General features: G+C 66.7%; 48 protein-coding genes, 1 pseudogene and 1 riboswitch (1 of these 50 cut by a window edge). Of the genes and pseudogenes, 24 read left to right on the plus strand and 25 right to left on the minus strand.

Translation table 11 applies throughout. From position 1 onward, the window contains the following. Positions 1 to 485: 485 nt before the first annotated feature. Positions 486 to 3,185 (minus strand): aconitate hydratase AcnA, encoded by a 2,700-nt coding sequence (gene acnA, locus MGN01_RS18225; protein ID WP_147048256.1) that lies wholly within the window; start codon positions 3,183 to 3,185, stop codon positions 486 to 488. A 773-nt stretch (positions 3,186 to 3,958) separates the two neighbouring features. On the opposite strand from acnA, the gene ccmA reads away from it, so the two are divergent. The 6 genes from ccmA to MGN01_RS18255 all read left to right on the plus strand — a co-directional run bounded on the left by ccmA (position 3,959) and on the right by MGN01_RS18255 (position 8,133). Continuing rightward, complete coding sequence (ccmA, locus tag MGN01_RS18230; RefSeq protein WP_147048257.1) at positions 3,959 to 4,597, plus strand: heme ABC exporter ATP-binding protein CcmA; 639 nt, start codon at positions 3,959 to 3,961, stop codon at positions 4,595 to 4,597. Then, the gene (ccmB, locus tag MGN01_RS18235; RefSeq protein WP_147048258.1) at positions 4,594 to 5,262 is read left to right on the plus strand and encodes a heme exporter protein CcmB; all 669 of its coding nucleotides are present in this window, start codon (positions 4,594 to 4,596) and stop codon (positions 5,260 to 5,262) included. Before ccmA ends, ccmB begins: the two co-directional genes overlap by 4 nt. Before the next feature lie 165 nt (positions 5,263 to 5,427). Then, positions 5,428 to 6,489 (plus strand): zinc-binding metallopeptidase family protein, encoded by a 1,062-nt coding sequence (locus MGN01_RS18240; protein ID WP_147048259.1) that lies wholly within the window; start codon positions 5,428 to 5,430, stop codon positions 6,487 to 6,489. An 81-nt stretch (positions 6,490 to 6,570) separates the two neighbouring features. Further along, a complete protein-coding gene (locus MGN01_RS18245) occupies positions 6,571 to 7,371 on the plus strand; it encodes a heme ABC transporter permease (protein WP_147048260.1) in 801 nt (266 codons plus the stop codon). 10 nt (positions 7,372 to 7,381) lie between these two features. Further along, positions 7,382 to 7,537: a heme exporter protein CcmD gene (gene ccmD, locus MGN01_RS18250; RefSeq protein ID WP_147048261.1), complete on the plus strand. Its 156-nt coding sequence runs from the start codon at positions 7,382 to 7,384 to the stop codon at positions 7,535 to 7,537. Next, the gene (locus MGN01_RS18255; protein WP_147048262.1) at positions 7,534 to 8,133 is read left to right on the plus strand and encodes a DsbE family thiol:disulfide interchange protein; all 600 of its coding nucleotides are present in this window, start codon (positions 7,534 to 7,536) and stop codon (positions 8,131 to 8,133) included. The genes ccmD and MGN01_RS18255 overlap by 4 nt, the downstream gene beginning before the upstream one ends. A 3-nt stretch (positions 8,134 to 8,136) precedes the next feature. On the opposite strand, the gene MGN01_RS18260 is transcribed toward MGN01_RS18255, so the two are convergent. Beyond that, a complete protein-coding gene (locus MGN01_RS18260) occupies positions 8,137 to 8,751 on the minus strand; it encodes a septation protein A (RefSeq protein WP_147048263.1) in 615 nt (204 codons plus the stop codon). 256 nt (positions 8,752 to 9,007) lie between these two features. Continuing rightward, complete coding sequence (gene ftsY / locus MGN01_RS18265) at positions 9,008 to 10,297, minus strand: signal recognition particle-docking protein FtsY (RefSeq protein ID WP_147048264.1); 1,290 nt, start codon at positions 10,295 to 10,297, stop codon at positions 9,008 to 9,010. Positions 10,298 to 10,338: 41 nt separating this feature from the next. Between ftsY and MGN01_RS18270 the strand changes: the two genes are divergently transcribed. Both MGN01_RS18270 and MGN01_RS18275 read left to right on the plus strand, forming a co-directional pair. Continuing rightward, positions 10,339 to 11,031 carry an RluA family pseudouridine synthase gene (locus tag MGN01_RS18270; protein WP_147048265.1) on the plus strand — a complete coding sequence of 231 codons (693 nt, stop codon included), beginning with the start codon at positions 10,339 to 10,341 and terminating at the stop codon, positions 11,029 to 11,031. Between the two features lie 157 nt (positions 11,032 to 11,188). Beyond that, on the plus strand, positions 11,189 to 12,127 hold the full coding sequence (locus tag MGN01_RS18275) for a hypothetical protein (RefSeq protein ID WP_147048266.1): 939 nt from the start codon (positions 11,189 to 11,191) through the stop codon (positions 12,125 to 12,127). Between the two features lie 99 nt (positions 12,128 to 12,226). Here the strand turns inward: MGN01_RS18275 and MGN01_RS18280 are convergent, their stop codons facing one another. From MGN01_RS18280 to xseA, 8 genes are all read right to left on the minus strand, one after another. After that, a complete protein-coding gene (locus tag MGN01_RS18280; protein ID WP_147048267.1) occupies positions 12,227 to 12,916 on the minus strand; it encodes a DUF1013 domain-containing protein in 690 nt (229 codons plus the stop codon). A 159-nt stretch (positions 12,917 to 13,075) separates the two neighbouring features. Then, positions 13,076 to 14,338 (minus strand): PepSY-associated transmembrane domain-containing protein, encoded by a 1,263-nt coding sequence (locus tag MGN01_RS18285; RefSeq protein WP_306437198.1) that lies wholly within the window; start codon positions 14,336 to 14,338, stop codon positions 13,076 to 13,078. Positions 14,339 to 14,344: 6 nt separating this feature from the next. After that, positions 14,345 to 14,530, minus strand: a complete 186-nt coding sequence (locus tag MGN01_RS24515) for a hypothetical protein (RefSeq protein WP_306437197.1) — start codon at positions 14,528 to 14,530, stop codon at positions 14,345 to 14,347. After that, a complete protein-coding gene (locus MGN01_RS18290; protein ID WP_373319231.1) occupies positions 14,527 to 16,782 on the minus strand; it encodes a TonB-dependent receptor in 2,256 nt (751 codons plus the stop codon). Before MGN01_RS18290 ends, MGN01_RS24515 begins: the two co-directional genes overlap by 4 nt. A 118-nt stretch (positions 16,783 to 16,900) precedes the next feature. Then, a riboswitch (cobalamin riboswitch) is annotated at positions 16,901 to 17,100 on the minus strand. Positions 17,101 to 17,175: 75 nt separating this feature from the next. Further along, positions 17,176 to 18,081 carry a lipase family protein gene (locus tag MGN01_RS18295; RefSeq protein WP_147048268.1) on the minus strand — a complete coding sequence of 302 codons (906 nt, stop codon included), beginning with the start codon at positions 18,079 to 18,081 and terminating at the stop codon, positions 17,176 to 17,178. A gap of 134 nt (positions 18,082 to 18,215) precedes the next feature. After that, a complete protein-coding gene (locus MGN01_RS18300) occupies positions 18,216 to 19,160 on the minus strand; it encodes a ribose-phosphate pyrophosphokinase (RefSeq protein ID WP_147048269.1) in 945 nt (314 codons plus the stop codon). Positions 19,161 to 19,311: 151 nt separating this feature from the next. Continuing rightward, positions 19,312 to 19,539, minus strand: a complete 228-nt coding sequence (locus MGN01_RS18305; protein ID WP_147048270.1) for a DUF4170 domain-containing protein — start codon at positions 19,537 to 19,539, stop codon at positions 19,312 to 19,314. A gap of 121 nt (positions 19,540 to 19,660) precedes the next feature. After that, on the minus strand, positions 19,661 to 21,166 hold the full coding sequence (xseA, locus tag MGN01_RS18310; RefSeq protein WP_147048271.1) for an exodeoxyribonuclease VII large subunit: 1,506 nt from the start codon (positions 21,164 to 21,166) through the stop codon (positions 19,661 to 19,663). 699 nt (positions 21,167 to 21,865) lie between these two features. On the opposite strand from xseA, the gene MGN01_RS18320 reads away from it, so the two are divergent. Next, positions 21,866 to 22,480, plus strand: coding sequence for a L,D-transpeptidase family protein (locus MGN01_RS18320; protein ID WP_147048273.1), 615 nt, complete (start codon positions 21,866 to 21,868; stop codon positions 22,478 to 22,480). Positions 22,481 to 22,484: 4 nt separating this feature from the next. Here the strand turns inward: MGN01_RS18320 and MGN01_RS18325 are convergent, their stop codons facing one another. The 3 genes from MGN01_RS18325 to MGN01_RS18335 all read right to left on the minus strand — a co-directional run bounded on the left by MGN01_RS18325 (position 22,485) and on the right by MGN01_RS18335 (position 26,478). Further along, on the minus strand, positions 22,485 to 23,882 hold the full coding sequence (locus MGN01_RS18325) for a caspase family protein (RefSeq protein ID WP_238258583.1): 1,398 nt from the start codon (positions 23,880 to 23,882) through the stop codon (positions 22,485 to 22,487). 148 nt (positions 23,883 to 24,030) lie between these two features. Next, positions 24,031 to 24,801, minus strand: coding sequence for a helix-turn-helix domain-containing protein (locus tag MGN01_RS18330; RefSeq protein WP_147048274.1), 771 nt, complete (start codon positions 24,799 to 24,801; stop codon positions 24,031 to 24,033). 102 nt (positions 24,802 to 24,903) lie between these two features. Further along, a complete protein-coding gene (locus MGN01_RS18335; protein ID WP_174804604.1) occupies positions 24,904 to 26,478 on the minus strand; it encodes an amidase family protein in 1,575 nt (524 codons plus the stop codon). Between the two features lie 241 nt (positions 26,479 to 26,719). On the opposite strand from MGN01_RS18335, the gene MGN01_RS18340 reads away from it, so the two are divergent. The 3 genes from MGN01_RS18340 to MGN01_RS18350 all read left to right on the plus strand — a co-directional run bounded on the left by MGN01_RS18340 (position 26,720) and on the right by MGN01_RS18350 (position 29,391). Next, entirely contained in the window at positions 26,720 to 27,745 is a 1,026-nt protein-coding gene (locus MGN01_RS18340; protein WP_147048275.1) for an LLM class flavin-dependent oxidoreductase, read from the plus strand. 278 nt (positions 27,746 to 28,023) lie between these two features. Further along, positions 28,024 to 28,407, plus strand: coding sequence for a hypothetical protein (locus MGN01_RS18345; protein WP_147048276.1), 384 nt, complete (start codon positions 28,024 to 28,026; stop codon positions 28,405 to 28,407). A gap of 144 nt (positions 28,408 to 28,551) precedes the next feature. Continuing rightward, positions 28,552 to 29,391, plus strand: a complete 840-nt coding sequence (locus MGN01_RS18350) for a hypothetical protein (protein ID WP_147048277.1) — start codon at positions 28,552 to 28,554, stop codon at positions 29,389 to 29,391. A gap of 12 nt (positions 29,392 to 29,403) precedes the next feature. Here the strand turns inward: MGN01_RS18350 and MGN01_RS18355 are convergent, their stop codons facing one another. Both MGN01_RS18355 and MGN01_RS18360 read right to left on the minus strand, forming a co-directional pair. Beyond that, positions 29,404 to 29,988, minus strand: a complete 585-nt coding sequence (locus MGN01_RS18355) for a class GN sortase (RefSeq protein ID WP_147048278.1) — start codon at positions 29,986 to 29,988, stop codon at positions 29,404 to 29,406. Next, on the minus strand, positions 29,988 to 32,141 hold the full coding sequence (locus tag MGN01_RS18360; RefSeq protein WP_147048279.1) for a marine proteobacterial sortase target protein: 2,154 nt from the start codon (positions 32,139 to 32,141) through the stop codon (positions 29,988 to 29,990). Before MGN01_RS18360 ends, MGN01_RS18355 begins: the two co-directional genes overlap by 1 nt. A 620-nt stretch (positions 32,142 to 32,761) precedes the next feature. On the opposite strand from MGN01_RS18360, the gene uvrA reads away from it, so the two are divergent. The 6 genes and pseudogenes from uvrA (at position 32,762) to MGN01_RS18390 (ending at position 41,718) form a co-directional block, all read left to right on the plus strand. After that, on the plus strand, positions 32,762 to 35,806 hold the full coding sequence (gene uvrA, locus MGN01_RS18365) for an excinuclease ABC subunit UvrA (protein WP_147048280.1): 3,045 nt from the start codon (positions 32,762 to 32,764) through the stop codon (positions 35,804 to 35,806). 535 nt (positions 35,807 to 36,341) lie between these two features. Continuing rightward, complete coding sequence (locus tag MGN01_RS18370; RefSeq protein WP_147048281.1) at positions 36,342 to 37,340, plus strand: transporter; 999 nt, start codon at positions 36,342 to 36,344, stop codon at positions 37,338 to 37,340. 258 nt (positions 37,341 to 37,598) lie between these two features. Next, positions 37,599 to 37,778, plus strand: a pseudogene (locus MGN01_RS24195) (fasciclin domain-containing protein); the annotation flags it as partial. A gap of 184 nt (positions 37,779 to 37,962) precedes the next feature. After that, positions 37,963 to 38,937 carry a S1C family serine protease gene (locus MGN01_RS18380; RefSeq protein WP_147048282.1) on the plus strand — a complete coding sequence of 325 codons (975 nt, stop codon included), beginning with the start codon at positions 37,963 to 37,965 and terminating at the stop codon, positions 38,935 to 38,937. Positions 38,938 to 38,983: 46 nt separating this feature from the next. Continuing rightward, positions 38,984 to 40,408, plus strand: coding sequence for a methylenetetrahydrofolate--tRNA-(uracil(54)-C(5))-methyltransferase (FADH(2)-oxidizing) TrmFO (trmFO, locus tag MGN01_RS18385; protein ID WP_147048283.1), 1,425 nt, complete (start codon positions 38,984 to 38,986; stop codon positions 40,406 to 40,408). Then, complete coding sequence (locus MGN01_RS18390) at positions 40,405 to 41,718, plus strand: MFS transporter (protein ID WP_147048284.1); 1,314 nt, start codon at positions 40,405 to 40,407, stop codon at positions 41,716 to 41,718. The genes trmFO and MGN01_RS18390 overlap by 4 nt, the downstream gene beginning before the upstream one ends. Here MGN01_RS18390 and MGN01_RS18395 read toward each other — a convergent pair. From MGN01_RS18395 to yajC, 7 genes are all read right to left on the minus strand, one after another. Further along, a complete protein-coding gene (locus tag MGN01_RS18395; RefSeq protein WP_238257920.1) occupies positions 41,649 to 42,263 on the minus strand; it encodes a GNAT family N-acetyltransferase in 615 nt (204 codons plus the stop codon). The two genes, MGN01_RS18390 and MGN01_RS18395, sit on opposite strands and share 70 nt — an antisense overlap. 125 nt (positions 42,264 to 42,388) lie before the next feature. Continuing rightward, on the minus strand, positions 42,389 to 44,128 hold the full coding sequence (locus tag MGN01_RS18400; protein WP_147048285.1) for an L-lactate permease: 1,740 nt from the start codon (positions 44,126 to 44,128) through the stop codon (positions 42,389 to 42,391). Between the two features lie 147 nt (positions 44,129 to 44,275). Further along, a complete protein-coding gene (locus tag MGN01_RS18405; protein WP_147048286.1) occupies positions 44,276 to 45,157 on the minus strand; it encodes a phytoene/squalene synthase family protein in 882 nt (293 codons plus the stop codon). Beyond that, a complete protein-coding gene (locus MGN01_RS18410) occupies positions 45,154 to 45,537 on the minus strand; it encodes an Mth938-like domain-containing protein (RefSeq protein ID WP_147048287.1) in 384 nt (127 codons plus the stop codon). Before MGN01_RS18410 ends, MGN01_RS18405 begins: the two co-directional genes overlap by 4 nt. A gap of 8 nt (positions 45,538 to 45,545) precedes the next feature. Beyond that, positions 45,546 to 46,487, minus strand: coding sequence for a protein translocase subunit SecF (gene secF, locus MGN01_RS18415; RefSeq protein WP_147048288.1), 942 nt, complete (start codon positions 46,485 to 46,487; stop codon positions 45,546 to 45,548). A gap of 70 nt (positions 46,488 to 46,557) precedes the next feature. Then, positions 46,558 to 48,159, minus strand: coding sequence for a protein translocase subunit SecD (gene secD / locus MGN01_RS18420; RefSeq protein ID WP_147048289.1), 1,602 nt, complete (start codon positions 48,157 to 48,159; stop codon positions 46,558 to 46,560). Between the two features lie 67 nt (positions 48,160 to 48,226). Next, positions 48,227 to 48,559, minus strand: a complete 333-nt coding sequence (gene yajC, locus MGN01_RS18425) for a preprotein translocase subunit YajC (RefSeq protein ID WP_147048306.1) — start codon at positions 48,557 to 48,559, stop codon at positions 48,227 to 48,229. A 388-nt stretch (positions 48,560 to 48,947) separates the two neighbouring features. On the opposite strand from yajC, the gene MGN01_RS18430 reads away from it, so the two are divergent. The 3 genes from MGN01_RS18430 (at position 48,948) to MGN01_RS18440 (ending at position 50,802) form a co-directional block, all read left to right on the plus strand. Then, positions 48,948 to 49,160, plus strand: a complete 213-nt coding sequence (locus MGN01_RS18430; protein WP_147048290.1) for a hypothetical protein — start codon at positions 48,948 to 48,950, stop codon at positions 49,158 to 49,160. Positions 49,161 to 49,191: 31 nt separating this feature from the next. Then, entirely contained in the window at positions 49,192 to 50,103 is a 912-nt protein-coding gene (locus MGN01_RS18435) for a metallophosphoesterase (RefSeq protein ID WP_147048291.1), read from the plus strand. A gap of 240 nt (positions 50,104 to 50,343) precedes the next feature. After that, positions 50,344 to 50,802: a hypothetical protein gene (locus MGN01_RS18440; RefSeq protein ID WP_147048292.1), complete on the plus strand. Its 459-nt coding sequence runs from the start codon at positions 50,344 to 50,346 to the stop codon at positions 50,800 to 50,802. Positions 50,803 to 50,999: 197 nt separating this feature from the next. On the opposite strand, the gene MGN01_RS18445 is transcribed toward MGN01_RS18440, so the two are convergent. Then, positions 51,000 to 52,532, minus strand: a complete 1,533-nt coding sequence (locus MGN01_RS18445; protein ID WP_147048293.1) for an acyl-CoA carboxylase subunit beta — start codon at positions 52,530 to 52,532, stop codon at positions 51,000 to 51,002. Between the two features lie 202 nt (positions 52,533 to 52,734). Between MGN01_RS18445 and MGN01_RS18450 the strand changes: the two genes are divergently transcribed. From MGN01_RS18450 to MGN01_RS18460, 3 genes are read left to right on the plus strand one after another with little or no spacing between them, the layout of a single operon-like run. Further along, positions 52,735 to 53,955, plus strand: coding sequence for a GNAT family N-acetyltransferase (locus MGN01_RS18450; protein ID WP_147048307.1), 1,221 nt, complete (start codon positions 52,735 to 52,737; stop codon positions 53,953 to 53,955). Then, complete coding sequence (locus MGN01_RS18455; RefSeq protein ID WP_238257922.1) at positions 53,956 to 55,185, plus strand: hypothetical protein; 1,230 nt, start codon at positions 53,956 to 53,958, stop codon at positions 55,183 to 55,185. Positions 55,186 to 55,226: 41 nt separating this feature from the next. Further along, on the plus strand, positions 55,227 to 56,390 hold the full coding sequence (locus MGN01_RS18460; protein WP_147048294.1) for a M20 aminoacylase family protein: 1,164 nt from the start codon (positions 55,227 to 55,229) through the stop codon (positions 56,388 to 56,390). Here MGN01_RS18460 and MGN01_RS18465 read toward each other — a convergent pair. Further along, positions 56,380 to 56,935, minus strand: partial view of a cation diffusion facilitator family transporter gene (locus MGN01_RS18465; RefSeq protein WP_147048295.1) — the 3' portion only. The gene runs 413 nt beyond the window's last position; the window shows 556 of its 969 coding nt (coding positions 414-969); its start codon lies beyond the right edge, outside the window; its stop codon occupies positions 56,380 to 56,382. The two genes, MGN01_RS18460 and MGN01_RS18465, sit on opposite strands and share 11 nt — an antisense overlap.

Below are 56,935 nucleotides of genomic sequence, written 5' to 3' on the forward strand. Positions count from 1 at the left end.
TTCAGGCGACAACAGGCCCTAGCAGAGTGACGCCATCTGCGGCGTGTGACACGACTCGAATGCCAACGGCTCGCCGGTCGGCAACGACCGCACAACTGCCCAATGGCTCTGAAACGACGGCAGCCTGAAGGCCATTGGGGAGGTCGTGACGAACGGGGCCGAAGCCAATTAGCTGCCGGCGCCATGCCGCCGATGGGCAGCACCGAGCTCTCACAGGCAGATCTCAAGTCTGCCTCCGCGTATGTCCGGACCCTCCGTCAACAAAGAGAGACGGCGCTTCAATTGCGGGTCCGGCTCCTCGCACCAAACCTTCAACCATCATCGCAAGGGGAGCTTCAGCCCGCTAAGCCAGCGGGCTGACGGTGGGTATGCCCTGGATTGCCGCTCTACGCTTGTGATGCCTGCGAAGTCGGTGGCGAAATACAGGAAAAAGCCTCCCGTGTCCCGACGCAGAAGGCTTGATGGATTCCGTGCCTGTTCGCAGTTTACGCCGCCAGCGAACGCAACACGTAAGGCAGGATGCCGCCGTTGCGGAAGTATTCGAGCTCGTCGAGTGTATCGATCCGGCAGGTCAGCGGGACCTCTTTCTTCGCGCCGTCAGCCGCGGTGATCTCGGCGATGAACGTCTGACGTGGCTTCAACTCGCCAGCGATGCCCTTGATGGTAACGGTCTCGTCGCCCTTCAAGCCGAGCGAGGCCCAAGAGGTCTCACCTTGGAAGACGAGCGGCACGATGCCCATACCGACGAGGTTCGAGCGGTGGATGCGTTCGAAGCTCTCAGCGATCACGGCGCGCACGCCGAGGAGCTTCGTGCCCTTGGCCGCCCAGTCGCGCGACGAGCCGGTGCCGTATTCCTTGCCCGCGAACACCACGAGCGGCGTGCCGGCCTCGGCATACTTCATCGCGGCGTCGTAGATGAACATGCGTTCGCCGCCCGGCTGGTAAAGAGTATAGCCGCCCTCGACGACGTTGCCGGCCTCGTCCTTCACCATCTGGTTCTTGATGCGGATGTTGGCGAAAGTGCCGCGCATCATCACCTCGTGATTGCCGCGCCGCGTGCCGTACTGGTTGAAGTCTTGCACGCGAACCTGGTGTTCCTGCAGATACGCACCGGCCGGCGAAGCCGCGCGAATGTTGCCAGCCGGCGAGATGTGGTCGGTGGTGATCGAGTCGAGGAAGAGCCCGAGGATGCGGGCGTTCTCGATGTCGGTGACGGGCGCCGGGGTCTTTTCCATGCCGACGAAGTATGGCGGGTTCTGCACGTAGGTGGAAGTCGAATCCCAGGAGAAGGTCTCGGCTTCGGTGACCTGAACGCCCTTCCAATTCGCATCGCCGCCGAACACGTCGGCGTAGCGGCTCTTGAACAGGGCCGAGGTGATATTCGCCTCGATGAAGGACTGCACCTCGGCCGAGGACGGCCAGATGTCGGCGAGGTAGACCGGGTTGCCGTCAGCGCCCTGCCCGAGCGGTTCCGTGGTGATGTCGATTTGCAGCGAGCCGGCGAGCGCATAGGCCACCACGAGCGGCGGCGAGGCGAGATAGTTCGCCCGCACATCCGGATTCACCCGGCCCTCGAAGTTGCGGTTGCCCGAGAGGACGGCGGCGGCGACAACGTCGTTGTCGTTGATCGCCTTCGAGATCGCGGCCGGCAGCGGGCCGGAATTGCCGATGCAGGTGGTGCAGCCGAAGCCGACGAGGTTGAAGCCCAGCGCGTCGAGGCTCTCCTGCAGTCCGGCCTTTTCGAGATACTCGCCGACGACCTGACTGCCGGGGGCGAGCGAGGTCTTCACCCACGGCTTCGAGCGCAGGCCCTTGGCGACGGCGTTGCGGGCGAGCAGGCCTGCGCCGATCATCACGCTCGGGTTCGAGGTGTTGGTGCAGGAGGTGATCGCCGCGATCACCACGTCGCCATGGCCGATGTCGAAATTGGTGCCCTCGACCTTGTAGCGGCTGGCGATATCTGCGGCGCGCCGGAATTCCTTCTCCATGGACTCGGCGAAGCCGGCCTTCGCGGAATCGAGCAGCACGCGGTCCTGGGGTCGCTTCGGGCCGGCGAGCGAGGGGCGCACCTCTCCCATGTCGAGTTCGAGCGTGTCGGTGAAGACCGGATCCGGCGTGGCCGCCTCGCGCCACATGCCCTGCGCCTTGGCATAGGCCTCGACCAGCGCGATGCGGTCGTCGGTGCGGCCCGTGACCTTCAGGAAGTCGATGGTCTTCTGGTCGATGGGGAAGAACCCGCAGGTGGCGCCGTATTCCGGCGCCATGTTCGAGATCGTGGCGCGATCGGCGACGGGCATGTCGTCGAGGCCTGGGCCGTAGAATTCCACGAATTTGCCGACGACGCCCTTCTTGCGCAGCATCTGGGTGACGGTGAGCACGAGGTCGGTGGCGGTGGTGCCCTCCGGCAGTTTACCGGAGAGCCTGAAGCCGACGACCTCGGGGATCAGCATCGACAGCGGCTGGCCGAGCATGGCCGCCTCGGCCTCGATGCCGCCGACGCCCCAGCCGAGGACGGCGAGGCCGTTGACCATGGTGGTGTGCGAGTCGGTGCCGACGAGGCTGTCGGGATAAGCGAGGTCGGAGCCGTCCTCGGCCTTTGTCCACACCGTCTGCGACAAGTATTCGAGGTTGACCTGGTGGCAGATGCCGGTGCCGGGCGGGACGACCGAGAAGTTGTCGAAGGCGCTCTGGCCCCATTTCAGGAAGGTGTAGCGCTCACCGTTGCGGGCATATTCCAGCGCGACGTTGTCGCCCAATGCTTTCGGGGTGCCGAACTCGTCGACGATCACCGAGTGGTCGATGACGAGGTCGACCGGCACCAGCGGGTTGATCTTCTGCGGGTCGCCGCCGAGCGCGACCATGGCGTCGCGCATCGCGGCGAGGTCCACGACGGCGGGGACGCCCGTGAAATCCTGCATCAGCACGCGGGAGGGGCGGAAGGCGATCTCGACCTCGGTCTTGCCGCGGCCGTCGAGCCAGGCGACGGCGGCTTCGATGTCAGTCTTCCTGACGGAGCGGTCGTCCTCGAAGCGCAGCAGATTCTCAAGGATCACCTTCATCGAGAAGGGCAGAGAGGCCGCGTCGCGCAGGCCGTTCTTCTGGGCTTCGGGGATCGAGTAATAGGTGTAGGTCTTACCCCCGGCGGTGAGCGTCTGGCGGGCCTTGAAGCTGTCGAGCGATGCCACGGCGATTGAAAACCCTTATCTGGCGGTTGTCGAACACGCGCAGGCATAACCTGCGCCACGAGCGGTGTTCGGCTGGAAGCGCTCCTGAGGAGCGCGCGCCGCCCCGGGGGTGCCCGGGTAGGGTGGTGCGCGAGGGGCGATTTGGACGCCCTTGAGGCCGCGCGGCGCAGCCTCCGCGCCGTATAGAACAGTTCGAAACTCCACGCTACCGGGGCTGGTGACAGCCGGGCTCAGGTGTCGCCTCCGGCTAGCCTTGGCCATATGCCGTGAATGACGACCGTGATGCGCGGCCTGGCAGTTTTGCCTTAGGTTGAGAACTGCCTCGACGCCCGGAGCTGTCCTACCGGGCGCAGCCGGAATGATCATGTTCGCGCAGCACACCTCGCTCGGATCGAGCATCTCGACGATGCCGCTTTGGTCAAGGCGGGGTCATCGGCGCTGGCGTAGGGGTGGAAAGCCCTATCGCTGTCCGATCTGATGAGGCGCTCTGGTCTGACGGATTGCGGCTGAGCAATCGGCCGAGAAGAAACGCGACGGTCTCGATCGCGAAGCGGGTCGCCGTATCCTCTGGTTCCTGCCCGAACGGATCCCGCCCCTTGCCGATCCGCGCGGCATCGGCCAAGCCCTCAAGGGGCGCGCCCACCGTCAGCCTCTGGATGGACCGTATCGGCGACGATGCCTCGAGAGAGGGCGAAGCGGTGCGCGTCCTGGTCATCCGGATCGGGCACCGCCGAGACGTTTTTCGATAAGCCAGAGCTTGAGACCCGCCAATCGTGCGCCTGATCGTCGAGAACCTTGCCTGCCGGCGCTCCGGGCGGCGCATCTTCGCGGGACTCGGCTTCGCGCTCGGGGCCGGCGAAGCGCTGATGGTCACCGGGCGCAATGGCGCGGGCAAATCGAGCCTGCTCGCTATGCTTGCCGGCCGCCTGAAGCCTGATGCCGGCGCGATCCGGATCGAGGAGGTCGGCGACGCGACGCTGGCCGAGTGTCTTCACGTTGTCGGCCATCGCGACGGGCTGAAGAGCGCGCTGACCGCCGAAGAAAATCTCCTCTTTGCCCGCGACCTGCTCGGCGCGCCGGCGGCGTGCCCGCGAGACGCCCTCGAAGCGATGGGCCTGGTCCACGCCCTGCGGCTGCCGGTAGGCTATCTCTCTGCCGGCCAGCGCCGCCGCGTGGCGCTGGCTCGCCTCCTCGTCTGCCACCGTCCTCTGTGGCTGCTCGACGAGCCGACGGCCGCGCTCGATACGGCCTCGCAAGGAGCGCTCGCCGGCCTGATGGCCCGGCACCGCGCTGAGGGCGGCCTCGTCATTGCCGCGACGCACATGCCGATTGGCCTCGACGATGTCCGCGAGCTACGGATCGGGCTGCCCTCCCCCGCCGAGGATGCGGTGCAGGCGGAGGATTGGACATGATCCGCGTCTTTGCCGCCCTCGTCCGGCGCGACGTGCGCCTCGCCTCCCGTGTCGGCGGCTCGGGCGCGCTGTCGCTCGTGTTCTTCCTGATGATCGTGGCGCTGGTGCCGTTCGCGCTCGGGCCCGACCTGAACCTGCTCTCGCGGATCGGCCCGTCGATCCTCTGGCTCTCGGCCGTGCTCGCCACGCTGATCGGCCTCGACCGGATCTTTCAGGCGGACGAAGAGGACGGCTCCCTCGACCTCATGACCGCCTCCCCTGCCCCGCTGGAACTCGTCGTGCTCGCCAAGGTGCTCGCCCATTGGCTGACGACGGGCCTGCCGCTGGCCCTCGCCTCTCCGCTCTTCGGATTGCTCGTGGCGCTCTCGCCCACGGCCATGGGGGCGACGGCGCTGACGCTGCTGATCGGGACGCCCGCCCTCACCTTCATCGGCGCCGTCGGCGCGGCGCTCACCGCCTCGATCCGCCGCGGTGGGCTGATCCTCGCCATCGTCGTGCTGCCGTTGATGATCCCGACGCTGATCTTCGGCGTCTCGGCAGCAGAATCGGCGCTCGGCGGCACAGTACCCTTCGCCACGCCCCTGACGATCCTCGGGGCGCTGAGCCTGATCGCGGCAGTGGTCGGAACGCTGGCTTCGGCCGCGGCCCTGCGCTGGTCAGAGTAGCGCCGCACCCTCCAACTGCCGATGATTTGAGCAATCCGGCCAAAGTGAGGGCGGTTTTATCAGATTGCTGATTTCGCTCGTCTTTCTCCATGAACCGACGGGGGAGTGTTGCATTGATGCGAAGACCACTGACGGCCGGTTCGGCTGTGCTGCGAGATCCTCGTCATGAAGCTCTTCCAATGCCAGTCCTGCGGCAACATCGTCTATTTCGAGAACCGAACCTGCGAGCGTTGCGGCCACCGGCTCGGCTACCTGCCCGAGGTCGGCACGCTCTCGGCATTGGAGCAGACGGGCACCGACAAGCGCTGGCTGCCGCTCGCGGCGCCCGACCGACCGAGCTTCCTCTGCACCAATGCCGAGAATGACGCCTGCAACTGGCTGGTGCCGCCGGGCTCGACCGATGCCTTCTGCCTCGCCTGCCGCCACAACGGCACCGTGCCGGACCTCTCGGTCCCAGTGAACCTCGCCCACTGGCGCGACATGGAGATGGCCAAGCATCGCCTGATCTACTCGCTCAAGCGCTGGAACCTGCCGCTGGTCACGCGCGCCGAGGACCCGGAGCACGGCCTGATCTTCAACTTCCTCGCCGATCCGCCCGACGCGTCGCAGAAGGTCATGACGGGCCACGAGAACGGCGTGATCACCATCGCGCTGGTCGAGGCGGACGATGCCGAGCGCGAGAGGCGCCGCAAGCAGATGGGCGAGCCCTACCGCACCCTGCTCGGGCATTTCCGCCACGAGGTCGGCCACCATTACTGGGACGTGCTGGTGCGCGATGCAGGCAAGCTTGAACCCTGCCGCGCGGTCTTCGGCGATGACAGCCAGGATTACGGCGCTGCGCTGAAGCGCCACTACGACGAGGGCACGCCCCCGGATTGGCAGGAGCACTTCGTCTCGGCCTACGCCACCACCCACCCTTGGGAGGATTTCGCCGAGACCTGGGCGCATTACCTCCACATCGTCGACACGCTGGAGATGGCCTCTGCCTTTGGCATGCAGGTGGCGCCGCGCCTGGACACGCAAGGGGAGATCTCTGCGCGCGTTGATTTCGATCCCTACCGCGCAGAATCGATCCAGCAGATCATCGATGCCTGGTTGCCCTTCGTCTTCGCCATGAACAGCGTCAACCGCGCCATGGGCGAGCGCGACCTCTACCCGTTCGTGCTCGCGCCAGAGGTGATGACAAAGCTCGGCTTCATCCACGATCTCGTGCACGGACGGGTGTGAGCCCAGGCTGTTGCGCGTGTTCACATCCGCGCCGATCGTCCACATTGCCGGCCCGACGCCCCCCGGGATAGAACCGTTCGCATGTGGACCGCTCTCTGGCACCGTCTCGCTCATCCCGGGCATTTTCTGCGCTGGTCCGGCGCCGCGACCCCGTGGCTCGCCGGCCTGTCGGCGCTGCTCCTGACGCTTGGCCTGTACCTGACCTGGTTCGTGGTCCCGCCCGACTACCAGCAGGGCGAGACCGTGCGGATCATGTACATCCACGTGCCGGCGGCCTGGCTCGGCGTGTTCTTCTACGGCGCGATGACCGTGTCCGCGATCGGCACGCTGGTCTGGCGCCATCCCCTTGCCGACGTCGCTCAGCGCGCGGCCGCCCCGATCGGCGCCGCCTTCACCCTGATCTGCCTCGTGACTGGCTCGCTCTGGGGCAAGCCGATGTGGGGCACCTACTGGGTCTGGGATGCGCGCCTGACCTCGATGCTAGTCCTGCTCCTGATCTATTGCGGGATCATCGCGTTGTGGCGGACGATCGAGGACCCGAACCGCGCGGCGCGCGCCATCGCGATCCTGACTCTGGTCGGCGCGGTGAACCTGCCGATCATCAAATTCTCGGTGAACTGGTGGTCGACGCTGCACCAGCCGGCCTCGATCCTGCGCATGGGTGGCTCGACCATCGATCCCTCGATGCTCTACCCGCTGCTGGAGATGATCCTCGCCTTCACCCTGCTCGGCATGACGCTGCACCTCTACGCGATGCGCACCGAGATCCTGCGCCGCCGCGTACGCGTGCTGACCATCCGCGAGGCTGAGCGGCTCGATGCGGGCGCTGCCACGGCCTCCATCGTGGCATCCCCTCGCATGCCGGTCGGCCAGGGCGCGTGAGGACAGCATCATGAATCTCGGATCGCATGCCGGCTTCATCGTCGGCGCCTACGCTTTCACCGCACTGGTGATCGGCACGCTCATCGTCGGTGCGCTGCTCGACCAGCGCGCACAGAAGCGCGCCCTCGCCTCCCTGCAGGGAGAAACCGGGGAGCGCCGTTCGTGAGCGAGCCTCGCGCGGAGGCATCGACGGGGCGCCGCTCGCTTCTCCTGATCCTGCCGGTCGTCACCTTCGCCGTGCTGGCCGGCTTGTTCTTCCTGCGCCTGCGCTCAGGAGTTGATCCCGCTTCCGTGCCCTCAGTGATGATCGGCAAGGCTGCCCCGAGCTTTCAGCTTCCGCCCGTCGCCGAGTTATCGGCGGACGGCAAACCGGTGCCGGGCCTGGCCAGCGACGACTTCAAGGGTCGGGTGACGCTGCTGAATTTCTACGCGTCGTGGTGTGCGCCCTGTCAGGTTGAGCACCCGATGCTGATGCGGCTCGCACGGGAATCGGGCTTCCGCGTCGTCGGCATCGACTACAAGGATACGCCGGAGGCCGGGCGCCGCTTCCTGGCGCGCAACGGCGTGCCCTACGCTGCCGTTGGATCGGACATCTCGGGCCGTGTCGGCATCGATTTCGGCGTTTACGGCGTGCCGGAGAGCTTCATCATCGGCCCTGACGGCACGATCCGCGACAAGCTCGTCGGCATCGTCACACCTGAGAACTATGCGGGCGTGTTGGCCAAGCTGCGCGCGGCCGGACAGGTCGCGGCGGCGAACTGAGCCTCAGGCCTGCTGCGCCTCGTCCTTCCGCTCGTGACGCATCAAGAGCGGCGCCTGAGCGAGCGCGAAGACCACGGTCAGCGGCATGATGCCGAAGACCTTGAAGCTCACCCAGAAATCCTCGGTCTGCGTGCGCCAGACCACCTCGTTCAGCACGGCGAGCGCCAGGAAGAACAAACCCCAGCGGAAGGTGAGCTTGCGCCAGCCTTCCTCGGTCAGGGCGAAGACCGAATCGAGCACCACCGAGAGCAGCGACTTCTGGAAGAGTAGGCCGCCGAGCAGGACCAGCCCGAACAGGCTGTTCACGATGGTCGGCTTCATCATGATGAAGGTCTTGTCCTGCAGCACCAGGGTCAGACCGCCGAACACCACCACCACCACACCCGAGACCAGCGGCATGATCGGCAACCGGCGGATCAGCGCGTAATGCACGCCGAGCGCGATCAGTGTCGCCCCAATGAACACGCCGGTGGCGGCAAACAGCTTCTGATCGGCCGCGACACCGAACTTCTCGGCATAAGCGTTGCCGAGGAAGAAGATCACCAGCGGGCCGATCTCAAGCACCAGCTTGAGCAGCGGCGGCAGGTGGCGGCGGGGCGGAACAGATTCAACGTGCATGGATGATCCGGCAGGAGGGCCACTCCCCCGATATCAGGGTTCGGCAGCGGTTGCAGGCCGGATGTAAGACACGAGTTCCGGCATTCCTAGCGACACGCCGCACAGAACGTTTCCCCGACGCGCGACATGCCCATGACCGCTCGCTTCGAGCACGACGAGACCGAGTCTTCGCTCACGGAGCGCGAAGAGAGCACCGCGCGCCGGCGAGAGGTCGTGATCCGGGAGGCGCTCAGAATAGGAAGATCGCGGCGCTACCCTAATCCCTCCCCAGTCCTGCGATCGCCCGCGCAAAATCCCGCGCCGCGAACGGCTCCAGGTCCTCCACGCCCTCCCCGACACCGATGAAGTGCACTGGCAGGCCGAATTTCGCGGCGAGCGCCACGAGGATGCCCCCGCGGGCCGTGCCGTCGAGCTTGGTCATGACCAGCCCGCTGATCGGCGCAGCCTGCGAGAAGAGTTCGACTTGGCTTAGCGCGTTCTGGCCGACGGTGGCATCGAGCACGAGCAGCGCGGCGTGCGGGGCTTCCGGATCGTGCTTGCGGATGACGCGCACGATCTTTTCCAGCTCGGCCATCAGTCCGGCCTTGTTCTGAAGGCGACCGGCCGTGTCGATCAAGAGCACATCGGTGCCATTGGCCCGGGCCTCTTTCAGCGCGTCGAAGGCAAGTCCGGCCGCGTCCGCGCCCTGCTCTCGGCTGATGACGGGCGTGCCCGTGCGCTCACCCCAGACGCGCAGCTGCTCGATGGCCGCGGCGCGGAAGGTGTCGCCGGCCGCGAGCATGACGCTGCGGCCCTCGGCCTTGAGCTTCAGCGAAAGCTTACCGATCGTCGTGGTCTTGCCGGCACCGTTCACGCCGACCATCAGGATCACGTACGGCTTTTTCGTCGTGTCGACGACCAGCGGCTTCGCCACCGGGGCTAGCGCGGTCTCGACCTCGCTCGCGAGGATCGATCGCACCTCGTCCGGCGAGATGCCCTTCTCGTAGCGACCTTTGCCGACGGCCTCCGAGATCCGCATGGCGGTCTCGACACCGAAATCGGCCTGGATCAGCGCGTCCTCCAACTCCTCCAGCGTACCGGCATCGAGCTTGCGCTTGGTGAAGAGCCCGCTGACCCGGTCGGACAGCGCCGACGAGGTCCGCTTCATGCCCGACGTCAGGCGGCTCCACCAACCGCGCTTCTCCTCGGGGGGCGCCGCTTCCACGACGACCGGCTCCGGCGCGGGGATTGGCTCCGGCGCAAGGTCGCGTGGGGCGCTCTCCGCCAGGGGAGTGGCATCCGGCGGTTCGTCCGGTTGGAGGTCGGCACCCTCGATCTCATCCGGAATTTGGTTCTTGTCCGCGTTGTCGGGCGAGGGCTCGCTCACCGGCATCGGGACCGCGGAGAGGTCATCTGCGCCGCTGGCGAAATCGGGCTGACCCTCTGATTCCGATGCCGGCGATAGCGGTTCGGGCACCTGTGCCGGCTCCGTGGCGTCCGGCTCCGCCGTCTCGCCCTTGCGCCCGAACAGGCGCCCGAACCAGCCCGGCTTCTCGTCTCGACTCATCTGGACTTGCTCCTGCCGGCGTCCGGCTCTAGCCGGGCTCCATGGTCCCGACTGACATAGGCGTGTGCCTCCTCTACCGCGATGCCCTCATGCTCGTCATCGACAAGCCCGCGGGTTTGCCGGTGCATCCAGGCCCAAAGGGCGGGCCGACCGTCACCGATCACCTCGACGCGTTGCGCTTCGGTCTCCCGCGGCGTCCGCAGGCGGCGCATCGGCTTGATCGCGACACCTCCGGCTGCCTCGTGCTCGGGCGGCATCCGAAGGCTTTGGCGCGCCTCAACACGCTGTTTGCCGACGGCCGCGTGACCAAGACCTACTGGGCGATCATCGAGGGCGATCCGAGGGAGGATAGTGGCACGATCGATCTCGCCCTGGGCAGACGCTCGGACGATCCGCGCAGTTGGTGGATGAAGGCAGACCCGGCCGGCGATCCCTCGCTCACCCGCTGGCGCGTCCTCGGCCGTGACGCCGGGCGAACCTGTGCGTGGCTCGAACTCTCGCCGGAGACCGGCCGCACGCATCAGTTGCGCGTCCACTGCGCCGAGATGGGCTGGCCGATCCGAGGCGACACGATCTATGGCAACGCGCCGCGCCATGGCGGCCCAGGCCTGCAACTCCACGCCCGCGCTTTGGAGCTTCCGCTCTATCCGAAGAAGCCTGCGATCAGGGTCGAGGCTGCACCGCACGAACACATGTCTGACAGCCTTGCAACCTGCGGCTTCATGATCAGCTGATACTTCGCTCGCCCCTGGGCTGGCGCGATTTACCGAGTGATCGGAAATGCGCTGTCTCGTCCTGGCGGAATGGAACACTTCGCGATAAAGCTTAGCCGTTCACGACGGCCTTCGCATCCCGCTCCGGCGTCTGCTGAATTCTTCGCGAGACTTAGGTATGGTGTCGTTCCTGCGCGCGGCGGTGCTGACTGTTGCCCTGCTCCCTGTCTTATCGGCGCTGCCGGCCGTAGCGGCCCAGCGGGAGCTCTTCGAAAAGGTCAATGACTGGGAAGTCGAGCGGACCGTCGGCGATACCAGCGCCCATCCCTGCCTGATCAGCAAAACCTATAAGGACCGGGAGGACCACAACCTCGTCAACGGCATCGTCTTCTCGCTCGACGGCGCCGATGTCGCCTTGGCCCTCGTCTATCAGGGCTGGGAGTGGGACAAGGGCGAGAAGGTTAAGGCGAACTTCCTGGCCGGCAAGAAGGTCCTGAAGAAGCAGGTGTCGTGGAACGCGGATGCCCAGGTGCTCGCCGCGGGCTTCCCGAACAGCATCGTGCCGGATCTGCTGTCGGCCGAGACGCTCGTCCTCAAATTCGAAGATGGCGATGCCGATTTCGACATCACCGGCTTCCCGCAGGCCTATGAGGCACTCCACCGCTGCGATGCAACGCCCGCGAAGGCGGCTGCTGCCAAACCCGCGACTCCCGCTGCGAAGGCTCCGGTGGTGCCGGCCGAGACGCGCATTCAGGCCTACGCTTTCGGCTTGATGCTGCAGGACATGTTCAAGAGCTGCGACTTCGCCACCACCGGCAAGCAGCGGACGGCGGTCGATGCCAAGGTCGCCTCGATGCAGCCGGAAATGGCGGTGGTCGAGAATGTCCTGCGCGAGAAGTTGAAATCGCAGGCGCCCGCCTGCCCGAAGGCGACGGACGAAGCGGAAGTCCAGTCCACGATCAAGGATTTCGTCGAACTGAGCCCGGAGGCCTTCTCCGCCGCCATGGACAAGAAGTCCGAGGAAAAGGTCGCGAAGGCCGAGGCTGCCAAGGCTGGAGCGCCGAAGACGGAAACACCCAAGGCCGACGCCCCCGCGACGGAAGCGCCAAAGCCCTGATGGTGGAAACGAAACGGTCCGCCGGGTGACCCCCGGGCGGACCGTTTCGTAAATATCAACCCGATCGGGCCGAGTCGGCCGATCGCTCGACCCGGACGATCAGTCCTCGTCGTCGTCGTCCTCGTGAGTGCGCTGCATGCCCTTGAGCTTGGCGAAGACGGCACCCTCGTCGATCTCCTCGTTCTCGTCGCTGCCTGGGGCGGTCGAGACCTCGGTCGGCAGCAGGGTCGGGCCACTATCGGCCGGCATCACAGCCGGACGGTCCTTGGCGGCCTTGCTGACCTCGAAATCGAGATCGATCTGCGAGCACAGGGCAAGGGTGACGGGGTCGAGCGGTTGCAGCGAGCCCGAGTTCCAGTGCGTGCGATCGCGGATCTGCTGAATCGTCGACTTGGTGGTGCCGACGAGCCGGATGATCTGCGCGTCCTTCAACTCCGGGTGGTTGCGCAGCAGCCAGAGGATCGCGTTCGGGCGGTCCTGGCGGCGCGAGAGCGGAGTGTAGCGCGGGCCTTTTGTGGAGCGCTTCACCTCCGGCAGCTTCACCTTCGAGACGGCGATCTTGAGCTTGTGGTTCGGCGACTTCTGCGCCTTCTCGATCTCCTCACGGGTGAGCTGACCTGTGGTGATCGGGTCGAGGCCCTTGATGCCGGCTGCGACCTCGCCGTCCGCGATGCCCTTCACCTCCAACGGGTGCAGGTGGCAGAAATCGGCGATTTGCTCGAACGCGAGCGAGGTGTTCTCCACCAGCCATACGGCGGTGGCTTTCGGCATCAGCGGTCCCTGGGACATCGGGTCGGCTCCAGCTTTGGATGCGTATGCGTGAAACGCGGTGTCGCGGACGAAGAACCGCTGTCTCCGGCCTGACCCTTCAGGTCCGGAAATCCCGTCTCACGCTGAATAAGGGAAGCGATCCCTATACAGGCTCGCCGGGGTGCCGTGCAATCGCGATCACGCGGGTCGCCGCACCGAGCGCGGTTTCGACTTCATGAGCCGCCGCCAGCCGATGATCAGGCCGGTCAGGGTGATCACCGCGGCCAATCCGTTGAGCAGCCAATGCAGCGCCTCGCGGACCGGTGGATGCTCGAGCAGCAGCGGCAGATCGAACCGGTGCAGGGCCGAGAACAGCCACCGGTCGAGCCGGCCAGAGCGGTCGAGGCGGTCCAGGATCCCGCCCGTTGCCGGATCGATGTGAAGCCAAGTCGCGGCCTCGTCGTCGAAGCGCAGGCGCAGCACCGGCAGCGGGCGATCACCGTGCACGGCATACCAGTACATGTCGTAGGCGGTGAGTCGCTCGACCGTGGGCGGTGTAGGGGCCGGAACCGCGCGGACCGCCGCGCGCAGGATCTCGCTCTCGCTCAAAGCGGCGCCGTCGGCGCCGGTCACCGCCCCCGAGTCCGATCCGAGCGACTGGATCAGCCAGCGGCCGCCAAGGCGGGTGAAACGCAGGACCTTGGCATCGGCGGCCGCCCGCTCTCTCAAGGCCGACGGGTCGAGGCCGATGGAGCTGCCCTCCCCCGCATAGGCGGAGAGCCAATCGGGCGGTGGCGTGCGCGGGTTGAACCACGTGTTCGGGTTCATCGAGAGCCAGCCGCTCACGATGAAGGTAGTGAGCGTCGCCCCACCGGCGATCCCGAACAGGTGATGCCAACGCGCCGCGCCGCGATAAGGCGTGACGGTACCGTGCGGATAGCGTCGGGAGAGCCTGAGGCGCCAGATCCCGAGGACCATGCCGCTCATGGCGCCGAGGCAGGCGGTGCCGGAAATCCAAACGACGACGTCGTGCCAGAGATCCGGCTGCGCCCGCAGCGGCGTCACGTAGATCCAATGCACGACGGCGCCAATCCAGTTCCAGCCACGCTCGAACCGGGTCGTCCGCTGAGCCAGTTCGCCGGTCTTCTCCGAGACGTAGAGCTCAGTCCCGGCGGCATCTCCGACGATGATCTTATGAAAGGGCCGAAGGCGGTTGTAGCGCTGCGTGACTGTCCACTGGTCGCGCTCGACCAGCTCAACGCTGCCCTGTCCGCCTGCCGCGGCCAGCGCCTCGGCAGCGTGAGCCGGCCCAACGGACCTCCCGGTGCGGGCGGAGATTGTCTCCGGCTCAGCCGATGGCGCGGCCAGCCGATAGACCGGCTCCCCGCCGCGCATCTCGATCGCGAAGCTGGCGGGCGGGCGCGCGACCCCGGAGGCGGCGAGGGCCGCGTCGGGTGACACGGCGACCTAATCCCAGGCGATCGGCGACAGACGCGCCAGCCGCTCGGCTTCCGGCAGGCTCGGGAACGGCACGTAGAGCATCACCAGCCCAGAGCCGATCCACAGCGCGAAGAACAGGCCCAGTACGATCCCCAGCCAGCGGTGGGCGAGGATCAGCCACCGTTTACTCGCCTTGAGCAGCGTCGTCCTCACCAAGCCACCGTGTAGGCGACCTCGAAGGAGCGCGGCCGGCCGAGCAGCCAGTTCGTCCCGACACCGTCTACCGCATTGCCGTCGATGGCGTAGGTACGGTCGAACAGGTTGTAGACGCGGAACGAGGCGCGCGAGCTCTTCGTGACCTGATAGTCGAGGCCGAGATTGACCAGCGTGTAGGCCGGCAGCCGCGCGGTGTTGCCGAAGTCGCTGTAGACTTGGCCGACATTCTGCAGGCCGATCCGTGCCTCCCAGTCGCGCGCGAAGGCGTAAGTGACCCAGACATTGGCGACACGCTCCGGCACGAAGATCGGCTGGTTTCCGGCATAGGACACGCCTCCCTGTATGAATTGGTCGTACTGCGCGTGGAGCAGCGCGATGTTGGCGTCGATCCGCCAGCCGGCGGGGAGGTTGAGCGACATTGCCGCCTCGACGCCCTGCGAGGATTGCTGGCCGACCTGGGTCGCAACAGTCGGGTTGCCCGGCACTGCCGAGATCAGGTTGTTCTTGGTGATGCGGTAGCCCGCGAGCGTCCATTCGAGGCTGCGGTCGAAGGCGTAGCCTTTCGCGCCGATCTCGACCTGCTCCCCGGTGGAGAGCCTGAAGCCGGCGAGCGACTGCGAGAGCGTGATCAGGCTGCCGACCGGATCGGTTGCTGTGGCATATTGCGCGTAGAGCGTGGTGTCCTTGGTGGGGTTGTAGAGAAGCGCGAAGCGGTCGCCGAGTGCCTGGAACGACTTGTCGAAGACACCTCCGGTCTGCAGATTCTGGCGATGCAGCGTCGGCGCGTCGAAGCGGACTCCGGTGAGGAACGAGAGCTGGTCTGTGAGCTGCAGCCGGTTCTCCGCGAAGACCGAGGCTTGATTGGTGGTGGTCTGATAGGCCGGGACCGCGCGCGAATTCGGAGGGAAGGTGCCCGGATCGTAGCCGAATAACGGGATGCTGTAGCCCGGAACCACGTCACCCGAGGCGGCGTCGGCATTGAAGTTGTTCGTGTGGCGGAAGGAGATGTGGTTCACATCGAAGCCTGCCGAGAACTGGTTGGCGAGACCGAACAACTCGCCCCTGAAGGTGGCGTCGAGCCGGTTCCCGAACTGCTCCTGCTGATGAAAGATTTCGAGGAAATCCGAGCGGTCGACGAGACCGGAGGCCGGGTTGAATCGGTACTGCTCGGTCTCCTGCCAATGCCGCCGCGATTGCAGGCGGTAGCTGGTGTTGCGCACAGTGACGTCGGCGGATGGCGTCCACTCGGTCTTCAGCTGAGTCCAGTTATCGGCCCAGGCGATCCTGGCGTCGCGGACATTGTAGTTGTTGAAGCGCGTGCGCGGGAGGATACGCCCGTCGACGAGCGGCGTGCCCCAGTAGTTCGACGGTTCCTGGTAGCCGAAATCGTGTGAGAGCGTGAAGGAGAGGTTCGGCGTTGCCTGGAACAGCAGGGCACCCGAGATCGCCACGTTCTGGAAGTCGCCGTTCGGCTGGACCCAGCCATCCGAGCGATTGCCGCTGATGGTCAGGCGGTAGGCCACCGACTCGCCGATCGGCCCGGTGGAATCGAGGGCAATGCGGGCCGTGCCCTGCGAGCCGCCGCCGACGCGCATGACGGTCTGCTGCGTGAAGAGCGGTTGCTTCGAGACGACGTTGACGATGCCGCCGATGGCGCCGTCGCCGTAAAGCACCGAGGCTGGCCCGCGTAAGACCTCGATGCGCTCGACGTTCCACGTGTCGTAGGGGAAGGTCACGGTGCCGGCCCCGACATACATGCGGGTGCCGTCGTAGAGCGTCTGCACCGAGTTCGGCCCGGCGAAGCCGCGGCTCGTGAAACTGCCGATGCCGAAGCCCGGCGAGCCGTAGGAGGTGATGCCGGTGGCATTCTGCGAGACCGCGTCCAGGGTCGCGTTCTGGCCGCGGATGCGCGCGGTCTCACCGGAGACGATGTCGACGCTCGCCGGTGTCTCCAGCGGTGTCAGGCCGAGGCGGCTGCCGCTGCGGGACGGTGTGTCGAGGTTCAGGCCGACAGGAGAGGAATGGGTCAGGCTGACCCTCTGCACACCCTCCCCGATACCATAGGCTTCGGCCGGAGCACTGACCGTCGCGGCGGCCTGGCCCTGCACGGCAATCTCGTCGAGGCGCTCGCGAATGGCGGCGTCCCGCTGCGCCACCGCGCCGTGCATGGTGCCGAGCACGGCGAGGGATCCGAGAGTCGTCTCGCAGGCGGCCCGCTTCACGCGGGAACGGTGGCGATGGATCGGCATAGTGGTTCGAGAGCCTCGGGCAACGGCAGTGGCACGTCACCGCGAACGAGGTCTCACCACGCGGACCCAGCCGCGCGCCTTCGACACCCGCCAGGGCACCCCGCCCAGCGTGTTTCGCGTGTGACCACGACTGACGGCAGGTCTCCTGGCTCGCGGGTCGCTGCCTTCCATCCGTCTTCCCGGGTCGAGGAACCCAGTGACACAGGTGGCGGAAGGCTCGCCGCTTACAGTTGCGGGGGCAGCCGCGGCATCGGGGCCAAAGCCCTTCACCGCGTTCCCTTTTGATCCCCGGAGGGAACCGTCAGCGTCAGCCTGTCGCAGAGGGGGAGTGCCGTCAATGCGGGGCGACGGTTCGTCGGGGAATGTGTCTCTGGGGCGACAGGATCGTGTGGCTCAATCCACCGTTGCCGTTGCCCTGACGCTACCTACGGAGGACGCGCCGGTCAGGAATTGATGGACGGCCTGCGAGAATTGCGGCGTGCGCAGGTAGCCGTAGGATTTGTGCGGATTCCGGTCACCCTTGGGCCGGCGGTAGCCGTTCACCACCGAGACATCCTCGGCGCGCACGCCTTTTCCGTTCGGTGCGTAGGCATCGGCGATGTCTTCGCCGACGGTGGCGATATCCGTCCGGTCGACGTGGTTCGACCAGCGCCTCACGCTCTCCGGCACGGTCAGGCCGCCGTGCTCGCGTTCCATGCTCAGACGGACGTCGGTAAGCCCGAGCGGCGCGCCGAGGGTCACGAAATGGGCGACGTCCACCGACATGCCGTCGCGTTCCATCATGCGCAGGACGTCATAGGCGATGAGCGAGCCCATGGAATGGGCGGCGAGCAGGATGCGAGAGCCGGTATAACCCTCCAAGACGCCGCGAAACCGCTGCCGTGCCGCTGCTCGAAACTCCGGGTTTTCCAGGTAGCCCCAGAGGTCATCTAGGCGATATTCGATCAACACGTCGTCGAAAGGGGTCAGACCGGTCTTCTCCTGGATCCATTCGATCGTGCGGTAGATCCGGTCTGTCAGCCCGAGCCGCTCGGCATCGCCCGGTTCCTCATGCGCGGTGGGGAACGGGCCAACACCGCCGTCAGGATAGTAGGGTTCGAGGTTGTCGTCGCTCGCGAGCGGGGTGTCGTAGCGAAGATCCGCCCAGTAGACGAACGCGAACGGCAGCTCTGCCGGCGCGAAGGAGCAGTTACGGCGCAAGCCTTCCTCGATCGCCAAGCCCCACCAGCGCTCCTTCTCCTCCCGAGGCGGCTTGTTCGCCAGTCCGTGGAGGCCGAGGATGACATCCGGGCGATGCATTGATGGCGGCAGGTCTCGGCTGATCGGCTGTCAGGCCGGCAAAGCCTGACATTCATCAATCTAGATGCGGCCGGGCCGACGGAAAGCCTGTGCGATGGCGCGACAAATATGCAGGCTTGGCCCGACGCCGTCACTCAGGTGAACAGGCTAGAGACGCTCGATTCCGTCGCGGTGCGCCCGATGGCCTCGCCGAGGAGTGGCGCGATCGAGATCACCCGAATGTTCTTGGCGAGCTTGACGGCCTGGGTCGGCAGGATCGAGTCCGTGATCACCAGTTCCTTCATGCGCGAGGCCGCGACGCGCGAGACCGCACCGCCCGACAGCACGCCATGGGTGATGTAGGCCGAGACCTCCTTGGCGCCGGCATTCAGCAGCGCCTCGGCAGCGTTTACCAGGGTACCGCCGGAATCGACGATGTCGTCGACGAGGATACAGGACTGGCCCTCGACGTCGCCGATGATGTTCATCACCTCGGACTCGCCGGCCCGCTCGCGCCGCTTGTCGACGATGGCGAGCTGGGCGTCGATGCGCTTGGCGAGGGCGCGGGCGCGCACCACGCCGCCGACGTCGGGTGACACCACCATGCGCTGGCCGGGGGGCAGCCGCTCCTTGATATCGCGCACCATCACCGGGGCGGCAAAGAGATTGTCGGTCGGGATGTCGAAGAAGCCCTGGATCTGGCCGGCATGGAGATCGAGGGTGAGCACACGGTCGGCGCCGGCCTCGGTGATCAGGTTGCAGACGAGCTTGGCCGAGATCGGCGTGCGGCCCGAGGTGCGCCGGTCCTGCCGCGCGTAGCCGAAATACGGGATCACGGCCGTGATGCGACGGGCGGACGAGCGCCGCGCCGCATCGATCATGATCAGCAGTTCCATCAAATGGTCGTTCGCCGGGAACGACGTGGACTGCACGATGAAGACGTCCTCCCCGCGGACGTTCTCCTGCAGCTCGACGAAAATCTCCATGTCGGCGAAGCGCCGCACCATGCACGTCGCGAGCGGCAGCTCCAGATAGGCGGCGATGGCCTCGGCCAGGGGCCGGCTCGCATTGCCGGCGATGATCTTGATCGAGGATTTCATGTCGGACGTCTCTCGTCACGGGAGGCGCCCGTGGGGCGGGCCGTGGGTCGGCGGCGCTGATACCAGGGGGGGAGGAGCGTCACAATGCCTTCATTGAGATCGGCCGCCGAGACCGCCGCTCCTGCACAGGGATCGCCGCCCGGATCGTGAATCAGGGTTCCAGCAATCGGTGCAGGTGCACGATGAAGTAGCGCATCAGCGCATTGTCGACGGTGGACTGCGCCTTGGCGCGCCAGGCGATCTGCGCTGAGGCAAAATCTGGGAAGATGCCGACGATGTCGAGGCCCTTCACATCGGTGAAGCGCACGCCGTCGAGGTTCTCCAGTTCGCCACCGAAGACGAGGTGGAGTTTCTGCGAACTGTCGATCGTAGTGGTCACGCGTCTCTCCTGGCACCCCGGGTGTGATCCCGCCTGGCAAGGCAGGAGCCGTGCCGCGGTTCGCAAAGGCGACGGCGAGCGTCAACCCGGACTCGCGCGGGACGGGCCTGCAAATGCAGGCTTAGAACAAAGATCCCTGCTTCGCTGTCGATGGCTTGGCGGGACGGACCTTGGTGCCGCCGGGAGAGCGCTTTCTGAGCGAGGGTGTGTCGTCTTCCTCCGCCGTCTCGGGCCGAGCCATGACGGCACCATCGGCGAATTGTAGCTGCAGCCGCGGGGCGAGCCCTGCGAGGGACGCGCTACGCACAGGTGACCCGTCCTCCTCGCGCACCAGCGCGTAGCCGCGGGCGAGCACGCCGCGATAGCTCAAGGCACCGAGCAGGCCGCCGAGCGCGTCGAGCCGGTCACGGCGGCGCTCGATCATCCGATGCAGCGCCGTGCGCGGGCGGTCATCGATCCGCGCGAGGCGCCCGCGCGCATCCGCCAGCGCGACGGCGGGCGAGCGCCGGGCAAGGCGATCCGTGAGGCGGGTCAGGCGCTCGCGGTGGTCGCGGGCGTTCGCGGCGAGCGCCGGCGCGAGCCGCGCCTCGGCGAGGTCGAGGCGCTGGCGCTTGGCTGCGAGGAAAGAATCCGGGTCCGGCATCGCCCGGACGAGGGCACGCAGGTCCAACCGCTCCCGCTCAACGCGACGCAGGATGGTGCCGCGCTGCCGGGCGCCGAGATCGTGGATCTCGTCCAGCAGGTCGGCGCGTACCGGCACGGCCATCTCGGCCGCACCTGTCGGCGTCGGCGCGCGGCGGTCGGCGACGAAGTCGATCAGTGTGGTGTCGGTCTCATGGCCGACGGCCGAGATCAGCGGAATGGCGCTCCCGGCGGCGGCACGCACCACCGCCTCCTCGTTGAAGGCCCAGAGATCCTCGATGGAGCCCCCGCCCCGGGCGACGATCAGCACGTCCGGCCGTGGAATGTTCCCGCGCGGATGCAGCGCGTTGAAGCCGCGGATGGCGGCGGCGATCTCGTCCGCTGCTCCCTCCCCCTGCACGCGCACCGGCCAGACCACGACCGGGCGCGGAAACCGGTCCTGTAGCCGGTGAAGGATGTCGCGGATGACTGCGCCGGTGGGCGAAGTAACGATCCCAATGACGCGCGGCAGGTACGGGATCGCGCGTTTGCGCTCGGGCGCGAACAGGCCTTCGGCCGCGAGCAGCCGCTTGCGCTCTTCCAGCAATGCCATCCAGGCGCCGATTCCAGCCGGCTCCATCGAGTCGACGACGATCTGATAGGAGGACTTGCCGGCGAAGGTGGTAATCTTGCCGGTGACAAGAACTTCAAGTCCCTCCTTCGGCTTCTGACGCAGGCGCCCGAGCACGCCTTTCCAGACCACGGCGTCGATCTTAGCGGTGCCGTCCTTGAGGGAGAAATAGGCGTGGCCCGAGCCGTGCGGTCCGCGATAGCCGGAAATCTCGCCTCTCAGCCGGACATGGCCGAACGCGTCCTCCAGCGTTCGCTTGAGGGCCGAAGCGAGATCGCCGACGGACCATTCAGGCGCGTTGGACTGGAGGTGCGAGGAAGGCGGCGTCTCCGCATCGAGCGGGTGCCGCGCCTGAGGCGGGGGGACGAGAGGCATCCGGGAAGGCTAAAGCCAAGCCCGAGCCAGGGCAATTTCAACGAATGTCAGAACAGGCCGGAGAGCAGCAGAATGGCGCCGAGCGCCGGAGCGACAGCGATGCCGATCGCCCATTGCCAAGCCTGCGAACCTCGGGGACCGCGGTTGTCATTGGCTGGGTGCATGCCGGCACGACGTCCAACGACGTAATGCGATACCCGTACCCTATCCGGCCGCGAAGCGGCCGCGGATTGAGGGACGTTGATGCGGCAGAGGGGCATAGCTCCAGACAACGTGCGGGAGCGTTCTGCCGTTCCGCCGTTGCGACCGGATCTTCCACCGACCACTCGGCCGTCCGGCGGAGTGCGCAGCCCTGATATCTCCGTCGAGCCCTTCACGTTGCGCATGGCGTCGTTTCCGTCATTGGCCGAGTGCCGCGGCAAAGCTCGGCCAATTCTGCGACAGGCCGACCAGGGTGAGGCTGACGACGAAGACGAAGCGATGCATGGTCGAAATTTCCGTGCGGTTAAGCTGATGACGCGGAAAGTGCCCGCAGGTTCCCAATGCTCCCGGCATCTTGGCGCCAGGCCGTCTCCGATGCTCGCTCGTGCGATATTTCCAATCGTCGTTGCTTGCCTCGGGCTCGTCGTGCCGGCGGACGCGCACGGCGCTGGCGCGATGTGTCCTGCCTTCCTGGCGAGCGCGCGGAGCCTGGTCCTCGTGACCGCTGACACCATGGAAACGGCGCGGGCGCGGATCAGGCTGTTCGAGCGCAGCGGGCCGTCAGTCGCCTGGCAGCCCATTGGAAGGGCCGAACCGGCGGTCGTCGGTGAGAACGGGCTGGCCTGGGGAGACACGTTTCGCGGGATGGCGAAGGCCGGTGAGGCGGTGAAGACCGAGGGCGATCGGCGCACGCCGGCCGGCATCTACCGGATCGGGCGCAGCTTCGGTGCCGCACCGAGTGCGCGTCCCGGGCATCTCGTGCTGCGCCCGGGCCGATCGATCTGCGTCGATGACCCCGCTTCGCCCGCCTACAACACCATTCTGTCCCCTGCCCCCGGCGCGACGCTGCGCGGAGAGGATATGGGCGCGGAGCGGCTGTATCGGCGCGGCCTCGTCATCGATTACCCGAGCGATGCCGGCCGGCGCGCGGGCTCCTGCATCTTCCTCCATGTCTGGCGTGGGCCGGCGAATGGCACGGCCGGCTGTGTGGCGCTGCCGGAGCCGCGTGTCGCCGCCCTCCAGGAGCTGTCGGGACGCGGCGCCGTGATCGCGATCCTTCCCAAACGCGCACTGGATCGATTCGAGGGCTGTCTGCCCGACGGGATCCGCTGATCGTCTATGGCTCGATCGGCGCCCTGCGGCAGCAGCCGACATAATCGCCGTGCACCCAGCCGCTCGGGCCACCGCGCAGCCTGACATTCACCCAGATCCCCTGCCGGCCAATGACGCTGAACAACGCCTCCGGCCCGAGCTTGGCGATGCGGTACCCTCCCTGACCACTCGGCAGGCTGCGAAGTGCCACCCAGTTGTCGCCGGTCGGATCCAGCCGGATCGGATGGCTGAACATGCCGAAGCGTGCCACCGGCGCCGGCTCGGGCGGCGGCAGCGCGTTCGCGACGGGCGCGGGCGGACGCATCAGCGTGCTCGCCGGCGGCGGATAGACGATGGAGGATGGCGGTGTCTTGAGCCCCTGGGACGAGGGCATCTGTGCCGGTGAGGGGAGAATTGCCTGTGGCGGCGCCGGGTCTGGCGGGCGGGCTGCCACGGCAGACGAGATTCCCTGCGGCTTCGGGCTCACGGTCGCCGGCGCGACCGCAGGAGGGGCTGCCGCATCAGTGCTCGCCAGCGAGACGAAGCGAGCGCCGCGCACCTCGTTGTAATAGGCTGGGACCTGCTTGTGCGGCACGGTCTCGGCGAGCCGGGCGACTTCGTCGCGCACGCTCTCGCCGAGATCGATCAGGTTCAGTCCGGGCTTCCTGATCTGCTGCACGAAAATCCGGGTGAAGACCGAATTCGGGTTCGGATCGGAGCCCGGCAGCTTCTCCAGCGCCTGCTGGCCGGCGCCGGCCGCGTAGAGCGAGAAGACACCGTCGGCGGGTTCGGTGCGGGCGAGACCGGCATCCTGCCCGATGGCGCGGGTGCCGTTCCTTGGAAACGGGTTGTTGCGGCAGGCGTCGATCACCATCACGACGACCCGAGCGCCCCGCTGGCGAAGCGCCGCGCTGAGATCGGCTTCGGCCAGCGACCGGCTCCGCGCGAGCATCTCCTGGCCCGCCTCCACCGCCGGGATGTCCGAGGGGAGCAGGTAGTTGGTGCCCTGAATGGCGATGCCGTGGCCAGCGAAATAGACGAGCGCCGTATCCCCCGGCTGAACCTGATCGGCGAAGATGCTGAAGCGGCGCAGGAAGTTTTCCTGCGTCACCGCATGCGAGAGCAAGGTTACGCGGAAGCCGAGGCCCTGCAGCGTGTCTCCCACCGCCTGTGCATCGGCTGGCGGCCGGGCGAGCTGGGCATCCTGTCCGAGGTTCTGATAGCTGCCGACCCCAACCACGAAGGCGAGGCGTTCCGCTGCCCCCGCAGGTGCCGGCCAAAGAAACAGGGTGAGCAGGCCGATCAGGCCGACACGGCGCATGAACTCCGCTCCGGCACGGCGGTGGTTGGATGGGAGCAGGATATCCGGCGGCGTGAGGGCTGCCAATGTGAGCTTGGCCGACCTGTTTGCACGTGCCGTCATTCCGGGACCGCGAAGCGAAGCCCGGAACCGACCCGTGATGCCTCGCCGTGCCTCAGCCGAAGCCAGTCGTGAATTGCCCGCCTTTGACCCCCCTCTTCTGATCCCGGTTCGCCTTCGGGCCCTGCGATGATGGTGCAAGGGCAGGAGTTCACGCCGGACACCCGAAGAACATGGCGTAGGCATCCTCGCTCACGCGGCCGAGTGCCTCTCGACAGGTGGCGTAGGCGGTGTGGCCGGGGGCGATGCGGCCGTAGGAATCGGGCGGCACCGCCAATTCTCGCTCGGGGATCAGCGCCAGCGGACAGGCGGCCGGGGTCAGGTGGGAGCCGCGGCCCGAATGCAGTGTCGTAAGAACCCCGTACATCTCGCCGCGGATCGTCGGCCGGCACAGCATCGCGATGCGGTACTGCCCCTGCCAATTGGTCACGAGATAGATCTGCCCGGAGAGGTTCGGCACCGAGACGAAGCCGCTCTGCGCGAAGGGCGCGTCGATCCGCTCTGCCTCGCGAAAGGCGAGCCGCGCCGTCTCCGGCTCCCACGCAATCTCGGTGCGATAGGCAAAGATCGCATCCAGCGCGCCGAAGGACGGCCGCAAGGTGAGATAGCGCCCCTCCAGCCAGGAGACGCCCTCGCGGGAATAGGCGCCGAGCTCTTCCGGCGCATGACGTGGCGACGGGGCGGCCGCCTCCCGTGTGGCGGGCTCGCGCAGGGGAACGCCCAGTGCCTCTTCGAGCCGGATGGTGGTGGCCAAGGTGAAGGGGCGGCGGCCCGACAGCGCCTTCTCCAGGGTCGAGATGCTGATGCGCGCCTCGTCGGCGAGGGTCTGGCGGGAGATGCGCCGACGCGCGAGCGCCTCCCTGACGGCCTGCGCGATGGCCCGGCTCTGGGCCTCGGGCAGCTCGGCGTCCGATCCTGGCATGGTCCCCTTCCGGTTATGCGGACAGATCCGCACGAATCCGGACAGAATGGCAAGGACCAAGGTTCTGGCTCGGATGCCCGCCGGACATTGGCCCAGGATCCGTCAGCGCGGCTTCGTGTCCGCTAGCGGCGGTGTGCTCAACGGAGCCCGACGCTGTTGGCTCGCCTGCTCGAACGCGAAGCCGAGCCCGAGCAGCTTGCCGTCCTCCCAGGGCCGGCCGAGCAGGTCGAGGCCGACCGGCACGCCGAGCGGCGCCTGCTCCGTCGGTGCGGAGAATCCGGCGGGGAGGTCGAGCGCCGGGTAGCCGGTGAGCCCGGCAATGATGCCATTGCGATCCGACTGATTCAGCTCTCCGATCGGCACCACCAGACGCTTCTGGAGCGGGTAGACCAGGGCGTCGAGACGCTCTTTGTCGAACACCTCGGCGACATGGGCGCGGAAGGCGGCGATCCGTTCGAGGCGCGCCTTGTATTCCGGCTCCTGTAATCCGTCGCGGCGAGCCTCGGCGCCAGTGATGAACTTTTCGAGGGCCGCCTTGTGGAACTGTCCCGAGGCGATGATGCCGGCAAGATCCTTCTGCGGCGCATTCGGGATCGCCGCGAGATAGGCGTTGAACAGAGTTTTGAACTCGTAGGTCTGGACGTCGTCCTCTGCGTTCAGCCGGTCGGCCTCGAAGGCGGGATCGTCGATGTCGACCAGCGTCGCACCGGCCTTCTCCAGGGTGGCCAGCGCCCCCTTCATGACCCGGTTGACCTCTTCATGCTCGGGCTTCGTGCCGAACAAAGGCTTCACGACGCCGAGGCGTGCGCCCTTGAGGGCGTCAGGCTTCAGGAAAGCTGCGTAGTCCTTCGCGGCTTTGCCCGAGGCCGCTGCGGAAGCGGGATCGTCGGGATCAGTGCCGGCCATGGCCTGCAGGAGCGCAGCCGCATCCGCCACGCTGCGGGTGATCGGGCCGACGGCATCCTGGGTCTTCGAGACCGGCATGATGCCGTTGAGGCTGATGAGCCCCTGCGTCGCGCGCAGGCCGACGAGGTTGTTGGCCGATGCCGGCGAGCGGATCGAGTTCACCGTGTCGCTGCCGGTCCCGGCCAGCGCGAAATTCGCGGCGACGGCAGCACCCGTGCCGCCGCTGGAGCCGCCAGGGGTGCGCGACGGGTCGTAGGGATTGCGCACCTGGCCGCCGATCGAGCTGACGGAGACGCCACCGAGGGCGAATTCCTGCATGTTGGCCTTGGCCAGGATGATCGCACCGGCCTTGCGCAGCCGCGCCACGACGAAGGCGTCCTTCGCGGGCCGGGCGCCGGTGAGCGACGCCGATCCGCCGGTCGTCGGCAACTCGGCAGTGTTGTAGTTGTCCTTGAGGACCACCGGCACGCAGGCAAGCGGCTCGGCGAGGCGACCATGGTCGCGGTCGACGGCGTCGGCCTGTGCCAGCGCGTCCTCGTCCACGGCTCTGATCGCGGCGAGTGCCGGACCCTTGGTGTCGTAGGCGGCGATGCGGCCGAGATAGCTTTGGACCAGGCCTCGGCAGGTCAGCGAGCCGTCCCTTAGCGCCGCATGGACGCTCGCAATGCTGGCTTCCTCGACCGTGAACCGGGGCTCGGCCCATGCAGGCCCTCCCAGATACGGAAGGGCCACGACGCCAATCACCAAGCTCTGCTTGATCGAGACACTCATCCGGCCACCTGAAATGGGAGTTGCGGCGCGCGGCGATGCGACGGGCCCGGAGCCGGACCATCGAGCGAACGCGTGTTCTGCCAAAGGGTTAGGGCCAGATTTGCGATAATGCAATCGAATTGAAGACAGCTCGGATTGCTTCGCGCGCCGCCCCCGGATGACAAACCGGGGAGGGCTTCCCACCTTCGCCGCAGGGGCGATCGAGACCGGACATGTTCCGGCAGGGACCAGCGACGACATCATGAAAAAGATCGGCTTTCTGTCGTTCGGGCATTGGTCGCCCAGCCCCCAGTCGCAGACGCGCTCGGCCTCGGACATTCTCCTGCAATCGATTGATCTGGCGGTCGCGGCCGAAGAACTCGGGGCCGACGGCGCATATTTCCGCGTGCACCATTTTGCCCGGCAACTGGCCTCGCCGTTTCCGCTGCTGGCTGCGGTCGGGGCAAGGACGAGCCGGATCGAGATCGGTACCGGCGTCATCGACATGCGCTACGAGAACCCGTTCTACATGGTCGAGGATGCCGGCGCGGCCGACCTGATCTCCGGCGGCCGCCTGCAGCTCGGCATCAGCCGGGGCTCGCCGGAGCAGGTGATCGACGGCTGGCGGCATTTCGGCTTTCAGCCGCAGGACGGCGAGAGCGATGCCGAGATGGGTCGCCGCCACGGCGAGACCTTCCTGGAACTGCTGCGCGGCCGGGGATTTGCCGAGCCAAATCCGTATCCGATGTTCCCCAACCCCCCGGGCCTGCTGCGGCTGGAGCCGCATTCGGACGGCTTGCGCGACCGGATCTGGTGGGGCGCCGCGTCGGATGCCACGGCGGTCTGGGCCGCGCAGCGGGGCATGAACCTGCAGAGCTCGACCCTGAAGAAGGACGAGAGCGGCGAGCCGCTGCACATCCAGCAGGCGGCCCAGATCCGGGGTTTTCGCGATGCATGGCGGGAGGCGGGGCACCAAAGGGAGCCGCGCGTCTCGGTCAGCCGGTCGATCTTCCCGATCGTCAACGAGGCCGACCGAGCCTATTTCGGGCGCAGCGGACAGGACAGGGATTCGATTGGAAACATCGACGCCGAGACCCGCGCGGTGTTCGGCCGGACCTACGCCGCCGAGCCGCCGGTACTGGTCGAACAGTTGAGGCAGGACGAGGCCATTGCCGAGGCGGATACCCTGCTGCTCACGATCCCCAACCAGCTCGGCGTCGCCTATTGTGCGCACGTGATCGAGGCAGTCCTGAAGCACGTCGCCCCGGCCCTGGGCTGGCGGCCCTGAACTGCGGACGACACTTTCAAAAGCTTCTCCCGTCGCGAACAGTCTGTGATGACGCGCTCGGCTCATGGGCATCAGCTCAAACCGGCTGCCCGCGAAATTAGATCTTTGGGTAGATCTCATTTGGCATGAGTTGCCTCGCGCCATCATCCGGCGCACCGTAATGTTGCGATGATTTCGCGACGCGGGTCGTCGGCGCTGAGAGTGTTTCACGCGTCCGAGGTATGGGCGGTTTCTTCGGTGGGAGCCGCCTGCGCTGCTGGGATGACGAAGGAGCGCAAATGGCGGGCCGCCTTCTGCGGTGCAAACGATGCCGTCAGCCGATCCTCAGCGATTCGCGCTGCTGCCCGCATTGCGCGGTGGCGCTGCCCGTCCGGCGGTTGGGCGCCGGTGCCGTCTTCGTCGCGGCGGTTCTGATTGCGGCGGCGGCTTGGCTGCTTCGATCCAACGGCACGCATGTCACGAATGGTGTCGCATCCATCGTGGACAGCACCACGACGGCGCTCAAGACCGCCGGCGGTTCTCGGTCTCGCTCTCAGCCCGGGCTGCCAGATTCGTTCGCAGACGCCTGCTCGTCGCGCGGCGGAACCGTCGTTGAAGTGGACAGCCGCGACGGCGCATCACTCCGGCGTTGCGCGCTTACGTTCGATGACACCGTCAGGTAACCAGAAATGGCGCCCATCCCTGCCACATGCAATTCGGTTTATCTTGGCGCTGTGCTCACAGAGGTGAGTATCTGCCGCCCGACGGGAGAATGAGAACGTGTTTCCGCGGTCGAAGGTGTACGTTGACTGAGTCGAGGGATGTCCATGTCCCAGCAATCTCCGCCGAAATCCGCTTTGTCGAAGCCCGAAAGCTTCATCTCCGAAACGTGGCGGCACCGTTTTTTTCGACGCTACGGGTGGGTGATCTGGCTGACGGCCGCCTGCGGTCTGCTCGGGCTCGGTGGGGTCATCTTTCTCGCTAGCCGGCAGCGGCCGACGGTCGAGCCGAGCCAGACGGTCGCGCTTCCGAAGACGAACGGCCCCGCGGCACCCCCATCCTCATCCCCATCTCCACCTGCGCCTTCACCGCCCCCGGCCCAGGTCCCAGCGAAGAGCGATCCATGGACACCCTGGAAGGCCGCCGAATCCCGCCGGGTGGTCGAAGAGGGGGCGTCCATCCCCGAACAAATCGCAGATCTGCCGCCCCCAGCGCTCGAGCCACAAGCCGAGCCGCCTGCCTCCTCTGCCGAGGCCGCTTCTCCTGAATCAACCGGCACCGCGAAGGCCGCCGAACCGGCAGATGCCGCGGCGCAAGCCCCGGGCAAGCCCGAGACGATCGGCTCCGGCGAAGACGCTAAGGATTCCGACTCGGATTCGCTGGTCCCAAGCGAGAAGATCCAGGAGGCCGACCGCTATCTCGGTCGCGGCCAGATCACCATCGCGCGCTACATCTACGAAGAGGCCTTCAAGGCCGGCGACGTCCTTGGCGCGATCGGTATGGCGAAGAGCTACGATCCCGCTCACCTGAAATCGATCCGGTCGCGCGCTGTCGGCAACAGCCAGAAAGCCGCCCTCTGGTACGGTCGGGCTGCCGAGATGAGCGCCCGAGTGCGAAGTCCCCGCGACCGCGCTGCGCCGTCCGAGTCCTCGAATGACGCCCGGTGAGGACTTCACCCATCAGGGCTGTTCCATGCGCTCAGCCTCCACAATCAGCCGCAACGGCCCCTGCGTCACCGCATCGAGAGGCCAGCAGGTGGAGAGGGCAAGGTGGCGTCCGGGTGCCTGCGGGTCGAGGCCGGATGCGTCCCAGCGGGCGACACGGCGCCCGGTGACGCGGAAGGTGACCGTCGTGCCGTCGGAGCGGGTGACAGTGACGGGATCGCCGGGCATCAGAGACCGGAGCACCGCGAATTGCGTGTCCCGATGCGCGGCGTAGACCGCCGTGCCGGGTTCGCCGGCCTGCGGAGTGCCCTCGACATGGCCGGGGCCGAAGGCGAGCGCCTGGCCGCTGCTGCCGGCCAGCGCGATGTAGCTCTCGCCGCCGAGCGTGAGACGCGCGACCGGCACGGTATCGGCCCAGGGCCAGGGCTTTTGGGGGTGGCCGCTCGCCAGGGTCTCGGCAAAGGCGCGCTCCAGGAGCACCTGCGCCAGGATCGCCTTGGCGGGGATCCAGGCGCCTTGAGCCGTCAGCGCGAGGCCGCAGACGATGAGAAGGGCGGCCGCAGCCGCCCTCCCCGTCTTCCCCTGTAGCAGGGCGCGCATCAGGCGAATCGGCGGGTGCGGGCGACGAGCAGGCCGAGGCCGAGCAGCGTCAGGCCGAGCCAGAGGCGGATCTCGAAATCCGTCGCCGTCTGAGGCAGGGTCACGGCCGGAGCGGCGGCGCGGCGCAGCTCGGTGCGGCGCTGGACCTTAGGCGGTGCGATTGGGCCGGCCCGCTCGCCGGCCGGCCCAAACACCTTCTCGAAGTCCCAGCCCGCCGGCAGGTTCAGCGGCAGCTCGGCCGAGGTGAGGCGCGCTCCGGCCGGACGGCGCGGCGTGGCGTCGATAGCGACGAGGCTGGTGAGCCGGGTCATCAGCTTATGGCCGAGCGCCAGCTTGAGGATTGCCGCATCGGCTGCGTCCGGGCTCATCTTGCCAGTGATGCGCGCGGTCTCGGCATCGCCGATCTTGGCCCGCGCCCAGGCCTTCGAAATGCCGGCGCCTTCGGGGGCGGAGGATAGGTCGAGGGTCTGGGTCCACGGCTTGTCGCCGATGCGCCCGCTGAGCGTCAGCGTGCCCCCTGCCCGCGGCAGCTTGGCCGAGAGTATCAGCGGCTCGCCGCGGTAGAGATCGGGCAGCAGGTCGGGCGTCACGTCCGCGCCGCCTTCGGAGAAAGTCGCGGTGAGGTCGGTAACGACCGGGCTTTCGAGCTTGGAGAACAGCTCGCGGGTACGCTCGGCGACCTGATCGATCGTGCTGATCTGGGTGTAGCTGCCACGGCCGAGCTCGGCCGCGTGCTGCATGAGATGGCCGTTCGGCGCCGAGCCGATGCCGACCATGAAGAGCCGCGAGCGGCCCCTCCCCGCCGCGATGGCGGAAAAGATCTGGTCCTCGTTGCCGATGGCGCCGTCGGTCAGGAAAACGACTTGGCGAATGGTGCTCGTATCCTCAGCGCTGGCATCCTTGAGAGCCGCCTGCAGCGGAGCCAGCATCTCGGTGCCACCGCTGGCTTCGAGCGCCGCGACATAGGCCTTGGCTCGGTCGAGGTGGGCCTGATCAGTAGGCACGGAGGCCGGAAACACGCTGTCCATGGTGTGGTCGAAGCGGATGACGTTGAAGCGATCGGCGGGGCCGAGGCGGTCGAGCGCGGCGAGCAAGCCGGCCTTGGCCTGGCGGATCGAGGTGCCGCCCATCGAGCCGGAATTGTCGATGACGAAGGTGACGTCGCGTGGGCTGCGCGGGCCGACCTTGCCCTCGGGCGGGGTCACCGCGACGAGGACATAAGCCTCGTTGCCGACATGCTCGCGGAAGAGGCCGACGGCCGGCGTCACGCTCGGGGTAGGCTTCCAGACCAGCTCGAAGTCGCTGTCGGCTGGAACCGGGCCGTCGGCGAGGCTGATGCTGCGGCTCTGTGGGCCGGTCTCCTCGATCTTGACCTTGTGGGTGTCGCTACGGAGCGCGCCGATGTCGAAGCCGGCTTTCAGGGTAACATTGACGGTGACCGGATTGACCGGCGCGTGCTTCGCCGAGACGAGGACCGGCGGGGTGATGCGCTGGCCGTCCGGCACCGGATCGGCGGCTGCCGTCGTGGTGCCCTCGCCGACGAGGTTCACCACCGGCGGGGCCGGGTTGTAGCGCGGTGCGACCACGAGGGGCACGCGCAGCGAATAGCGGTCGCCGGTATGGCGCACGGTCTGCTGGTACTCGATGCGCACCAGCACGGTCTCGCCGGGGCCGATATTGGCCACTGCGTTGGTGAAGACGTTGGGGCGCTCCTGCTCGGTGAGCGCCGCCGTCTTGCCCTCGCTCTTGGCCGCCTCGTAGTCCCGTTTGGCTTGGGCGCGCTCGCGGATGTCGGCGACGACGATGCGCTCGCCGATGACGAGCTTCATGCTGTCCACCGCCGCATCCTCCGGCAGGGGGTAGACATAGGTGCCCTCGACCCACTCCTTCGTGGTGTTGCGGAAGGCCTGGGTGACAACGGCACGAGCGGTCGGCCCGCTGACATCGACGGTGACGTCGGTCATCAGCCGCGGGGCGTCGACCGGGGCCGTGCCGTCGGGACCGCGCAGGACGAGCTCGCCGCTGCCCGGGGGAGGCGTCGCCGCTCGGCTCGCGCCAGGAATCGCGAACAGGGTGAGTAGTCCGAGGACGAGGGGGTCGAGCCGGGCGCCGCGCGGCGGCTTTCGCAAGCCGAGGGTGAGGCTGGGTGTCATGATAAAGCTCCGATCGTCCGGCAGCCGCGCCGGATTGATCGGAAGCGTCACGCAGGGGGCGATTCGCCGCCACGGGAAGTGTCACGCTTCTTCGGCCGTGGTCCGGACTGAGGCGGCGGAGCAGAGCGGATTGGTGCGGTGCCTGTGCGGGATCGTGCGGTTCCCACAAAAATCTCGGCGTCGTCCGGCCAGCGGCAGACTGTTTGAGTGCCGCTGCCGCGTTCTCCGGTCATCGCCTGGGGCAAACGAAGCCACCCCATTTCGTCCCACCGATATACCGCGCGCCTGCGCATTCTCGGGTTCGCACCAGAAGAACGGCAGCGAGTGCGGCCGTGACGGCGATGATCAGACATGTCGTTCGGTTCGGCATGGTGGCAATCGCGATATGGGCGATCGCCGAATGTTCCGCATCGGATCGGCCCTTCGAAGGACTGCGTGGATGCATCTTCTTCATTCGCCGCGGGAAATGTCGGGTGACGAGGCTCTGTACTCTTTTCGTTCCAATCGGTAGGGATGCGCTCGACTGACCTTGTCCAAGTTCTGCAGAGCACGACATGGGTCTTGCGCGGTGCCGCAAAAGCCCGCGTGCCTCTTCGATCGCATCCGAGACTGAGCCTTGCATGGCCAGAGCCACCCCCGCCGCGAAGCCGACGAAGTCGGCGACTGCCAAGCCTGTCGCCAAACGGACGGCAGCACCCGTCGAGAAGTCAGATAGCGAACTTGAGAAGCTGTTCGACGCGGCTGGCAGCCCGGTTCTCGACAGGCGCGTCATCTCCGTGCGCGGCGCGCGCGAGCACAATCTCAAGAACGTCGACCTGACGATCCCGCGCGATAAGCTCGTGGTGTTCACGGGCCTCTCGGGCTCGGGCAAATCCTCGCTCGCCTTCGATACGATCTATGCCGAGGGCCAGCGCCGCTACGTCGAGTCGCTGTCGGCCTATGCCCGGCAGTTCCTGGAGATGATGTCGAAGCCGGATGTCGACCAGATCGACGGGCTCTCGCCGGCCATCTCCATCGAGCAGAAGACGACCTCGAAAAACCCGCGCTCGACGGTGGGCACCGTCACCGAGATCTACGACTACATGCGCCTGCTCTGGGCGCGCGTCGGCATTCCCTATTCGCCGGTCACCGGCCTGCCGATCGAAAGCCAGACCGTCAGCCAGATGGTCGACCGCGTGCTCGAACTGCCCGAGAAGACGCGGCTGTATCTGCTCGCGCCCGTCGTGCGCGGGAGGAAGGGCGAGTACCGCAAAGAGATCGCAGAATTCCAGAAGAAGGGCTTCCAGCGCCTTCGCATCGACGGCGAGTACTACCCGATCGACGACGTGCCGAAGCTCGACAAGAAGCTCAAGCACGACATCGACGTGGTGGTGGACCGCATCGTGGTGCGCGACGACATGGCAAGCCGCCTCGCCGAGTCGTTCGAGACCGCCCTGGAACTCGCCGACGGGATCGCCGACATCGAATTCGCCGATGCGCCCGAAGGCGAGGCACCGCAGAAGATCACGTTCTCGTCGCGCTTTGCCTGCCCGGTCTCGGGTTTCACCATCCCCGAGATCGAGCCCAGGCTCTTCTCCTTCAACAACCCGTTCGGTGCCTGCCCGGTCTGCGGCGGCATCGGCCACGAGATGCGGATCGACCCGGAACTCGTGATCTCCGACGAGGCCCTGAGCCTCAAGCGCGGCGCCGTCGCGCCCTGGGCGAAGTCGACCTCTCCCTATTACGACCAGACGCTCGAAGCGCTGGCCAAGCATTTCGACTTCAAGACCAATGTGCCGTGGGCGGCGCTGCCGACGGAGGCGCGGATCGCGATCCTCTACGGCACCGGCAAGGAGCCGGTGCGCTTCGCCTATAATGACGGTCTGCGCTCCTACTCGGTCAACAAGCCGTTCGAGGGCGTCATCCCGAACCTGGAGCGGCGCTACAAGGAGACGGAGAGCGACGCGGCACGGGAAGACATCGGCCGCTTCATGAGCGCCACCCCCTGCGAGGCCTGCGACGGCAAGCGGCTCAAGCCAGAGGCGCTGGCGGTGAAGATCGACATGCAGGATATCGGGCAGGTCACCGCACTCTCGGTGCGCGAAGCCCATCGGTGGTTCTCGGAGATCTCGTCCAAGCTCACGGACAAGCAGAACGAGATCGCGGTGCGAATCCTGAAAGAAATTCGCGACCGGCTGACTTTCCTCGTCGATGTCGGCCTCGAATACCTGACGCTGGCGCGCGGCTCCGGCTCGCTCTCGGGTGGTGAGAGCCAGCGCATCCGCCTCGCCTCGCAGATCGGATCGGGGCTGACCGGCGTGCTCTACGTGCTCGACGAGCCCTCGATCGGCCTGCACCAGCGCGATAACGAGCGCCTGCTCGGGACCCTCAAGCGCCTGCGAGACCTCGGCAACTCGGTGATCGTCGTCGAGCACGACGAGGATGCGATCCTCCAGGCCGACTACGTCGTCGATGTCGGCCCGGGCGCCGGAATCCATGGCGGCGAGATCGTCGCGCAGGGCACGCCCGCGCAGGTGCTCGACAACCCGGCCTCCCTCACGGCGAAATACCTCACCGGTGAGCTGGCCGTGCGCATGCCGGCGGCGCGCCGCACGGCCAAGAAGGGGCACATCCGGGTCGTTGGCGCACGGGGCAACAACTTGAAGAACGTCGACGTCTCGATCCCGCTTGGCACCTTCACCTGCATCGCCGGGGTCTCGGGCGGCGGCAAGTCGACCCTCGTCGTCGATACGCTCTACAAGGCTGCAGCGAAGAAGCTGAACGGCGCACTGGAGCATCCTGCCCCGCACGAGCGCATCGAGGGACTGGAGCTTCTCGACAAGGTGATCGACATCGACCAGTCGCCGATCGGGCGCACGCCGCGCTCGAACCCGGCGACCTATACCGGCGCCTTCACACCGATCCGCGACTGGTTCGCGGGACTGCCCGAGGCCAAGGCCCGAGGCTACCAGCCGGGGCGCTTCTCCTTCAACGTGAAGGGCGGCCGCTGCGAGGCCTGCTCCGGCGATGGCGTCATCAAGATCGAGATGCACTTCCTGCCCGACGTCTACGTCACCTGCGACGTCTGCAAGGGCAAGCGCTACGACCGCGAGACCCTGGAGGTGAAGTATCGCGGCAAGTCGATCGCCGACGTCCTCGACTCGACGGTCGAGGAGGCCGCCGAGCTGTTCAAGGCGGTGCCCTCGATCCGCGAGAAGATGGAAACCCTGAAGCGCGTCGGGCTCGACTACGTCCATGTCGGCCAGCAGGCGACGACGTTGTCGGGCGGCGAGGCCCAGCGCGTGAAACTCTCCAAGGAGCTCTCGAAGCGCGCCACGGGCCGCACGCTCTATATCCTCGATGAGCCGACGACCGGACTGCACTTCCACGACGTCGCCAAGCTCATGGAGGTGCTGCATGAGCTGGTTGACCAGGGCAACACGGTGGTGGTGATCGAGCACAACCTTGAGGTCATCAAGACCGCGGACTGGGTGATCGATATGGGGCCGGAGGGCGGCGATGGCGGCGGTCTGGTCGTCGCGCAGGGCTCGCCGGAGGACATCGCCCGATCGAAGGCGAGCCATACCGGACGGTTCCTGCGCGACGTTCTCGCCCGACGTCCGGCGGCCGTCTCGACGGCGGCGCGCGCGACCCCCGTCTCGAAGCGTCGTCAGGCTGCCGAATAGGTCGAATCGCGATCCATCCGCGTCCGGCTTGGGCCGGACTGCCACGCTTGATTCGTGTCGGAGTGTTTGCTGGAGGTCATGGAGGGGTGGCCCGGCGGCTCCTGGCCGACGACCTGCTGCGGCGAGGTCCAAGGCCGGGCCGACAGCGAGATGCGCAATCCTCCCTGCCGATCTGCTCAAGCCTCCCGAGCGCGTGCCGACAGCAAAGCTTTGATCTGCATGTGATATTTTGCCGAGCGCGGCCGGCCAATGGTCTGGAGCGCTCCGCAAACAACGCGCACGCAACCCTTTGTTGCTCTGCCGTAAAAATGCGGCTTTTGCGCAACGGTGATCCTGCAACTGCCCAGGCTTACGGCAAAGCTCTGTCCTTCCGGATCGGACTGTAGAATAGTTCCCAACGTTGAGACTTGAGGTGGGGCCGTAAGGGGGCGCCCGGGACGACCGTACAGAACCCGCGAAGCAAAGCGAGGTACTGACCAAGTCGTTCGGGGGCTACGGGGCGGACGCCTGAAATCCTTGGGAAGGAATGATAACAATGTTGAAGAACTGGATCGCTGCGGGGGCGCTCGCGCTCACCGCCGGCATGACCACCACCGCTGCCTTCGCCCAGACCACCACCGTTCCCGGTGAGCAGGTCGGTCTCGCGACCGGTGCTCCGCTGCCCGAGGGCGTGTATGCCCTCAACACGTTCGTCTACCGCAGCAACGACTTCAACCCGGCCGGCGCCGGCGTCGACGTCGCTGTCAACGTCCCGGTCATCGTCTGGTCGACCCCGTGGGTTCCGCTCGGCGGCCGCCTCGAGCTCCTCGTCGCTCCCCCGACTGTGTTCGCCTTCGGTCGTGGCGGCGGTGCAACCGGCGTGCGTGATCTCTCGATCAACGTCGGTACCTTCGTCGGCGGTATCTGGGCCTTCGATCTCGGTGGCAACTTCGGCGTGTCGCTGCTCGGCGGTGCCTACCTGAACGACCTGAACGGCGACCGCGGTCTCCTCGTGGCGAACAACGGCACCCCGCTGAACCCGCTCGGTGCGGTTCTCGGCCAGCTCTCCTCCAACACCTACCGTATTGGTGTGGCTGGTTCGTACACCGGCGACGGCTGGAACCTCACCGCCAACCTGACCTACAACTTCTACGACACGCCGGCCCGCTTCGAGAACGCGAACGCGATCGCTCGCACGTTCCTGTATCGTCCGTCGGACGCCCTCAACCTCGACCTGACCGCGACGAAGAAGTTCGACCTCTTCAACGAGGGTAAGGCCAAGTTCGAGTTCGGCGCCATCGGTTACGGTACCGTCAACCTCGACACCAGCGCCTCCACGCTGGCCTTCAACAACCGTGGCTACTTCGCCCTCGGTGGTCTCATCGGCTACGACTTCGGCCTGTTCACGGCTCAGGCTTACGTTGCCCACTACGTGGCGTCCGACCGTCGCGCCTACGGCAACGGCGACATCACCGAAGGTTGGTTCCGCGTGATCGTGCCCCTGTACTCGCCGACCCCGGCGCCTGCTCCGGCCCCGATCGTCCGCAAGTACTGATCCGAACCGGGGCGCTTCACGGCGCCCCGACGGTCGAACCAAAAGCCGTCCGATCCATCTGGATCGGGCGGTTTTTCTTTGCTCGTGCAATCCGGCGTGCAGCCGAACCTCCCAGCAGCCGTCACGATTACGCACGGCCATCACGAGGATGAGGCGCACGGGCCATCTCCCCGCGGCGTTGCCACCGCCGCGCTCGGTGGCCCGCGACGGCGGTTCGTGCCGCAACGCTGGCCAAGATCCTACGGCTGGCTGCGCGTGATGGATGCGTCGAAGACGATCTCCGAAAATGCGGTCGATCCAACGGATCACACGACGTTCGTCGTTGCTGTGAGGGCCGCCGGCCTCGTCGACACACTCAGCAGCGCCAGTCCGTTCACGGTGTTCGTGCCGACCAGCGCCGCCCTTGGGACGGTGTCGCCCGGCGCCGTCGACACCCTGCCCTGTGGTTCCCTCAACGGACGGTGCAGATATCCGGAGCAGAGACGGCGCAGTTGCTCCATGCTGCAGCGCTGCGGATCGCGGGGCATCGTCCTGCGACGCGATCGCCGCGGCACCCGGGTGTCGGATTGAGAGAGCCGCCCCTATTTCTCCGGCGACCCGCTGACTTCACTGGAGCGAGGCCATGGCCGTCCCAGACCTTTCCAGAATTCCCGCCTCCGTCCAGCCCAAGCCGTCCGACTATGGCTATGATCTCGAGCGAGCGCTGACCTCCGTCGTCACCCTGTCGAGTCGCGTGCCCCCCGAGGCCTTCACGGCCGACACGCTCGGCACCGAGCGGGCCGGCAACGGCGTGGTGATCGACGAGGACGGGCTCGTGCTCACGGTCGGCTACCTCGTCATGGAGGCCGAATCCGTCTGGCTCACCACGCATGACGGACGTTCGGTGCCCGCGCATGTCGTCGGCTTCGATGCGGTCACAGGCTTCGGGCTGGTTCAGGCACTCGGCCGGCTCGACCTTCCCGCCCTCGCGATCGGCCGGTCGGCGAAGCTGCAGATCGGCGACAAGGCGGTGGTGGCCGGCGCGGGCGGACGCGGGCACAGCGTCGCGGTGGAACTTGTCGCCCGCCAGGAATTCGCCGGCTACTGGGAATACGTGCTCGACGAGGCGCTGTTCACGGCGCCAGCCCACCCGCATTGGGGCGGCACCGCACTGATCGGACCTGACGGTGACCTTCTCGGGATCGGTTCGCTGCAATTGCAGCAGGGCAGCTCGGGTCGCGCTCGGGCGATCAACATGGTCGTGCCGATCGACCTGCTGCTGCCGATCCTCGACGAGCTGCGCCTGCGCGGCCGTACCACCGCGCCGCCGCGCCCCTGGCTCGGCCTCTACGCCACCGAGACCGATAATGGCGTCGTGGTGATGGGCGTGGTCGATGATGGCCCGGCGCAGGCGGCGGACCTGCGCCCCGGCGATATCCTCTCGGCCGTGGCGGGCGAGCCCGTCGCCGATCTCGCGGGCTTCTTCCGGCAGGTCTGGGCGCTGGGTGAGGCGGGCGCACGGGTGCCGCTGAGCGTGCATCGCGATGGCAGGCAGATTGCGCTGTCGGTGATGTCAGGCGATCGCGACAGCTATCTCATGCAACCCATGCTGCACTGACGCCACGCCCGTTGATCCTCCGGGGCACGATCCGCTATTTCGGCGCATGACCGGAACGGACCCCATTCACATCGTCGGCGGCGGGCTCGCGGGCTCGGAGGCGGCCTGGCAGATCGCCGAGGCCGGCCGCCCGGTCGTCCTCCACGAGATGCGGCCCCTCCGCCGCACCGATGCGCATCAGTCGCAGGATCTCGCCGAGCTCGTCTGCTCGAACTCCTTCCGCTCGGATGACGCCAACGGCAATGCCGTCGGCCTTCTGCATCAGGAGATGCGCACGCTCGGCTCGCTGATCATGCGCGCGGCCGATGCCCATCAGGTGCCGGCAGGCGGCGCGTTAGCGGTCGACCGGGATGGGTTCGCTGCCGCAGTCACCGCAGCGCTGGAAGCCCATCCCAACGTCACCATTCTGCGCGAGGAAATCGACGGGCTGCCGCCAGCCGAATGGGGGCAGGTGATCATCGCCACCGGCCCCCTCACCTCCCCGGCGCTGGCCGACGCCATTGCCCGGCTGACCGGCGCGGAATCGCTCGCGTTCTTCGATGCCATCGCGCCGATCGTGCACCGCGACTCGATCGACATGAGCAAGGCCTGGTTTCAGTCGCGCTACGACAAGGCGGGTCCTGGCGGCACGGGCGCGGACTATCTCAACTGCCCGATGAACCGCGAGCAGTACGACGCCTTCGTCCGCGCGTTGATCGAGGGGGAGAAGACGAGCTTCAAGGATTGGGAGGCCTCGACACCCTATTTCGACGGCTGCCTGCCGATCGAGGTCATGGCCGAGCGTGGGCCGGAGACCCTGCGCCACGGGCCGATGAAACCGGTCGGGCTGACCAACCCGCATGACCCGACCGTGAAGGCCTGCGCCATCGTCCAGTTACGCCAGGACAACGCGCTCGGCACCCTCTACAATATGGTCGGGTTCCAGACGAAGCTGAAACACGCCGAGCAGGTCCGGGTTTTTCGAACGATTCCCGGGCTGGAGAACGCAGAGTTCGCGCGCCTCGGCGGCCTCCACCGCAACACCTATCTCGACAGCCCGCGCCTGCTTGACGCCACCCTGCGGCTGAAGGCCGAGCCGCGCCTCCGCTTCGCCGGCCAGATCACCGGCTGTGAAGGCTATGTCGAGAGCGCCGCCGTCGGGCTGATGGCCGGCCGCTTCGCCGTTGCCGAACGTCGCGGCCACCCGCTGGCGCCCCTGCCCCAGACCACGGCGCTCGGCGCGTTGATCGCACACATCACCGACGGCCATCTCGTCGCCGAGGAGGAGGCGGGCAAGCCGCGCTCCTTCCAGCCGATGAACGTGAATTTCGGGCTGTTCCCGCCGCTCGAGCGTGCGCCGCGCAACGAGACGGGCAAGCGCCTGCGCGGACCCGAGAAGGCGGCATTGAAGAAGCGGGCGCTGACCGATCGGGCGCGAGAGGATCTCGCCGCCTGGATGGGCGGCGACGTCCCGCGCGCAGCCGCGGAATGAGCGGGACGGCGTCGGGATCAACGCTCGGGGCGATCCTGCGCGTCACCTCCGGGAATTTCCTGGAGATGTTCGATTTCTTCCTGTTCGGCTTCTACGCGAACCACATCGCTGCCGCCTTCTTCCCGACCGACAGCGCCTTCGCCTCGTTGATGCTGGCCTTCGCCACCTTTGGCGCAGGCTTTCTCATGCGGCCCCTCGGTGCAGTGGTGCTCGGTGCTCTCACCGATCGGGTCGGGCGCCGAAGGGGCCTGATCGTTACACTCGCCATCATGGCGATGGGCACGGTGCTGATCGCCTTCGTGCCGTCCTATGCCATCCTCGGCCTCACGGCCCCGCTCCTGGTGCTGACGGGCCGCCTGCTCCAGGGCTTTTCCGCGGGCGCCGAACTCGGTGGCGTCTCGGTCTATCTGGCGGAGCTGGCCAAGCCAGGCCACGAAGGGTTCACGGTAGCCTGGCAGTCGGCCAGCCAGCAGGTCGCGGTGATGGCCGCGGCGGCGGTCGGCTTCGTGCTCAACCGCGCCCTCCTGCCGGAGCAGATGGCGCAGTGGGGCTGGCGCATCCCGTTCCTGCTGAGCTGCCTGTTGGTGCCGTTCCTCTTCTACATCCGCGCCTCGCTGCAGGAGACGCAGGCGTTCGCCCAACGGAAGCACCACCCGGAGCTTGGCGAGAGCCTGAGGAAGCTTCTCGAGAACCGCCGGATCGTACTGCTCGGCATGTTGCTCGTGGCGATGACAACGATCAGCTTCTACGCAATCACGGTCTACACGCCGACCTTCGGCCGGATCGTGCTGGGTTTGAGCGATACCGACAGCCTGATCGTCACCTTCCTCATCGCCGCCTCCAACTTCGTCTGGCTGCCGGTGATGGGCGCCCTCTCCGACCGGATCGGCCGCCAGCCCATTCTGCTCGTCTTCTCGGCGCTGACGCTGGTCACAGCCTATCCGGTGCTCTCGTGGCTGACCGGGCATGCCAGCTTCTCCGCCCTGCTTGGCGTGCTGCTGTGGTTCTCCTTCCTCTACGGCAGCTACAACGGCGCGATGGTCGTGGCGCTCACCGAGATCGTTCCCGGCGAGGTTCGCACGGCCGGTTTCTCGCTGGCCTATTCGCTGGCGACGGCTCTGTTCGGTGGCATGACGCCGATTGTCTCGACCTGGGCGATCAGGGAATTCGGCGACAAGGCTGCGCCCGGCCTCTGGATGGCGCTCGGCGGTGCCTGCGGTCTTGTGGCGACGCTTCTCGTCTACCGGGCCCCGTCGGGCCGTGCTGCCACCCCGGAAGCGATCGTGCCGGGTGCCGCCAGGCGTCCCTGAGGCGCATCCCGGATATCCCAGACCATGAGCTGGCGGCCGGGCCGCTTGCCGTCATCTCCTGTGGGGCGGAAGCCGAGCTTGTGCAGCATCCGCCAGGACGCGACGTTCTCAGGCCGGCACTCGGCGACGATGGCCCGGCGCGGATAGCCTTCGGCCAGCGCCCTCACCACCGCCTCGACGCCCTCGGCCCCATAGCCGCGGCCGCGCGCGGAGCCGCCGATCCAGTAGCCGATCTCGATTGCCTCCAGTGCCCTTAGATGCGCGCCGACAATGCCGATGAGACGGCGGTCCTCGTGCTCGACGAGGCCGAGAAAGACGTCGCGACCGCTCGACGCTGCCCGGATCAGGCCTCGCGCATCGGCGAGTTCGAAGCGCTCGGGGAGGAAGTCGACGGCGCCGGTGATGGCGGGATCGTCGGTCAGGCGGCGCACCTCCTCGGCCATGTCTGCCTGCAGCGGCGCGATGGCAAGACGATCCGTTTCGAGGATCGGAAGGGCGAGGCGTTCCCAGCGGGTGCCGCGCAACATGCGAGAGAGAAGGCCCATGATCTCAAGGTGGGCGCGGCACGGCGCGTGGGAAGGGATGAGCGGCGCAAGGACCGCCTCAACGTAAACGAAAAGGCCGCCCCGGATCATCCGGGGCGGCCTGGGGGCCAAGCGGGGTCGCTCGGTCAGTGCGGTGCGGCTGCCGTGGCGGCCGGGTGGATCACCATGTCCGTGAAGGGCGGCACGTAGGCCTGGAGCATCACGAGCAGGCCGACGAGGCAGGCCAGCGCGATCGAGTGCCAGAACACGAAGCGCAGGATCTTGCCCTCCTGGCCGAAATAGCCGGTGGCCGTGGAGGCGACGACGATCGACTGGGCGTCGATCATCTTGCCCATCACGCCGCCCGACGAGTTCGCCGCGGCCATCAGCACACCCGAGAGGCCGAGCTGTTCCGAGGTGATCCTCTGCAAGCCGCCGAACAGCACGTTCGAGGCCGTGTCAGAGCCGGTCAGCGCCACGCCGAGCCAGCCGAGCAGCGTGCCAAAGAATGGATAGAGGATGCCGGTGCCCGCAAATGCCAGGCCGAGTGTGGCGTCGACGCCGGCGTAGCGGGTGAGCACGCCGAGCGCGAGCATCGCCGAGATGGTGATCAACGAGTAACGCAGCACCCAGATCGTCTCGAAGTAGGCGGTGACCAGGCGCCACGGCGAGAAGCGCATGATCAGGCCAGAGATGATCGCGGCGATGAGCACGCCGGTCCCGGTGTAGGACATGTAGGTGAACAGGAAGACCGCGCCTTCGGGGATTGGCTTGGCCACCACCGGGGGCACCTTCATGATCATGTTGTGGAGGCCAGGCACCTCGTATTTCCAGGTGAAGATCGGGTTCACGATCGACTTGAACCAGCCGGTACCCCAGACCGCCACGATGATTGAGAGGATGATCCACGGCAGCCAGGCCATGATCAGCTCGGCCTGGGAGGCCGTGCGGGCGCCGGTATGGACCTTGGGCATGTCGCCGGGGACGCCGGCGCCAAGGGCAACCGGGCGAGCCTCGCCGTAGCCGATCGAGGGATCGTGGCCGCGCAGAGCCGGTGACGTCCAGATCTCGGCCGGCTTCCAGAACTTCAGGAACAGCACGAGGCAGCCCATCGAGAACAGAGAGGCCCCGATATCGACGATCCACGGGTTCACGTAGTTCGAGATTAAGAACTGGGCGATCGCGAAAGAGGCACCGGTGACCAGGATCGGGGGCCACACCTTGACCATGCCGCGGAAGCCCGCGAACACCCAGATCAGCCAGAACGGCACCAGCAGCGAGAAGAACGGCAGCTGACGGCCGATCATCGCGCCGAGGATGTTCGGATCATAGCCCGTTACCGAGGCGAGGCCCTGGATCGGGGCGCCGAGCGCGCCGAAGGCGACCGGGGCGGTGTTGGCGATCAGCGACAGACCCGAAGCGGCGAGCGGCGAGAAGCCGAGACCGATCAGGATGGCGCCGGTCACGGCCACCGGCGTGCCGAAGCCGCCGGCACCCTCGAAGAAGGCACCGAAGGCAAAGGCCACGAGCAGGAGCTGGATACGCCGGTCCGCCGTGATGCCCGCCACCGATTGCTGCAGGATCGCGAACCAGCCCTTCTCGACCGTCAGGCGGTAGAGGAAGATGACGTTGAGGATGATCCAGCCGATCGGGAAGAAGCCGGTGACCATGCCAAGGATGGCGGCGCGCCCGGCGAGTCCCGTTGGCATGCCGAAGCCGACAATGGCGACAACGAGCGCGATGACCAGAGAGATGACGGCGGCGATATGGGCCTTGACCTTACCGCTGGCAATCATTGCCAGCAGGGCGATCACCGGGATCGACGCCGCGATGGTCGATAGCCATGCGTTCCCAAAGGGATCGTAGACCTGGTTCCAGGGTTGCATGACGCTTTAATCCTCCCTCGGCTCGGTCTTTTGCCGGCCTGACGGCTATGGCTAGCAGAGCGCGAGGGGCCACTCAACGAGCGGTAATCATGTATTCATAGAGTGTTGCACAGGCGTTCCGCCGAGGCGGACGATGCCAAGGCCGCCTCAACCCCGCCGCGCGGTCCGCCACAACCGCCAGATTTTCCGCCAGCGGGGCAGCTCGATCACCGTATTGAGCGGATCGTAGCTCGCGCGTTCCATCGCTGAGAGGTAGCCCTCCACCAGCGCGACAGGCAGAAAGGCGGGCCTTGCGGCGGGCGCGATGGTGTCGCGAGCGGCTCGGTAGGCTTCGAGGTGGCGACAGGCGAGCGCGCGCAGCTCGGAGCAGGTGCGCACGAGGCCGGGGCCGCCGCGGCCGGTGACGATGTCCTCGCGGGTCACGCCGTTCTGCCGGAGCAGATCGGCCGGCAGGTAGATCTGGCCGTTCCGGGCATGCCACGGCAGGGCGCGCAGCAGGCCGGTGACGCCGTAGGCGACGCCGGCATGGCCTGCGGCGGCCGCGCCGCCGGGCTCCGCGCCGTCGGCGAGGATGAGACCGCCGAGGCGGATCAAGGCGGAGGTGGTTTCGCCGCAATAGCCTTCGAGGTCGTTCACCCGCGGCATCGGGTCGTCGTAGAGATCGAAGACGCGGGCATCGATCAAGTCGATGAAGGGCTGGCGCCCGAGCCGGCGGGCGACGATGGCGTCGTCGAGAGCCGCGGCGACGGGATTGGCCTTCACATCCCCCCGCGCCTCGCCCTGCAACGCATCGCGCCACCATTGCAGGCGGATCTCGCCGGCCATGGGGTTCGAGACCGCGTTGCGCACCCGCGCAATGGTGAGGCTGAAGGCGGCGAGCGCGAAGAGGTGCGGTCGGCACGTGGCCGGTGCGAAGAGCGTGGCGAGGTAGCGGTCGGGATCGCCCTCGCGGACCAACTCCTCGCAGTGGCGGAAAGCGAAGGATAGCCCCTCGCCGGTCGCCTCGACGCTGCTCTCCATTCCGGTCATGGGACGGCGATCAGGGCGGCGGCCACCTTGCGGTTCTCGCCGAGCAGGATGTTGTAGGTGCGCGCGGCGGCTCCCGTCTGCATGACGTCGAGGCCAATGCCGCTCTCCTTCAGGCGCCGACGCAGGGCTTCGGGCAAGGGAACGATGTCGAGCCCGGTGCCGATGAGCAGCAGCTCGATGCGCTCGCCCTCGGCGAGCACAGGCTGCAGGCCTGCCAGATCGATCTGCCGCGCATCTGTCGCGTCCCAGGCCCGGATCCCCGAGGGCAGCATCAGGATCGAGCCGCGATGCGACATATCCGCGAAGCGGAAGCCGCCATTGCCGTAGGAATCGATCCCGTAGCGGCCGGGAACAAAACCGTCGTGGAGGCGGCCTTCCATGCGGGTCCTTACTCGGCCGGCTGCGGCAGGCCGCTCTCGCGCTGAGCCGACCTCGCGCCCGACAGCATCAAGCCGATATAGATCAGCGACGGCGTCGAGACGAAGATCGCCGAATAGGTACAGATCACCACGCCCGCGAGCATCACCACCGCGAAGCCGTGGATCGCCTCGCCGCCGAACAGCACCAGCGACAGCAGCGCCAGCGAGGAGGAGATCGAGGTCATCACCGTGCGCGACATGGTCGAGTTGATCGAGAGGTTGAGCAGCTCGACCGTAGGAATGGTCTTGTAGCGGCGCATCAGCTCGCGGGTCCGATCGAACACCACGACCGTCTCGTTCAGCGAGTAGCCCACGATGGTGAGGATGGCCGCGATCGAGGTCATGTTGAATTCGATGCGGGTGATGATGAAGATGCCAACCGTCAGAACGATGTCGTGCAGAGTGCCGACGATGGCGCCAAGCGCCAGCTCGCGCTCGAAACGAAACCAGAGATAGAGCAGCACCGCGACGACCGAGAGCACGACGCCGATCGTGCCCGACTGCACCAGCTCGCCCGAGACGCGCGGGCCGACGGTCTCGGTGCGGCGGAAGTCGTAGTCCTTGTCGAAGGCGGCGTGCGCCTTCTGCATCACGGCGGTCTGGCCCTGCTCGCCGGCCTGGAGCGGCAGGCGCACCAGCACGTTGCCCTGTCCGCCGAGTTCCTGCACCTCCGCCTCGCCGAAACCGAAGCCGTTTGCCTCGTGGCGGATCGCGGCGACGTCGGCCTGGCCGGACTTGGCTTGCAGCTCGACCAGCGTGCCGCCCTTGAAGTCGATGCCGAAATTCAGGCCGATCGTCAGGAAAAGGGCGACGGTCGCGAGCGACATCACCGCCGAGAGCGGGAAGGACAGGCGGCGGAATCGCATGAAGTCGAAATGCGATTCATCGGGCCAGAGGCGGAGCAGGCGCATGGTCTGTCTCGATACGGCAGTCGTGTCGGGGCGCGTTCGGAGCGGCTTCAGTTCAGAACGGCAGCGTCTTCTAGAATGGTAGGGTCTTGGGCTTCGCGTACTTGTACCACAGCGCGATCATCATCCGCGTGAGCGTCACAGCGGTGATCACGGTCGTGAGGATGCCTAAGATGAACACGACCGCGAAGCCCTTCACCGGGCCGGAGCCCATGAAGAACAGGATCAGCGCGGCGATTGCCATGGTGGAGTTCGAATCGATGATCGTCGCGAAGGCCCGGTCGAAGCCAGCCTGCAGTGCCGATACCAGCGAGCGTCCGGCTCGGCTCTCCTCGCGCATGCGCTCGTAGATCAGCACGTTCGAATCCACTGCCGTGCCGATGGTGAGGACGATGCCGGCGATGCCAGGCAGTGTCATCGTGGCCTCCAGCACCGACATCAGGCCGAGGATCAGGCCCACGTGGACGGCAAGCGCGATGTTCGCGAAGAAGCCGAAGGTGCCGTAGGTCGCGAACATGAAGATCACGACGAAGATTCCGGCGAACAGCGTGGCGTGCTTGCCGGCCTCGATCGAGTCCTTTCCGAGACCCGGGCCGACCACGCGGCGCTCGACCACGGTGAACTTCGCCGGCAGCGCGCCGGCGCGCAGCAGCACCGAGAGGTCGTTGGCCTGCTGGACGGTAAAGTTGCCGGTGATCTGGCCGGAGCCGCCGGTGATCGCCGTGCGGATCACGGGGGCCGAGACCACCTCGTTGTCGAGCACGATGCCCATGCGGCGACCGACATTCTCCGAGGTCGCCTGGCCGAAGCGCTGGGCGCCACGCAGGTTGAACTTGAAGCTCACCATCGGCTCGTGCGTCTGCGGGTCGAAGGCGGGCTGCGCGTCGGTGAGGTCACCACCATCGGCCATGACGCGGCGTTCGACTGGGACCTTCTGGCCCTTCTCCTCCTTGGAGGGGATCAGGTCGACGTCGCCGGAGGGAGAGTCCGCCAGCATGCGGAATTCGAGCTTGGCGGTGGAGCCGAGCAGCTTCTCGAGCCGCTCCGGGTTCTGCTCGCCCGGAACCTGGACCAGGATGCGATCGGCGCCCTGCTGCTGAATCGAGGGTTCGGTGGTGCCTGTCGAGTCGAGGCGGCGACGGATGACCTCGATGCCCTGGCTGACCGCGCGGCGGGTGCGGTCGGTGATGCCGGCATCGGTGTAGGTGAGCGTGATCAGGCCGTCGGGCTGCTCTTTGATGTCGAGGGTGCCTGTGCCGGCGGCGGCGAGGCTCTGAATCGGCTGCGACAGCTCACGCAGCTTCGGCAGTGCCTTGGCACGCCCAGCCGCATCGCCGATGCGTACCTGTACGCCACGCCTCTGGATCTGGATGCCGCCATCGGCCCGGACCTGCTCCTGCTGGAGCACGCGGCGGACGTCGTCGCGCAGGCCCTTCACCATCGAGCCGGTCAGCTCGTTCTGGTCGACTTCGAGCAGGAGCTGTGAGCCGCCCTGGAGGTCGAGGCCGAGCACGATCGCCCGCTGCGGAATGATCCAGTGCGGAATGAAGCTCGGCAGCGAAGCCATGAAGCCCTTGCGCTGCTCGGGCGAGAAGAAGCTCGGGATGGCGAGGCTCAGGCCCACCAGGATGACGGCGAGCGTTCCGATGATCTTGGACTTCGAAAAGCGCAGCATCCGCCGGTTCCAGCTCTTCTTCTTCTCTAGGGCGCAGGGCTCGGACCCCGCTCCCGCTGCGCGGCCCTCAGGCTGCCTTGACGGGACCGCCCTTGACCCGAACCTCGGAGATCATGCTGCGCACGATCTTCACGCGCACGTTCGGGGCGATCTCGACCTCGACCTCGGCTGCGTCGTCGGTGACTTTGGTCACGCGGCCGATGAGGCCGCCATTGGTGACGATCGTGTCCTCGCGGCGCAGGTTCTTCATCAGGGACTGGTGGTCCTTGAGCCGGCGCTGCTGCGGGCGCAGGATCAAGAAGTACATGATCACGAAGATCAGCGCGAACGGCACCAGCTGGATAGCGATGTCGCTGCCACTGGTCGCACCAGCTGCTTGCGCGAAGGCGGGGGTGATCAGCACGAAAACTCCTGATGGTGCGACGACCCACGCCGCGGAACGTCCGGGCGAGGGGTGGGCTTCAGCCTGTCGAAAAGCGCGCGGACTATAGCCACGGGCGACCCGAAAGCAACGGTGCCTGTTGAGCTTGCGTCACCGCGTTGGAGACGATGCCACCCGCGCCGGTTTCGGCCTGTCCTCGCAGTGCCTGGTTACAAGGCATGCGCGAAAAACGGACGGCGCGCTATTCTTAAGCTCGCGTTCAGAATGAGGGCGAAAAACTAGTCCTCAGCTTCGATCTTGCCTAGGTCGAGCCCCATTGGAGCCCAAACGTCGTCGCGATCACTGACGATATCTGCACGCGAAGGCCGGTCAACGGCCCGATCATGAGGAACAGGACCCAAGTATTATGTATTCCGATCATCGGAACCAGGACGGCGCAGCTCGAACCGTTGCTCACGGGGTGGACGATGCCCAGGCCCGCGAGAGCTTCCGCCCCGTAGCTCTGCCCGCGCTCGCCGCCGCCGTCCATATCGGCCGCCAAGCCGCTGAAGCCGCTCGCGCTAGGCTCGCGGCGCGCCGTACGGTGCGGATCGTCTACGAAGACGAGCCGGTCGTCTGACCCTTCGCCGCGCCGGCGCGAGGGATCGTCCGTGCTGATCCTGCCGAGCCGCCGGCAGGTGCTCACCGGGCTCGGCGCGAGCACCCTCGCCGCCGGGTCGATGGCCGCCTACGCCTTTGCCATCGAGCCACGGTACCGCCTTGCCGTGACGCGATACGCGCCTAGCCTCGCCGGCTGGACTCCAGGCCTGTCACTGCGGATCGCGGCCATCGCCGACGTTCACGTCTGTGAGCCCTGGATGCCGCTCGACCGCGTGGCGGAGATTGTCGACGCGACGAACGCGCTCAAGCCCGACCTGATTGTGCTGCTTGGCGACTACCCGGCCGGCCGCAGGGTGACCTGGAAGCCGGTCGCCCTTTCCGATTTCGCGCGCATCGCCGAAGGTCTGCGCGCCCCGCTCGGCGTCCACGCCATCCTCGGCAATCACGATTGGTGGGAAGACGAGGCGGCGCTCGACGCCCAAAAGGGACCGGTCGAGGCGCGCCGGGTGCTGGAGGCACGCGGCATCCCGGTGATGGAGAACGATGCTGTCCGCCTCGTGAAGGACGGCAGGCCATTCTGGCTCGCCGGACTGGCCGACCAGCAGCCGTTCTGGATACGGCGCGATCGCCGTAGCCTCGCCGACATTCCCGGAACGCTCGCCAGACTCGCCGATGACGCTCCGGCGATCCTGATGGCGCACGAGCCGGAGATCTTCCCAAAGATTCCCGACCGCTTCGCTTTGACACTGGCCGGCCATACCCATGGCGGCCAGGTGCGCCTCTTCGGCCATTCCCCCTTCGTCACCGGCCGCCACGACCCACGTTACGTCTATGGCCACGTCGTCGAGGGGCGGCGCCAGATGATCGTCTCCGGCGGCCTTGGGGTCAGCAACGTCGCCGTCCGTTTCGGCGTGCCCCCGGAAATCGTGCTGGTGGAGCTTGGGGCGCAGTTCAGCGCCTGACGCTGTCTGTGGACGAGTTGATCGGGTGAAGTGCCCATCGTCTCGGACGTCTGGAGCGAAGCGCACCGCGTCCGAGATCGAGGAGAGAAGGTTTGCGCAGCGGCTCAATAGGAATGGCGCTGACATTGCCGTCCGGTAAGCCGGAACTGAAGGTCAGCCGGTCAGGCGTTTTCGGTCGCAGGCCCCGAGCGGCGCGACGCCGCGCTCGTCCGTAAGAGCCTTGCGCCCTAGACTGTGTGCATGACCAAGCGCCGCCTCATCCTGCTCCTCACTGCCCTCCCCGCCTTCGGCACGCCCGCCGCGGCCGATTCCTGCGGCGATCTCGCTGGAAAGGTCGCCGCCGCGACCAAGGCGGAGGTCGGTGAACGGATCGAGGATTTCGTGCGCTTCAAGGCGGAGGGCACCATGACGCTCTCTCTCTCCTGCGGCGGCACCGGCCCTTCATCGGTCGGCGCGCAATACCTAGGCGAGCCACTGCCGGAGGATTACTACAGCGTTTTTGGCAAGGCCGGTCAGGCCGTGTCCGGCGTTGCGGCCGATACGCTCGTCGCCGCTGCCCACAAGGCCCGAATCGAGGCGGAGACGAAGCGCCACAGCACCGTGCCGACGGGCGGCGTGCTCGTGACCTGCTCGTTTACACGATCTGCCAAGGGTCCTCTCACCATGTGCGCTGCCATCGAGAAAGCGGATCGCAGCTGAGGCCGGGGGCTCGATGATGGCAGTTGCGCTGTCCGTCTTCACCATCCCGTACGACGGCTGATCTCCCCACCGCATTCGCTTCCGCCCTGTCACTCCGGGGCTCGCAGAGAGCGAACCCGGACCCGACGGGTCACGCCTCCGGCGCGCTCCTCCGGGTCCGGTGCCGCTGCGCAGCCCCGGAATGACGGTGGACGCGCTTACAACGGAATGTTGTCGTGCTTCTTCCAGGGCTGCTCCATCTCCTTGGAGCGGAGCATGCCGAGCGCCCGGGCGATCCGCTTGCGGGTCGAGTGCGGCATGATCACCTCGTCGATGTAGCCGCGCTCGGCGGCGACGAACGGCGAGAGGAAGTGCGTCTCGTACTCGGAGGTGCGCTCGGCGATCTTGTCCTTGTCGCCCATCTCTGCCCGGTAGATGATCTCGACCGCGCCCTTGGCGCCCATCACTGCGATCTGGGCCGTCGGCCAGGCATAGTTCAGATCGGCGCCGACGTGCTTCGAGGCCATGACGTCGTAGGCGCCACCGAAGGCTTTTCGGGTGATGATGGTCACCAGCGGCACCGTCGCCTGGCTATAGGCGAAGAGCAGTTTGGCGCCGTGCTTGATCAGTCCGCCATATTCCTGCGCCGTGCCCGGCAGGAAGCCCGGCACGTCGACGAAGGTGACGATCGGGATCGAGAACGCGTTGCAGAAGCGCACGAACCGCGCGGCTTTGCGCGAGGCGTCGGAATCGAGAACACCGGCCAGAACCAGCGGCTGGTTGGCGACGAAGCCGACCGTGCGTCCCTCGATGCGTCCGAAGCCAGTGATGATGTTGCGGGCGTAGGTCGCCTGGATCTCGAAGAAGTCTTCTTCGTCGGCGACGCGGCGGATCAACTCGCCCATATCGTAGGGCTTGTTCGGGTTGTCGGGGATCAGCGTATCGAGGCCCTTATCGAGCCGATTGACATCGTCGAAGCTCTCGATCTCCGGCACACCCTCAATGTTGCTGGCGGGCAGGAAGTCGAGGAGCCGACGGATTTGTAGCAGCGCCTCGACGTCGTTCTCGAAGGAGCCGTCGGCGATGGACGACTTGGTGGTGTGCACCTTGGCGCCACCGAGTTCCTCGGCGGTCACCACCTCGTTGGTAACGGTCTTCACCACGTCCGGGCCGGTGACGAACATGTAGCTCGTGTCACGCACCATGAAGATAAAGTCGGTCATGGCTGGCGAGTAGACGTCGCCGCCCGCGCAGGGGCCCATGATGACCGAGATCTGCGGGATCACACCCGAGGCAGCGACGTTGCGGCGGAAGACCTCGCCGTAGCCGCCGAGGGCTGCGACGCCCTCCTGGATGCGGGCGCCGCCGGCATCGAAGATGCCGATGATCGGCGCGCGCATGCGCAGCGCCATGTCCTGCACCTTCACGATCTTCGCGGCATGCGTCTCGGAGAGAGAGCCGCCGAACACGGTGAAATCCTTGGAGAACAGGAAAACCTTGCGGCCGTTCACGGTGCCCCAGCCGGTGATCACGCCGTCGCCGGGGATCTTCTGCTTCTCCATCCCGAAATCGGTGGAGCGGTGCTGCACGAACATGTCGAATTCCTCGAACGACCCGTGGTCGAGCAGGAGTTCGATGCGCTCGCGCGCCGTGAGCTTGCCGCGATTATGCTGGGCCTCGATGCGCTTGGTGCCGCCGCCGAGACGGGCAGCAGCGCGCCGCTCCTCGAGCTTTTCGAGAATGTCCTTCATGGTGTCGACGCGCCCGTTTGTATTCAAAATGCGATTAATACGAAGACCATAGCCCTAAATGGGCTTAGCCATTCGCCGGCTGACCGCCCTTAGCATGCAGGTTTGCGGGCGGGAACGGGGACTGACGACCTGACAACCGGACACGCCCGGCATGCGCTTCGGTCCGCTTGCCGGAATGAGCCGGCCGGCTAGATTGGCCGCAATGGAGCCTTCCTCCCGTAACCAGGACAGCGAGCCGGCGACGGAGCTGCAGGTTCGCGCTGTACCGGGCCTTGCCGGGATCGCCGCCGCCGACTGGGATGCTTGCGCGACATCGCCTGAAACCCTCTCAGGGGGCGACGAGACCTACAATCCTTTTGTTTCCCACGCCTTCCTCTCGGCTTTGGAGGAATCCGGTTGCGTATCGCGCAAGACGGGCTGGCTGCCGTTGCACGTCACCGTGGAGCGCGGCGGGCGGCTGATCGGGGCGGCGCCCTGCTACCTGAAGTCGCACAGCCAGGGCGAATACGTGTTCGACCAGGGCTGGGCGGACGCCTTCGAGCGAGCTGGCGGAGCCTATTATCCGAAGCTCCAGGTCAGCGTGCCGTTTACGCCGGTGACTGGGCCGCGCTTCCTGATCGCGCCTGGCGAGGAGCCGGATGCAGCCGCCTCGGCCATTGTGGCGGGTCTCAGAGCGCTGCGGGCCGAGACCGAGGCCTCGTCGATTCACGTCACCTTCATGCAGAAGCGGGAGTGGGCGCAGGCGGGAGCCCTCGGGCTACTGCAGCGCATTGACCAGCAGTTCCACTGGGAGAACCGGGGCTATCCAAATTTCGACGGCTTCCTAGCCGACCTCGCCTCGCGCAAGCGCAAGGCGATCAAGCGCGAGCGCCGCGAGGCGCTGGCCTCCGGCATCACCATCGAGCACGTCACCGGCAACGGCATTACCGAGACGCATTGGGATGCATTCTTCGAGTTCTATACCGACACCGGCGCCCGAAAGTGGGGCCGGCCCTACCTGAACCGCAAATTCTTCCGGCTGATCGGTGAGCGCATGGCCGAGCGCATCCTGCTGGTGATGGCGCGGCGCGACGGCCGCCTGATCGCCGGGGCGATCAACTTCATCGGTGATGTCGCGCTCTACGGGCGCAACTGGGGCTGCATCGAGGATCATCCCTTCCTGCATTTCGAGGTCTGCTACTATCAGGCGATCGAGTTTGCGCTGGCGCGTGGGCTTAAGCGGGTCGAGGCCGGGGCACAGGGGGAGCACAAGCTTGCTCGCGGCTACCGCCCGGTGGCGATGCACTCGGCCCACGACATCGCCGATCCGCACCTGCGCCGGGCGGTGGCCGACTATCTCGAGCGCGAGCGCGGATATGTACGTGCGGCGATCGACGAATACGAGACGATGACGCCGTTCCGATGCGCGGACGGTGCGGCTTAGATGCACGGGGCCCCGCTCGCGCACGAGGTGGGGCGCGACGCGGCGGCACCGCACCTGGTGACCGACGCGGCGCGACAAGCTGATGGGCTTGCACCGCCTTCCTCTCGACGGCGGGCTTCGGTATTCCGTTCGGGCGGCCGGCCACGGTCGTCTCGTAGCCCGAAACTGGAGACTTTTGACGCCGTGAAGTTCGGGATCGACGCCGACCAGGGACATGTCATCTCGGGCTATGTCGCGCCGGACAACCAGCTTGCGGTGAGCCGGGTGCGGGTGTCGGTCGAGGGCCGTTCCGTTCTGGAGGTTTCGGCCACGGGCGTCGACGAAGGGATCCGTGCAAGCGGTTGGCATGCAACGGGACTGTGCCGGTTCGTCATCGACGAACACAATCTGCCGGGCCTCTCCGAAATTCGAAATTTAGACATTCATGACGTCGATACGAACGTGCTCATTCATCGACGCGCTGTGGGATCCGAGTTCTGCGACAAGAAATTGCTCCTCATCAACGCAAGTATCAATGAAGATCCGGCTTTGCAAGATAGTTTGTACCCTCATTTCGAGATGAGCTACTTCAATATCAATAAATTCCCCGAAGATATACTTGCGCATATACTCGGAAATCCATACATCAAGTCTCGTCTTTTTGCCGGATCTCTGCTGATTCCGCGCTACGAGGGCGAATACGACTTCGGCAACTGCATATCTGCCCTGCTTGTCGAGGATCCCTTCGTGGAGATGGCCAGGCGGATGTTCTGGCTGCGCAGCCGAGCGGCTCTGGTCGACGATGAGGCGCAGAGTTGGCGCCTCGGCGATCTGATCGAGGCCGTGAGGTTCGCGGCCGAAACCGATTACGACGACATCAAGAGCGTCAAGCACTTCTTTCGGATGCTGCCTCAGGAGGCCTATCGCCTGCTGTTCAACCCGCTGACGCGCGTGCTCGCCACGCGGCTGCCTGATGACCGCATCTTCCCGGCCAATTCGATCATTGCGGTCGAGGTGCTAGCCCGCATCGGAATCGTCGGCCATCGCAACTACTACGAGGCCTTCGCGGCCACCGTGTTCGATCGGCTGGAGATCGTGGCTCCGCCGCCGTCTCCCTCGCCGATCCCGGCGGAGATCCTGGCTTTCGCCGAGCGGCTCCGGGGTATCAAGGCCGCGGTCGACTTCCTCGTGTTCGACGAGGTAATCAGCCGATCGGTGCAAGACGCCGTCGCGCGAAACTGGGCCGGCTGACTCCCGCTCACGCACACGTCCGAACGAGAGGCCTATCGTCCATGAGCCCGATCGACCGTATCACAGGCTACGCGGACGAGTTGACTGCGATCCGCCGCGACCTTCACGCCCATCCTGAACTCGGCTTCGAGGAGATCCGCACCTCCGGCATCGTCGCCGGCCATCTGGAGAAACTCGGCATCGAGGTGCATCGCGGTCTCGGCAAGACCGGCGTGGTCGGCGTGCTGCAGGGCAGGCCGGGCGCGCGCCGCATCGGTCTGCGCGCCGACATGGACGCGCTGCCGATCGAGGAGGAGAGCAACCTTCCCTACCGCTCAACGATCCCTGGCAGGATGCACGCCTGCGGTCATGACGGACACACCACCATGCTGCTCGGCGCGGCGCGCTATCTCGCCGAGACCCGGAATTTCGACGGTACAGCGGTCTTCGTGTTCCAGCCGGCAGAGGAGGGTCTTGGCGGAGCCCGCGCGATGATCGCCGATGGGCTCTTCCAAAAGTTTCCCGTCGACGAGATTTTTGCGATCCACAACAACCCCAACGGCCCGCACGGCAAGATCCTGGTACGGCCCGGCCCGGCCATGGCCGCGGCGGATTTCTTCGACATCCGGGTCGCCGGGCGCGGGGCCCATGCGGCCCGGCCGCAGGAGGGCATTGATCCGGTCCTCGTGGCGACGGCGATCACCCAGGCAATGCAGTCGATCGTCAGTCGCAACGCCGATCCGCTGAAGGCGGCGGTGGTCTCAATCACCCAGATCCATGCCGGCGCGGCCTACAACGTGATTCCCGAGACCGCACATCTCGCCGGGACCGTGCGCACCTTCGACCCCGCTCTGCGGGAGCTCGTCTCGATGCGCATTCGCGAGATCGCTACGGGAATTGGCACGGCCTACGGGGCTCGCGTCGAGGTCGAGATACGCGACGTGTTCTCTGTGCTCGAGAACAGCCCGGATCATGCGGCCGCGGCAGCCGAGACCGCAGCCGAGCTTTTTGGTCCCGAACATGTCGACGGAAGCTCGACGCCGCATATGGGCAGCGAGGATTTCGCCGACATGCTCCAGGCGGTGCCAGGCGCCTATGCCTGGCTCGGTGCCAAACCGGGGCCTGGCCTGCACAATGCGAGCTTCGACTTCGACGACACGCTGATCCCGCTCGGTGCCGCCTTCCTGGCGCGAATGGTGGAGCGGCGAAGCGTCATCACGGCTTGAGCCGAGGGGCTGACGGTGCAGCGCCCTGCCCCTTCGCCTGTATCTCAATGAAGACCCGCTTCACCTGGCGGTTCATCACCTTGAGGCGGCCATCCAGCCGCCCGACCAGCCGTTCGATCTCGGCACCGGGAAGCGAATCGTCGATGTCGAGGCTGATGTTCACGAGGATGTCGGACGGCCCAAGATGCTGGGTCAGCACCTCGTTGAGGTGACGCACGGCCGGCTCATCGCGCACGGCCTCGTGGATCGCGCTCACGACGTCCGGATCGGCCGCCTCGCCGATCAGCAGGCCGTGTGTCTCGACCATCAGGAAGACTGCCATACCGACCAGCACGAGCCCGATTCCGACCGATGCCCAGCCGTCGAGCGCCGGCCACTCGAGAAGATGCGCTGCCACGACGCCGGCCAGGGCGATCGCTAGGCCGATCAATGCGGCGACATCCTCGACCAGGATCGTGAACAGGGCCGGGTCTTTGCTCCGCTGGATTGCCGAGATTGCCGACTGGCTGCCCTTCTCGGCCCGGAACGACCGAACCGCAACGAGG

Origin of the sequence: Methylobacterium gnaphalii, assembly GCF_007992215.1 — a bacterium.
GTDB classification, from domain to species: Bacteria; Pseudomonadota; Alphaproteobacteria; order Rhizobiales; family Beijerinckiaceae; genus Methylobacterium; species Methylobacterium gnaphalii.

Excerpts from the sequence above, each read along its gene's own strand:
- ccmB (WP_147048258.1), top strand. The coding sequence starts at position 4,594 with ATGATCCGCGTCTTTGCCGCCCTCGTCCGGCGCGACGTGCGCCTCGCC.
- MGN01_RS18240 (WP_147048259.1), top strand. The coding sequence starts at position 5,428 with ATGAAGCTCTTCCAATGCCAGTCCTGCGGCAACATCGTCTATTTCGAG.
- MGN01_RS18245 (WP_147048260.1), top strand. The coding sequence starts at position 6,571 with ATGTGGACCGCTCTCTGGCACCGTCTCGCTCATCCCGGGCATTTTCTG.
- ccmD (WP_147048261.1), top strand. The coding sequence starts at position 7,382 with ATGAATCTCGGATCGCATGCCGGCTTCATCGTCGGCGCCTACGCTTTC.
- MGN01_RS18260 (WP_147048263.1), bottom strand. The coding sequence starts at position 8,751 with ATGCACGTTGAATCTGTTCCGCCCCGCCGCCACCTGCCGCCGCTGCTC.
- ftsY (WP_147048264.1), bottom strand. The coding sequence starts at position 10,297 with ATGAGTCGAGACGAGAAGCCGGGCTGGTTCGGGCGCCTGTTCGGGCGC.
- MGN01_RS18270 (WP_147048265.1), top strand. The coding sequence starts at position 10,339 with ATGGTCCCGACTGACATAGGCGTGTGCCTCCTCTACCGCGATGCCCTC.
- MGN01_RS18275 (WP_147048266.1), top strand. The coding sequence starts at position 11,189 with ATGGTGTCGTTCCTGCGCGCGGCGGTGCTGACTGTTGCCCTGCTCCCT.
- MGN01_RS18280 (WP_147048267.1), bottom strand. The coding sequence starts at position 12,916 with ATGTCCCAGGGACCGCTGATGCCGAAAGCCACCGCCGTATGGCTGGTG.
- MGN01_RS18290 (WP_373319231.1), bottom strand. The coding sequence starts at position 16,782 with ATGCCGATCCATCGCCACCGTTCCCGCGTGAAGCGGGCCGCCTGCGAG.
- MGN01_RS18295 (WP_147048268.1), bottom strand. The coding sequence starts at position 18,081 with ATGCATCGCCCGGATGTCATCCTCGGCCTCCACGGACTGGCGAACAAG.
- MGN01_RS18300 (WP_147048269.1), bottom strand. The coding sequence starts at position 19,160 with ATGAAATCCTCGATCAAGATCATCGCCGGCAATGCGAGCCGGCCCCTG.
- xseA (WP_147048271.1), bottom strand. The coding sequence starts at position 21,166 with ATGCCTCTCGTCCCCCCGCCTCAGGCGCGGCACCCGCTCGATGCGGAG.
- MGN01_RS18325 (WP_238258583.1), bottom strand. The coding sequence starts at position 23,882 with ATGACGGCACGTGCAAACAGGTCGGCCAAGCTCACATTGGCAGCCCTC.
- MGN01_RS18330 (WP_147048274.1), bottom strand. The coding sequence starts at position 24,801 with ATGCCAGGATCGGACGCCGAGCTGCCCGAGGCCCAGAGCCGGGCCATC.
- MGN01_RS18335 (WP_174804604.1), bottom strand. The coding sequence starts at position 26,478 with ATGAGTGTCTCGATCAAGCAGAGCTTGGTGATTGGCGTCGTGGCCCTT.
- MGN01_RS18340 (WP_147048275.1), top strand. The coding sequence starts at position 26,720 with ATGAAAAAGATCGGCTTTCTGTCGTTCGGGCATTGGTCGCCCAGCCCC.
- MGN01_RS18345 (WP_147048276.1), top strand. The coding sequence starts at position 28,024 with ATGGCGGGCCGCCTTCTGCGGTGCAAACGATGCCGTCAGCCGATCCTC.
- MGN01_RS18350 (WP_147048277.1), top strand. The coding sequence starts at position 28,552 with ATGTCCCAGCAATCTCCGCCGAAATCCGCTTTGTCGAAGCCCGAAAGC.
- MGN01_RS18355 (WP_147048278.1), bottom strand. The coding sequence starts at position 29,988 with ATGCGCGCCCTGCTACAGGGGAAGACGGGGAGGGCGGCTGCGGCCGCC.
- MGN01_RS18360 (WP_147048279.1), bottom strand. The coding sequence starts at position 32,141 with ATGACACCCAGCCTCACCCTCGGCTTGCGAAAGCCGCCGCGCGGCGCC.
- uvrA (WP_147048280.1), top strand. The coding sequence starts at position 32,762 with ATGGCCAGAGCCACCCCCGCCGCGAAGCCGACGAAGTCGGCGACTGCC.
- MGN01_RS18370 (WP_147048281.1), top strand. The coding sequence starts at position 36,342 with ATGTTGAAGAACTGGATCGCTGCGGGGGCGCTCGCGCTCACCGCCGGC.
- MGN01_RS18380 (WP_147048282.1), top strand. The coding sequence starts at position 37,963 with ATGGCCGTCCCAGACCTTTCCAGAATTCCCGCCTCCGTCCAGCCCAAG.
- trmFO (WP_147048283.1), top strand. The coding sequence starts at position 38,984 with ATGACCGGAACGGACCCCATTCACATCGTCGGCGGCGGGCTCGCGGGC.
- MGN01_RS18390 (WP_147048284.1), top strand. The coding sequence starts at position 40,405 with ATGAGCGGGACGGCGTCGGGATCAACGCTCGGGGCGATCCTGCGCGTC.
- MGN01_RS18395 (WP_238257920.1), bottom strand. The coding sequence starts at position 42,263 with ATGGGCCTTCTCTCTCGCATGTTGCGCGGCACCCGCTGGGAACGCCTC.
- MGN01_RS18400 (WP_147048285.1), bottom strand. The coding sequence starts at position 44,128 with ATGCAACCCTGGAACCAGGTCTACGATCCCTTTGGGAACGCATGGCTA.
- MGN01_RS18405 (WP_147048286.1), bottom strand. The coding sequence starts at position 45,157 with ATGACCGGAATGGAGAGCAGCGTCGAGGCGACCGGCGAGGGGCTATCC.
- MGN01_RS18410 (WP_147048287.1), bottom strand. The coding sequence starts at position 45,537 with ATGGAAGGCCGCCTCCACGACGGTTTTGTTCCCGGCCGCTACGGGATC.
- secF (WP_147048288.1), bottom strand. The coding sequence starts at position 46,487 with ATGCGCCTGCTCCGCCTCTGGCCCGATGAATCGCATTTCGACTTCATG.
- secD (WP_147048289.1), bottom strand. The coding sequence starts at position 48,159 with ATGCTGCGCTTTTCGAAGTCCAAGATCATCGGAACGCTCGCCGTCATC.
- MGN01_RS18430 (WP_147048290.1), top strand. The coding sequence starts at position 48,948 with ATGTATTCCGATCATCGGAACCAGGACGGCGCAGCTCGAACCGTTGCT.
- MGN01_RS18440 (WP_147048292.1), top strand. The coding sequence starts at position 50,344 with ATGACCAAGCGCCGCCTCATCCTGCTCCTCACTGCCCTCCCCGCCTTC.
- MGN01_RS18445 (WP_147048293.1), bottom strand. The coding sequence starts at position 52,532 with ATGAAGGACATTCTCGAAAAGCTCGAGGAGCGGCGCGCTGCTGCCCGT.
- MGN01_RS18450 (WP_147048307.1), top strand. The coding sequence starts at position 52,735 with ATGGAGCCTTCCTCCCGTAACCAGGACAGCGAGCCGGCGACGGAGCTG.
- MGN01_RS18455 (WP_238257922.1), top strand. The coding sequence starts at position 53,956 with ATGCACGGGGCCCCGCTCGCGCACGAGGTGGGGCGCGACGCGGCGGCA.
- MGN01_RS18460 (WP_147048294.1), top strand. The coding sequence starts at position 55,227 with ATGAGCCCGATCGACCGTATCACAGGCTACGCGGACGAGTTGACTGCG.